Source organism: Bradyrhizobium sp. USDA 3650 (assembly GCF_054057395.1).
The window spans coordinates 6,544,707-6,601,124 of the sequence record NZ_JBSRZG010000001.1 but is presented as its reverse complement, the minus strand read 5'-3'; the positions used below and the strand labels follow the sequence as shown (position 1 = coordinate 6,601,124).

The 56,418-nt window shown below is 64.7% G+C and carries 51 protein-coding genes, 1 other RNA gene and 4 pseudogenes (2 of these 56 running past the window's edge); 17 read left to right on the top strand and 39 right to left on the bottom strand.

Annotated features, from left to right (window positions below):
- The 11 genes from ACVIN2_RS31010 to miaA form a co-directional block, all read right to left on the bottom strand.
- A protein-coding gene (locus ACVIN2_RS31010) for a sulfatase-like hydrolase/transferase (protein ID WP_456768495.1) crosses the window boundary here: on the bottom strand, nt 1-735 show its 5' end (the start). 978 nt of this gene lie to the left of the window's left edge; the window shows 735 of its 1,713 coding nt (coding positions 1-735); the start codon lies at nt 733-735; its stop codon lies beyond the left edge, outside the window.
- A gap of 233 nt (nt 736-968) precedes the next feature.
- Complete coding sequence (locus ACVIN2_RS31005) at nt 969-1,259, bottom strand: DUF1330 domain-containing protein (protein WP_456768494.1); 291 nt, start codon at nt 1,257-1,259, stop codon at nt 969-971.
- A gap of 62 nt (nt 1,260-1,321) precedes the next feature.
- On the bottom strand, nt 1,322-2,173 hold the full coding sequence (locus ACVIN2_RS31000; protein WP_456768493.1) for an SDR family oxidoreductase: 852 nt from the start codon (nt 2,171-2,173) through the stop codon (nt 1,322-1,324).
- A gap of 477 nt (nt 2,174-2,650) precedes the next feature.
- A complete protein-coding gene (gene ilvC, locus ACVIN2_RS30995; protein ID WP_456768492.1) occupies nt 2,651-3,670 on the bottom strand; it encodes a ketol-acid reductoisomerase in 1,020 nt (339 codons plus the stop codon).
- A gap of 132 nt (nt 3,671-3,802) precedes the next feature.
- Entirely contained in the window at nt 3,803-4,405 is a 603-nt protein-coding gene (locus ACVIN2_RS30990; protein WP_456768491.1) for a LysE family translocator, read from the bottom strand.
- A gap of 7 nt (nt 4,406-4,412) precedes the next feature.
- On the bottom strand, nt 4,413-5,288 hold the full coding sequence (locus ACVIN2_RS30985) for an EamA family transporter (RefSeq protein WP_456768490.1): 876 nt from the start codon (nt 5,286-5,288) through the stop codon (nt 4,413-4,415).
- A gap of 69 nt (nt 5,289-5,357) precedes the next feature.
- A complete protein-coding gene (locus ACVIN2_RS30980) occupies nt 5,358-6,047 on the bottom strand; it encodes a class I SAM-dependent methyltransferase (protein ID WP_456768489.1) in 690 nt (229 codons plus the stop codon).
- A 3-nt stretch (nt 6,048-6,050) separates the two neighbouring features.
- Nucleotides 6,051-6,593, bottom strand: coding sequence for an acetolactate synthase small subunit (gene ilvN / locus ACVIN2_RS30975; RefSeq protein WP_027519532.1), 543 nt, complete (start codon nt 6,591-6,593; stop codon nt 6,051-6,053).
- A 23-nt stretch (nt 6,594-6,616) separates the two neighbouring features.
- Nucleotides 6,617-7,600, bottom strand: coding sequence for a threonine dehydratase (locus ACVIN2_RS30970; protein ID WP_456768488.1), 984 nt, complete (start codon nt 7,598-7,600; stop codon nt 6,617-6,619).
- A gap of 4 nt (nt 7,601-7,604) precedes the next feature.
- Complete coding sequence (locus ACVIN2_RS30965) at nt 7,605-9,380, bottom strand: acetolactate synthase 3 large subunit (protein WP_456768487.1); 1,776 nt, start codon at nt 9,378-9,380, stop codon at nt 7,605-7,607.
- Between the two features lie 330 nt (nt 9,381-9,710).
- The gene (gene miaA, locus ACVIN2_RS30960) at nt 9,711-10,667 is read right to left on the bottom strand and encodes a tRNA (adenosine(37)-N6)-dimethylallyltransferase MiaA (RefSeq protein WP_456768486.1); all 957 of its coding nucleotides are present in this window, start codon (nt 10,665-10,667) and stop codon (nt 9,711-9,713) included.
- Nucleotides 10,668-10,678: 11 nt separating this feature from the next.
- Between miaA and serB the strand changes: the two genes are divergently transcribed.
- A complete protein-coding gene (serB, locus tag ACVIN2_RS30955) occupies nt 10,679-11,584 on the top strand; it encodes a phosphoserine phosphatase SerB (protein ID WP_456768485.1) in 906 nt (301 codons plus the stop codon).
- A 138-nt stretch (nt 11,585-11,722) separates the two neighbouring features.
- On the opposite strand, the gene ACVIN2_RS30950 is transcribed toward serB, so the two are convergent.
- The 11 genes and pseudogenes from ACVIN2_RS30950 to ACVIN2_RS30900 all read right to left on the bottom strand — a co-directional run bounded on the left by ACVIN2_RS30950 (nt 11,723) and on the right by ACVIN2_RS30900 (nt 21,428).
- Nucleotides 11,723-13,216: a Do family serine endopeptidase gene (locus ACVIN2_RS30950; protein WP_456768484.1), complete on the bottom strand. Its 1,494-nt coding sequence runs from the start codon at nt 13,214-13,216 to the stop codon at nt 11,723-11,725.
- 144 nt (nt 13,217-13,360) lie between these two features.
- The gene (locus ACVIN2_RS30945; RefSeq protein WP_007600979.1) at nt 13,361-13,567 is read right to left on the bottom strand and encodes a DUF2065 domain-containing protein; all 207 of its coding nucleotides are present in this window, start codon (nt 13,565-13,567) and stop codon (nt 13,361-13,363) included.
- 83 nt (nt 13,568-13,650) lie between these two features.
- Nucleotides 13,651-14,547, bottom strand: a complete 897-nt coding sequence (gene hflC, locus ACVIN2_RS30940; RefSeq protein WP_456768483.1) for a protease modulator HflC — start codon at nt 14,545-14,547, stop codon at nt 13,651-13,653.
- On the bottom strand, nt 14,544-15,680 hold the full coding sequence (gene hflK, locus ACVIN2_RS30935) for an FtsH protease activity modulator HflK (protein WP_007600977.1): 1,137 nt from the start codon (nt 15,678-15,680) through the stop codon (nt 14,544-14,546). Before hflK ends, hflC begins: the two co-directional genes overlap by 4 nt.
- 154 nt (nt 15,681-15,834) lie before the next feature.
- Nucleotides 15,835-16,344, bottom strand: a complete 510-nt coding sequence (locus ACVIN2_RS30930) for a dihydrofolate reductase (protein ID WP_456769836.1) — start codon at nt 16,342-16,344, stop codon at nt 15,835-15,837.
- A 12-nt stretch (nt 16,345-16,356) separates the two neighbouring features.
- Nucleotides 16,357-16,830 (bottom strand): annotated as a pseudogene (locus ACVIN2_RS30925) (N-acetyltransferase family protein); the annotation flags it as partial.
- Between the two features lie 5 nt (nt 16,831-16,835).
- The gene (locus ACVIN2_RS30920) at nt 16,836-17,630 is read right to left on the bottom strand and encodes a thymidylate synthase (protein ID WP_456768482.1); all 795 of its coding nucleotides are present in this window, start codon (nt 17,628-17,630) and stop codon (nt 16,836-16,838) included.
- Nucleotides 17,631-17,853: 223 nt separating this feature from the next.
- Nucleotides 17,854-19,419 (bottom strand): tripartite tricarboxylate transporter permease, encoded by a 1,566-nt coding sequence (locus tag ACVIN2_RS30915; protein WP_007600973.1) that lies wholly within the window; start codon nt 19,417-19,419, stop codon nt 17,854-17,856.
- Nucleotides 19,420-19,426: 7 nt separating this feature from the next.
- Complete coding sequence (locus tag ACVIN2_RS30910; protein ID WP_456768481.1) at nt 19,427-20,188, bottom strand: tripartite tricarboxylate transporter TctB family protein; 762 nt, start codon at nt 20,186-20,188, stop codon at nt 19,427-19,429.
- A 95-nt stretch (nt 20,189-20,283) separates the two neighbouring features.
- Entirely contained in the window at nt 20,284-20,814 is a 531-nt protein-coding gene (locus ACVIN2_RS30905) for a chromate transporter (protein ID WP_007600971.1), read from the bottom strand.
- Nucleotides 20,811-21,428, bottom strand: coding sequence for a chromate transporter (locus ACVIN2_RS30900; RefSeq protein WP_456768480.1), 618 nt, complete (start codon nt 21,426-21,428; stop codon nt 20,811-20,813). The genes ACVIN2_RS30905 and ACVIN2_RS30900 overlap by 4 nt, the downstream gene beginning before the upstream one ends.
- Nucleotides 21,429-21,513: 85 nt before the next feature.
- Here ACVIN2_RS30900 and ssrA point away from each other — a divergent pair.
- The 7 genes from ssrA to feoB all read left to right on the top strand — a co-directional run bounded on the left by ssrA (nt 21,514) and on the right by feoB (nt 27,092).
- Nucleotides 21,514-21,879, top strand: a transfer-messenger RNA (tmRNA) gene (ssrA, locus tag ACVIN2_RS30895).
- Nucleotides 21,880-21,993: 114 nt separating this feature from the next.
- Nucleotides 21,994-22,509, top strand: a complete 516-nt coding sequence (locus ACVIN2_RS30890) for an SspB family protein (RefSeq protein ID WP_456768479.1) — start codon at nt 21,994-21,996, stop codon at nt 22,507-22,509.
- An 87-nt stretch (nt 22,510-22,596) separates the two neighbouring features.
- Nucleotides 22,597-24,069 carry a class II fumarate hydratase gene (fumC, locus tag ACVIN2_RS30885; RefSeq protein ID WP_456769835.1) on the top strand — a complete coding sequence of 491 codons (1,473 nt, stop codon included), beginning with the start codon at nt 22,597-22,599 and terminating at the stop codon, nt 24,067-24,069.
- A 276-nt stretch (nt 24,070-24,345) separates the two neighbouring features.
- Entirely contained in the window at nt 24,346-24,534 is a 189-nt protein-coding gene (locus ACVIN2_RS30880; RefSeq protein WP_027570789.1) for a DUF4169 family protein, read from the top strand.
- Nucleotides 24,531-24,785 carry a ribbon-helix-helix domain-containing protein gene (locus ACVIN2_RS30875; protein WP_007600962.1) on the top strand — a complete coding sequence of 85 codons (255 nt, stop codon included), beginning with the start codon at nt 24,531-24,533 and terminating at the stop codon, nt 24,783-24,785. Before ACVIN2_RS30880 ends, ACVIN2_RS30875 begins: the two co-directional genes overlap by 4 nt.
- A 139-nt stretch (nt 24,786-24,924) precedes the next feature.
- Nucleotides 24,925-25,200: a FeoA family protein gene (locus ACVIN2_RS30870; protein WP_007600961.1), complete on the top strand. Its 276-nt coding sequence runs from the start codon at nt 24,925-24,927 to the stop codon at nt 25,198-25,200.
- A 20-nt stretch (nt 25,201-25,220) separates the two neighbouring features.
- On the top strand, nt 25,221-27,092 hold the full coding sequence (gene feoB, locus ACVIN2_RS30865) for a ferrous iron transporter B (protein WP_456768478.1): 1,872 nt from the start codon (nt 25,221-25,223) through the stop codon (nt 27,090-27,092).
- Between the two features lie 226 nt (nt 27,093-27,318).
- On the opposite strand, the gene ACVIN2_RS30860 is transcribed toward feoB, so the two are convergent.
- Complete coding sequence (locus tag ACVIN2_RS30860; RefSeq protein WP_456768477.1) at nt 27,319-28,494, bottom strand: GAF domain-containing sensor histidine kinase; 1,176 nt, start codon at nt 28,492-28,494, stop codon at nt 27,319-27,321.
- A gap of 137 nt (nt 28,495-28,631) precedes the next feature.
- On the opposite strand from ACVIN2_RS30860, the gene ACVIN2_RS30855 reads away from it, so the two are divergent.
- The gene (locus tag ACVIN2_RS30855) at nt 28,632-29,129 is read left to right on the top strand and encodes a GNAT family N-acetyltransferase (protein WP_456768476.1); all 498 of its coding nucleotides are present in this window, start codon (nt 28,632-28,634) and stop codon (nt 29,127-29,129) included.
- Here ACVIN2_RS30855 and ACVIN2_RS30850 read toward each other — a convergent pair.
- The 4 genes and pseudogenes from ACVIN2_RS30850 to ACVIN2_RS30835 all read right to left on the bottom strand — a co-directional run bounded on the left by ACVIN2_RS30850 (nt 29,111) and on the right by ACVIN2_RS30835 (nt 32,144).
- Nucleotides 29,111-30,293, bottom strand: a pseudogene (locus ACVIN2_RS30850) (MFS transporter). The gene ACVIN2_RS30855 and the pseudogene ACVIN2_RS30850 sit on opposite strands and share 19 nt — an antisense overlap.
- Nucleotides 30,290-30,679, bottom strand: a complete 390-nt coding sequence (locus ACVIN2_RS30845) for a putative quinol monooxygenase (protein WP_456768475.1) — start codon at nt 30,677-30,679, stop codon at nt 30,290-30,292. The pseudogene ACVIN2_RS30850 and the gene ACVIN2_RS30845 overlap by 4 nt, the downstream one beginning before the upstream one ends.
- A gap of 114 nt (nt 30,680-30,793) precedes the next feature.
- Complete coding sequence (locus ACVIN2_RS30840) at nt 30,794-31,189, bottom strand: (R)-mandelonitrile lyase (RefSeq protein WP_456769834.1); 396 nt, start codon at nt 31,187-31,189, stop codon at nt 30,794-30,796.
- A gap of 169 nt (nt 31,190-31,358) precedes the next feature.
- Nucleotides 31,359-32,144, bottom strand: a complete 786-nt coding sequence (locus ACVIN2_RS30835) for a carboxymuconolactone decarboxylase family protein (RefSeq protein WP_456768474.1) — start codon at nt 32,142-32,144, stop codon at nt 31,359-31,361.
- A gap of 253 nt (nt 32,145-32,397) precedes the next feature.
- On the opposite strand from ACVIN2_RS30835, the gene ACVIN2_RS30830 reads away from it, so the two are divergent.
- Entirely contained in the window at nt 32,398-33,297 is a 900-nt protein-coding gene (locus ACVIN2_RS30830; RefSeq protein ID WP_456768473.1) for a LysR family transcriptional regulator, read from the top strand.
- A 48-nt stretch (nt 33,298-33,345) separates the two neighbouring features.
- Here ACVIN2_RS30830 and ACVIN2_RS30825 read toward each other — a convergent pair.
- The 4 genes and pseudogenes from ACVIN2_RS30825 to ACVIN2_RS30810 form a co-directional block, all read right to left on the bottom strand.
- Nucleotides 33,346-33,594 (bottom strand): annotated as a pseudogene (locus ACVIN2_RS30825) (hypothetical protein); the annotation flags it as partial.
- 58 nt (nt 33,595-33,652) lie between these two features.
- Nucleotides 33,653-34,771, bottom strand: coding sequence for a DUF2336 domain-containing protein (locus ACVIN2_RS30820; protein WP_456768472.1), 1,119 nt, complete (start codon nt 34,769-34,771; stop codon nt 33,653-33,655).
- A gap of 325 nt (nt 34,772-35,096) precedes the next feature.
- A complete protein-coding gene (locus ACVIN2_RS30815; protein ID WP_456768471.1) occupies nt 35,097-38,741 on the bottom strand; it encodes an AsmA family protein in 3,645 nt (1,214 codons plus the stop codon).
- Between the two features lie 140 nt (nt 38,742-38,881).
- On the bottom strand, nt 38,882-40,111 hold the full coding sequence (locus ACVIN2_RS30810; RefSeq protein WP_456768470.1) for a cytochrome P450: 1,230 nt from the start codon (nt 40,109-40,111) through the stop codon (nt 38,882-38,884).
- A 129-nt stretch (nt 40,112-40,240) separates the two neighbouring features.
- On the opposite strand from ACVIN2_RS30810, the gene ACVIN2_RS30805 reads away from it, so the two are divergent.
- The 4 genes from ACVIN2_RS30805 to ACVIN2_RS30790 all read left to right on the top strand — a co-directional run bounded on the left by ACVIN2_RS30805 (nt 40,241) and on the right by ACVIN2_RS30790 (nt 42,436).
- Complete coding sequence (locus tag ACVIN2_RS30805) at nt 40,241-40,852, top strand: TetR/AcrR family transcriptional regulator (RefSeq protein ID WP_456768469.1); 612 nt, start codon at nt 40,241-40,243, stop codon at nt 40,850-40,852.
- A 182-nt stretch (nt 40,853-41,034) separates the two neighbouring features.
- On the top strand, nt 41,035-41,577 hold the full coding sequence (locus tag ACVIN2_RS30800; protein ID WP_456768468.1) for a hypothetical protein: 543 nt from the start codon (nt 41,035-41,037) through the stop codon (nt 41,575-41,577).
- Nucleotides 41,578-41,637: 60 nt separating this feature from the next.
- The gene (locus tag ACVIN2_RS30795) at nt 41,638-41,991 is read left to right on the top strand and encodes a hypothetical protein (protein ID WP_007600942.1); all 354 of its coding nucleotides are present in this window, start codon (nt 41,638-41,640) and stop codon (nt 41,989-41,991) included.
- 22 nt (nt 41,992-42,013) lie between these two features.
- Nucleotides 42,014-42,436: a hypothetical protein gene (locus ACVIN2_RS30790; protein WP_018454312.1), complete on the top strand. Its 423-nt coding sequence runs from the start codon at nt 42,014-42,016 to the stop codon at nt 42,434-42,436.
- Nucleotides 42,437-42,511: 75 nt separating this feature from the next.
- Here the strand turns inward: ACVIN2_RS30790 and ACVIN2_RS30785 are convergent, their stop codons facing one another.
- The 3 genes and pseudogenes from ACVIN2_RS30785 to ACVIN2_RS30775 form a co-directional block, all read right to left on the bottom strand.
- The gene (locus ACVIN2_RS30785) at nt 42,512-42,967 is read right to left on the bottom strand and encodes a hypothetical protein (RefSeq protein ID WP_456768467.1); all 456 of its coding nucleotides are present in this window, start codon (nt 42,965-42,967) and stop codon (nt 42,512-42,514) included.
- A 135-nt stretch (nt 42,968-43,102) separates the two neighbouring features.
- Nucleotides 43,103-44,477: pseudogene (locus tag ACVIN2_RS30780) on the bottom strand (HD-GYP domain-containing protein).
- A 174-nt stretch (nt 44,478-44,651) separates the two neighbouring features.
- Nucleotides 44,652-45,023: a MarR family winged helix-turn-helix transcriptional regulator gene (locus tag ACVIN2_RS30775; RefSeq protein WP_456768466.1), complete on the bottom strand. Its 372-nt coding sequence runs from the start codon at nt 45,021-45,023 to the stop codon at nt 44,652-44,654.
- On the opposite strand from ACVIN2_RS30775, the gene ACVIN2_RS30770 reads away from it, so the two are divergent.
- Nucleotides 44,982-46,169, top strand: a complete 1,188-nt coding sequence (locus ACVIN2_RS30770) for an alpha/beta fold hydrolase (RefSeq protein WP_456768465.1) — start codon at nt 44,982-44,984, stop codon at nt 46,167-46,169. The genes ACVIN2_RS30775 and ACVIN2_RS30770 overlap by 42 nt on opposite strands.
- Before the next feature lie 56 nt (nt 46,170-46,225).
- On the top strand, nt 46,226-47,029 hold the full coding sequence (locus ACVIN2_RS30765; protein WP_456768464.1) for an isocitrate lyase/PEP mutase family protein: 804 nt from the start codon (nt 46,226-46,228) through the stop codon (nt 47,027-47,029).
- 28 nt (nt 47,030-47,057) lie between these two features.
- Here the strand turns inward: ACVIN2_RS30765 and ACVIN2_RS30760 are convergent, their stop codons facing one another.
- The 3 genes from ACVIN2_RS30760 to ACVIN2_RS30750 all read right to left on the bottom strand — a co-directional run bounded on the left by ACVIN2_RS30760 (nt 47,058) and on the right by ACVIN2_RS30750 (nt 53,746).
- Entirely contained in the window at nt 47,058-49,643 is a 2,586-nt protein-coding gene (locus ACVIN2_RS30760) for an EAL domain-containing protein (protein WP_456768463.1), read from the bottom strand.
- Between the two features lie 152 nt (nt 49,644-49,795).
- Complete coding sequence (locus ACVIN2_RS30755) at nt 49,796-51,088, bottom strand: MFS transporter (RefSeq protein WP_456769833.1); 1,293 nt, start codon at nt 51,086-51,088, stop codon at nt 49,796-49,798.
- 267 nt (nt 51,089-51,355) lie between these two features.
- On the bottom strand, nt 51,356-53,746 hold the full coding sequence (locus ACVIN2_RS30750) for a putative bifunctional diguanylate cyclase/phosphodiesterase (RefSeq protein WP_456768462.1): 2,391 nt from the start codon (nt 53,744-53,746) through the stop codon (nt 51,356-51,358).
- Between the two features lie 315 nt (nt 53,747-54,061).
- Here ACVIN2_RS30750 and ACVIN2_RS30745 point away from each other — a divergent pair, with 315 nt between their 5' ends.
- Nucleotides 54,062-55,228, top strand: a complete 1,167-nt coding sequence (locus ACVIN2_RS30745; protein ID WP_456768461.1) for an ABC transporter substrate-binding protein — start codon at nt 54,062-54,064, stop codon at nt 55,226-55,228.
- 7 nt (nt 55,229-55,235) lie between these two features.
- On the opposite strand, the gene ACVIN2_RS30740 is transcribed toward ACVIN2_RS30745, so the two are convergent.
- Nucleotides 55,236-56,213, bottom strand: coding sequence for a hydroxyacid dehydrogenase (locus ACVIN2_RS30740; RefSeq protein WP_456768460.1), 978 nt, complete (start codon nt 56,211-56,213; stop codon nt 55,236-55,238).
- 12 nt (nt 56,214-56,225) lie between these two features.
- Nucleotides 56,226-56,418, bottom strand: partial view of a TRAP transporter large permease gene (locus tag ACVIN2_RS30735; RefSeq protein WP_456768459.1) — the end only. Its footprint extends 1,685 nt past the window's final position; the window shows 193 of its 1,878 coding nt (coding positions 1,686-1,878); the start codon falls outside the window, past its right edge; its stop codon occupies nt 56,226-56,228.

The window sequence follows — 56,418 nt, the reverse complement described above, 5'->3', positions numbered from 1 at the left end:
GATGTCGAAGCTCGATTCATCATGGACCATGATGATGTTCGGCCGCCGGCCGGCGGGATGGCAGGCATCGACCAGCGGCATATTGAGCCGTTCGTTGGTCGAAACGGCCGACTCCATGAAGCCGTATTGCGCGAAGTCGGAGACCGCGCTGACGCCGGAGCGGAAGAACTTCGAGAGATAGCCGTCGTCGTAATAGCCGCGCCAGGCCTCGTCCGGATGATAGAGCGAATAGCCGACCAGCGCGGCGAGGCAGGCGAGCTTGCAGGCGAGCGCCGGCAGCCTACGGAGGCGGAACGGGTCGAGCCACCACAGCGCATACATCAGCGGCAGCGTGACGAGGCCGGCCCCGATCACCGACCAGCGCAAATTCGGGAAGATCGTGAACAGGAACGCGACCGTGTCGCGGTCGATCATCATCAGGTCGATGAAGTTGACCGTCATCTGCACGACGTCGTGCTTCAGCCGCGACAGCAGCACCAGCACCACGACCATGGTCAGCGACAGCGCACCCGAGAGCGCCGGCCGCCGCAGCAGCGCGATCCAGAAGAAGTTGAGGATGCCCCAGGCCAGCACGAAGGAGAGCCGTGCGCCGAAATCCGTCTCGGTCTCGTACATCAGGACGAGCGCAGCGAGATGCGGCGCTGCAACCGCGAGCAGCCGCCAGATACCGAGCGCGGCGACGCTCGCCAGCACGGCGGTCGTGGCGGAAGGACCTGGATTGGGCGCGGACCCCATCGACGACACGCAACTGCTGGTCCGGCTCGATGATGCCGAGCCGGCTGACCGGGCCTGCGGCGTTCGGCGCAGCCGGAAGGCCTGCACCGTGTCACAAAACTGTAATTGAACGGTCACGGACAAGCAACGCGTGCGGTGATCCGACCTTCGCTTATTGTTAGCGGAAGCCAATCGGTCTCCGCGCCCAATTCGTCCCGCCAGAGCAATCCCGCAGTGCAGAACCGACTTGTCGTCTAGTCGAGGCCCTCGACGCTGACCAGGCGGGCAGAACTGCAAGCGTCCCGGACCGCCTTGAGTCCCTGGTAGGTCGCGCCTGTGTAGAACGCCTCCCAGGCTGCGACGGATGGGAATTCCAGCAGAACGATCCTGCGGGGCTGCCAGTCTCCCTCGTAGACCTTGTGGGCGCCCCCTCGCGCCAGATATCTGGCTCCAGCGGCCTCCAGGGCGGGCTTCACGCCCAACATGAAGCTTTGGTACTGCTGAAAATCCCTGATCTCGACGTCGAAAATCACATAAGCCGGCATCTCAAGACGCTCCCACGATCGGAAATGGATCACCCGTCTGGCAATGGTCTCACCTCGGAGGCTCAGCCCTGCGGCAGCAGCCCGAGCCGCTTGGCGATGATACGGTCGACCACACGCTTGGGCAGCGCGGCCGTCATCAAATGTCGCATCCGATCCGGCGTGATCTGGTAGCGAACCTTGGGCCTTTCGGCGGTGAGCGCCTCGAAAACGACCTCGGCGATCCGCTCGGCCGGCAGCCCAGTCTCGCCGAGCTTCATCATGAACGCCATGACCTTGTTCAGCGCCGGCAGATAAGGCGAGTTCTGGTAGACCGAAAGATCGATCTGCTCGGCCTTGCTCCAGATCGGCGTCTTGACTGCGCCGGGGCCGACGATGATGACGTCGATGCCGAACAGCATCAATTCGCGGCGCAAGCTCTCCGACAGGCCTTCGATGGCGTGCTTGGAGGTGCTGTAAGGCGCCAACAACGGATTGCCGTTCTTGCCCGCGACCGAGCTGATCATCACGATCCGGCCCTTCGGTCCCTTCAGCGACGGATCAGCGCCGAGTAGCGGCCCAAAGGCCTGCGTCGCGATGACCGGGCCAATGACGTTGATCTCCATCTGCCGGCGGAAGTCGTCGACCGACAATTCGAGCACGGGACCGGCGACCGCGACGCCGGCGTTGTTGACGAGACCGGCCAGCGTCTCGCCGCCCAGTGCCTCGCGGACTTTTCGCGCAGCCGCCAGGACCGCCGCCTCGTCGGTGACGTCGAACAGCAGCGGCGTGAAGTTCGCACCGAACTCACCCGTGAGCCGGTCCGCATCGGCCTGCTTGCGGACACTACCGAAAACACGATAGCCGCGCCCGATCAGAAATTTAGCAATGGCCCAGCCAATGCCGGTGGACGCGCCGGTGACGACGACGGATCGCATGGTCTTTCCCCCCGAAGAGCTCCCGCGATCATGCAGTGGAAAGCTGCCGCGGCGCAATGCCGTCCACCGGTCAAGGAGACGCCGCCGATGTCAGTTCTTAAGTTGAAGCGAGGCGCGAACGTCGCGACGTGAGATCGATTGCACCATAAAGATATGGATGAAGAGCCGAATCTTTGACTCTGAAGACGCTCGGCTTTTGAGGATCGGGAGCTTCTGAGAAATTCCGAAAAACAACGCGAGACCAAGAATGTGGTTTAAGCGTCAGTTCTTCGTGCTCAGGGAGCACTTTAGCTCGCGAAGAATTTGAATGAAGCAGCAATGCTTCGCGCGAGACGAAAAGAGCGAGACCGCTGGTTGCGATCTCGCTCGAATATAGCCGCGAAAGATTTAAGAATTGGTTTGGCGAGCGAAGCTTGTGTTTTCGCTCGCGTGCCCGGATGCGGCGTAACCGATACGCCGCATCTGAACGGCCGCGACTTAGTTCTTCGACTTGTCGACCAGCGCGCCCTTCTTGATCCAGGGCATCATATCGCGCAGCTTGGCGCCGACTTCCTCGATCGGGTGCTCGGCGAGCTTGGCGCGGGTCGCCTTGAACGAGGTCTGGTTGACCTTGTTCTCGAGCATCCAGTCGCGGGCGAACTTGCCGGACTGGATGTCGTTGAGCACGCGCTTCATCTCGGCCTTGGTCTCGGCGGTGACGATGCGCGGACCGGTGACGTACTCGCCGTACTCGGCGGTGTTGGAGATCGAGTAGTTCATGTTGGCGATGCCGCCTTCATAGATCAGGTCGACGATCAGCTTCACCTCGTGCAGGCACTCGAAATAGGCCATCTCCGGGGCGTAGCCGGCTTCGACCAGGGTCTCGTAGCCGCCCTTGATCAGCTCGACCAGGCCGCCACAGAGCACCACCTGCTCGCCGAACAGGTCGGTCTCGCACTCTTCCTTGAAGGTGGTCTCGATGATGCCGGCACGGCCGCCGCCGACGGCGGAGGCGTAGGACAGGCCGAGGTCGTGGGCGTTGCCCGAGACGTCCTTGGCGATCGCGATCAGGCAGGGCACGCCGCCGCCGCGCTGGTATTCGGAACGCACGGTGTGGCCGGGGCCCTTCGGCGCGATCATCAGCACGTCGAGATCGGCGCGCGGGTCGAGCAGGTTGAAGTGGACGTTGAGACCGTGCGCGAACACGAGCGCTGCGCCCTTCTTCATGTTGTCGTGCAGGTGCTCGCGGTAGATGTCGCCCTGGAGCTCGTCCGGGGTCAGCATCATGACGAGGTCGGCCCATTTGGCAGCCTCGGCGACTTCCATCACCTTGAAGCCGGCAGCTTCCGCCTTCTTGGCCGAGGCCGAACCCTTGCGGAGCGCAATCGCCACGTCCTTGACGCCGGAATCCTTCAGGTTCAGCGCATGGGCGTGGCCCTGGCTGCCATAGCCGACGATGACGACCTTCTTGCCCTTGATCAGGTTCAGGTCGGCGTCGCGATCATAATAAACACGCATGGTCGTTTCCTCGTTCAGGGCCAGAATCGGCCAAAGGTCAGTGTCCGAAGGGCGAAATTTGCAGATTTCGGGGGCTGTCTAGAGCATTTTGGCCCCTTAAGGAAACCCGTTTCTGCATGGAAATCCGCGACATCATGCATCCATGAAAACGGGGTAGAGGGAGGCGAGCAGCAGGATTGCCATCACGATGTTGAAGGCCCGGACCAGGCGCTCGGACGTCAGCACCGGCCGTAGTGCAGTGCCGAACAGGACCCAGACCACGGTCGAGACCGCGCCGACGAGGAGGCTGACCAGGGTCTGGATTGCGATATTGACGGGGAATTGGGCAATCGCCGCGTAGGCGGTGATTGTGCCGATCACGATCACCCAGCCCTTGGCGTTGATCCACTGGAACATCGCCGCGCCCCAGAAAGTCATCGGGCCGCGGCCGGTCTCACCATCGGGCGTGGTCGGCCCGGACAAGGCAATCACGGCGGCGAGGTAAATCAGATAGGCCGCGCCTGCATATTTCAGGATGGTCTGCAGGATCGGATAGGCCAGGAACACTGTGCCGAGCCCGAGACCCACGGCGGCGATCATGAAAGCAAAACCGATGACGATGCCGGCGATGTGGGGGATGGTGCGCCGGAAGCCGTAGGTCAGACCCGACGCCAGCAGCATGATGTTGTTCGGCCCGGGCGTGAAATACATCACCACCATGAAGGCGAGGAAGGCATAGAAGAGCGAATAGGCCATAGTCACCTCACGCGGTCTTCGGCAGGACTTGCGGACGCTTCGCCAGCACCATCACCGCGATACCGCCGATCACGGTGAGCATGCCGGCGAGACGCAGCGGGCCGAACCGCTCCCCGAACACGATGCTGGACGCGGCCGAGCCGACGAACGGCACCAGCAGCGCGAATGGCACCACTTGCGCGGTGGGATAGTCCCGCAGCAGCCGGCCCCACAGCCAATAGGCGATGCTGGTGGAGATGCCGCCGATCAACAGCATGCAAATGAGGCCGGTGAGCGACATGTGGATCAACGACTGCCAGGTCGGCGTCGGTCCGTTGACGACCAGCGTGAGCGCGAACAGCGGCACCGCGGTGGCGAGGCACAACCAGGCGAACAAATCGAACATCGGCACGCCGCGGGCCCCGCGCAGCAGGATATTGCCGACCGCAAAGCTGACCGGCGCGATCATCAGCACGGCGAAGGCACCGATGCTGAAATCATAGCCGACCGTGCCGCAGATCATCAAAAGGCCGATGGCTGCGATGACGATACCCAGCGTCTGCACTGGCGTCGGCCGCTCGCCGAATGCGATCGCGGCAAAGCCGATCGTGAACAGCGCCTGGCTCTGCACGACGACGCTGGTCAGCCCCACCGGCACGCCATGGGCGATGCCATAGGCCTGGCTCAGAAACTGGCCGAGAAAGAGCGTGAAGCTGATCGCGATCAGGAGCGACCAGGCGACCTTCGGCTTGCGAATGAACAGGCACGGGACCGCGGCAATGGCGAAGCGCATCGCCGTCATCAGCTCCGGCGAAAATTCGTCGAGCGCGATCCGGCTCGCCACGAAGGCAAGCCCCCAGATGATCGCCACCAGGATGGCGATGAGGATGTCGGCCGGCTTCATTGTCGTTCCCGGTTCTGCCCTGTCGTGCAGCCCTGTTTGTTGTTCTGGTCGAGCCTTGCTCGCCGGCCGTTACGTGGAAGAATTGGGTTTCCGCAGCAGATAGGTGCCGTGCATCGGGGCGTGGTAATCGGCCGAGACCAGCGTGAAGCCGACGTCGGTCAGCATCCGCTCCATGACCCAGCCAAAAGTGGAATATTCGTCGCGCATGTGAGTGACGACGCTTTCACGCGGAACATCGTGGTTCTTGATCTCGAAGTCGGCCCATTGCTCGACGTCGCGCTCGAGCGCATCGGGCATCGACGCGTAGACGATGTCGCGCAAATAGAACGTGGCGCCGGGCTTGAGCGCGCGATAGATCCGCGACATCGCCACCGCTTTCCAGAAATCCGGCAGATGGTGCAGCGTGAATTCGCTGACGATCAGGTCATAGGACTCCGGCCGGTAGGCGAAGCTGAGCAGGCCGGCGGACTGCGTGCGGACGGGCGCCTTGCGGTCGCGCGCGTAGATCTCGGCGAGCGCCAGCATCGCGGGCGAGATGTCGATGGCATCGACTTCGGCGCCCATCAGCGCCGCCTCGGTCGCGAGCACGCCGTTGCCGCAACCGATGTCGGCGATGCGCCAGCCGCGCTGGACGCCGAGCATCTTCAGGGCGGCGCGCGCCCGTAGATCGGCATCGTCATGACTGTCGTAGATCGAGGCCACTGCAGGCCCGATCCCCATCCGGTTCCGCTCGTTGTAGTACCAGTCGCGCGCCAGCATGGCTCACATTCCTTCAGGCCCGCGACCGATCGCGGCAACACCGGTGCGCGACACTTCGACCAGGCCAAGCGGACGCATCAGGTCGATAAACTGGTTGATCTTGTCGGTATTGCCTGTGATCTCGAACACAAAGCTCTCGGTGGTGGCGTCGATCACGCGGGCGCGGAACGCGTCCGCCAGCCGCAGCGCCTCGACGCGATGCTCGCCCTCTCCGCGCACCTTGACCATTGCAAGTTCGCGCTCGATCGAGCGCTTGGTCAGGGTCATGTCGACGACACGATAGACCGGGATCATGCGGTCGAGCTGATGCTTGATCTGCTCGATCACCATTGGCGTACCCGTAGTGACGATGGTAATGCGCGAGAGATGCTTCTGGCTCTCGGTCTCCGAGACCGTGAGGCTCTCGATGTTGTAGCCGCGCCCCGAGAACAGGCCGATGACGCGCGCGAGCACGCCGGGCTCGTTCTGCACGAGCACCGAAAGCGTGTGCGTCTCGTTCGGATCGTGGCGTTCCTCGATGAAATAGGCGGATGCGGGCTGGTTCATTGTCGTCCCCTTCATTCTCGTCGTCACGCCGTCGCCCGATGAGCGACCGGCGCATCCGTCCCGACCCAACCGCGGAACAGATCGAAATCGATATTGCCGCCGGACAGCACGAGACCGACGCGCTTGCCCTGTAACTTGGTCTTTTCCTGAAGCGCTGCGGCGAGCGCGGCGGCGCCGGCGCCTTCGGCGAGATTGTGCGTGTCAGTCCAGAGCGCACGGATCGCGAGCGCGATCTCATCGTCCGTCACCTGGACGATACGCGAGGCGCCCTTGAGGATGACCGCGAGCGCTTCCGGATCGGGAATCCGCGTCGCCATGCCGTCAGCAAGCGTGTTGCTGGTCTCGGTCGTCACCACTTGGCCCGCCGCGAACGACAGCGCGTAGGACGGCGCCTCGGTCGATTGCACGCCGACGACCTCGGTCTTCAGGCCGAGCAGATCGCGCGCCATGATACAGCCGCAGATCCCCGAGCCCTGCCCGATCGGCACATAGAGGATGTCGAGATCGGGCGCGGCCCGGAGCAATTCGAGCGCATAGGTCGCCACGCCCAGCACCAGGTCCGTATGGAACGACGGCACCATGTGCAGCCCGGCGAACTGCGCGTGGCGCCCGGCTTCCTCGCGTGCGGCCTGAAAGTCCTCGCCGTGCTCAACGAGTTCGGCGCCAAACGCCTTCATCGCGCGGTTCTTCTCGACCGAATTGCCGCGCGGCACATAGATCACGGCAGGCACGCCATGGCGGCTCGCGGCAAAGGCGAGGCTCTGGCCATGATTGCCGCGCGTCGCCGAGATGATGCCCGGAATGTTCGGCCGTTCGCGCTTCAACCGATCGAGATAGACCAACCCGCCGCGCACCTTGAAGGCGCCCGTCGGCGTATGATTCTCGTGCTTGACCACGATCTGCGTGCCGAGCCGCTGGCTGAGCAGCGGCCAGGCGTGCGCCGGCGTCGGCGGCACCGCCTGCCCCACGATCGCATGCGCGCGTTCGAGCTCGTTCAGGTCGAACATCACATCACACCAGCGCCTTGCCGCCGGCGAACGCCTTTGCGGTCGCTTCGTCGTTCGCCTGCTCCGGCAACAGCATCTCGTTGTGCGCCTTGCCGGAGGGGATCATCGGGAAGCAGTTTTCCAGCGACGCGACGCGGCAGTCGAACAGCACCGGGCGCTTGACCGAGATCATCTCCTGGATGGCGCCGTCGAGATCGCCGGGCTTGTGCACCTGGAAGCCGACGCCGCCATAGGCTTCCGCGAGCTTGACGAAGTCCGGCATCGCCTCCGAATAGGAATGCGACAGGCGGTTGCCATGGAGCAGCTGCTGCCACTGCCGCACCATGCCCATGTACTGGTTGTTCAGGATGAAGATCTTGATCGGCAGCTCGTACTGCACCGCCGTCGACATCTCCTGCATCGTCATCTGCACCGAGGCATCGCCCGCGATGTCGATGACGAGGCTGTCGGGATGGGCAACCTGCACGCCCACCGCCGCCGGCAAGCCGTAGCCCATGGTGCCGAGACCGCCCGAGGTCATCCAGCGATGCGGCTCCTCGAAGCCGTAGAACTGCGCGGCCCACATCTGATGCTGGCCGACCTCGGTGGTGATGTAGGTGTCCCTGCCGCGCGTCGCCTCGAACAGGCTCTGGATCGCGTGCTGCGGCAGGATGACGTCGTTGCTCTTCCTGTAATAGAGCGAGTTGCGGGCGCGCCACTGCGCGATCTGCTGCCACCAGGCCTTGATGTCGGGCTTCTTCGCCTCCGCCTTGAACACCTGGAGAATGTCGCCGAGGATGTTGCCGCAATCGCCGATGATCGGCACGTCGACGCGGATGTTCTTGTTGATCGAGGACGGGTCGATGTCGATGTGGATCTTCTTCGAGCCCGGCGAGAACGCATCGACGCGGCCGGTGATGCGGTCGTCGAAGCGCGCACCGACGCACAGCATGACGTCGCAATCATGCATGGTCATGTTGGCTTCGTAGGTGCCGTGCATGCCGAGCATGCCGAGCCAGCTCTTGCCCGACGCGGGATATGCGCCGAGGCCCATCAGCGTGGAGGTGATCGGAAAGCCGGTGACCTCGACCAGCTCGCGCAGCAGCCTGGTGGCTTCAGGACCGGAATTGATCACGCCGCCGCCGCTGTAGATCACGGGGCGCTTGGCGCCTGCGAGCAGCGCCACGGCCTTGCGGATCTGCGTCGCATCGCCCTTCACCCGCGGCGCGTAGGAGCGATGCACGTCGGACTTGCGCGGCGGATGATAGGTGCCGGTCGCGAACTGCACGTCCTTGGGCACGTCGACGAGCACCGGGCCCGGTCGACCCGTGGTCGCAACGTAAAACGACTCGTGCAGCACCTTTGCGAGATCGTTGACGTCGCGCACCAGCCAATTGTGTTTGGTGCAGGGGCGCGTGATGCCGACGGTGTCGCATTCCTGGAACGCGTCGTTGCCGATCAGATGCGTCGGCACCTGGCCGGAGATGCAGACCAGCGGGATCGAGTCCATCAGCGCGTCGGTGAGTGGCGTCACCATGTTGGTGGCGCCGGGACCGGAGGTCACCAGTGCAACGCCGGGCCGGCCGGTCGAACGCGCATAGCCCTCGGCGGCGTGGCCCGCACCCTGCTCGTGGCGGACCAGGATGTGCTGGACTTCGCTCTGCTGGAAGATCTCGTCGTAGATCGGGAGCACCGCGCCGCCGGGGTAGCCGAAAATGTCGGTCACGCCATGATCGATGAGCGCGCGGACGATCATCGCGGCGCCGGTCATCTGGTTCGGATCGTGGCTCTTGTCGCTCATTGGCTTGCTCCGGATGCGCTGTTGTCAGCGGCTTCGTTCGTGTCGGGTTTTCGGAAATAAAAAAGGCCCCGAAGAGGGCCCATGCACACCGCCTGTCATGTGGATGGCAGCTAGCCACCCCCGGCGGTGTGCCTGGGTACGACGGCGATAAGGAGTTTGGTAATAATATTACGCATGGCGGCGGCTCGGCTTCCCAAAGGTTGCGCGAAACATAACGGCCGGCGCCCCGATGTCAAGGCAATGCGGCCGTTCCCGCGCGATTTTGGCAGTGTAGCGGTGTTCCCGGGGTTGGGCGAGAGGTAAATTCGGCGACCGAGGCACAAAAGCGTGTCAACCGGGGTCCCGGGCCGCGTTCACGATCGCCGCCAGCCAGCCCCGCGTCTCCCCGGGCTTCAGCCACTCGAACTCGGGCAATTGGTGCCGGAACCAGGTGAACTGCCGCTTGGCGTAGTGGCGGGTGTCGGCGCGGCCGATGGTAGCCGCCTGCTCCAGGCTGAGCTCACCGCGTAGATGCCGGATTAGCGCCGGCACGCCATGAGCCTTCATCGCCGGCAGCAGCGGATCGAGGTCTCGGGCGGCGAGACGCTCGACCTCCTCCAGCGCGCCGGCCTCCAACATGACATCGAAGCGGGCGTCGATACGTGCATAGAGCTCGTCGCGCTCGGGCGCGAGGAACACGGCGCGAAAACTGTCCTTCGGCAGCAGCGGCGGCTGGCCCTCATGGTGCCAGTCCAGCAGCGAGCGGCCGGTGGCTTCGACCACTTCGAGCGCGCGCGCAATGCGCGTGCGATCGCGCAGGTTCAATCGCTCGGCGGCTCGCGGATCGGAGGCTGCGAGTTCCGCGTGCAGCGCCTCGACGCCGTTCCGCTCCAGCCGCGCCCGGACGTCCTCGCGCACCTCGACAGGGATCGGCGGCACCACGGAAAGGCCCGCCGTCAGCGCCTTGAAGTACAGCCCGGTCCCGCCGATGAAGATCGGCAGGCGCCCTTCGGCTTTCGCCTCTTCGAGCGCCTTGGCCGCGTCGCCCACCCAGGCACCGGCCGAAAAATTCACGGCCGCATCGACATGGCCGTAGAGGCGATGAGGCACCCGCGCCTCGTCGCCATCTGTGGGGCGCGCGGTGATGATGCGGAGGTCGCGGTAGACCTGCATGGAATCGGCATTGATCACGACCCCGCCCGCAGCGAGCGCAAGCTCGAGCGCCAGCGCCGACTTGCCGCTGGCGGTCGGGCCTGCGATAAGCACCGCCTTGCCAACATGCCTTCTGCCGACTTGCCCCTCGCTCACGAAAACCTCAAATGTCCCTCGTTGCCACGCTGATCTGCAACCCGAATAACCCCGCGCTCGACTCGACCATCGTCGACGGCGCCCGCGCCGTGCTGCCTCAGGCAGCTCCCGCGCACTGGCTGTTCGACGGGGTGGCAGTCGATATCCCCTTCGGTGCCGACAGTAACCTCGAAGGCGACCGTCACGCCATCGAGCAGCGACTCCGCGAGATACGAGGCGACCTGCCCATCGACATCGTCGTGCAGCCAGTCGGCTTCCGGCGCAAGAAGCTTTTTCTCGCCGACATGGATTCCACCATGATCGGCCAGGAATGCATCGACGAGCTCGCCGATCTGGTCGGAGTGAAGGCCCATGTGGCAGCCATTACCGAACGTGCGATGCGCGGCGAGGTCGAGTTCGAGCCAGCGCTGCGCGAGCGCGTTGCGCTGCTCAAGGACCTCCCCGCCAGTGCCGTCGACGAGGTGCTGGCCAAGCGCATTACGCTGACGCCGGGTGGCCGCGAACTGGTTGCGACCATGCGCGCCCACGGCGCCTATGCCTGTCTCGTCTCCGGCGGCTTCACGCTGTTCACCAGCGCGGTCGCCACCAGGATCGGCTTCCAGGAGAACCGCGCCAACGAGCTCGTCGTCCGCGACGGCAAGTTCACCGGCGAGGTGAAGGAGCCGATCTTGGGGCGCGCGGCAAAGCTGGCGACGCTGGTGGATCTGATGGAGTCGTTCGACCTCGACGACATCGACTCGCTGGCGGTCGGCGACGGCGCCAATGATCTCGCGATGATCCAGGCGGCGGGCCTGGGCGTGGCGTATCATGCGAAGCCTGCGGTGGCCGCCGCTGCGGCAGCCCGGATCGATCATGGCGATCTCACCGCGCTGCTGTATGCGCAGGGGTATCGACGTGAGGAGTTCGTGGAGGCGTAGCCTCCTCTCCGCTGTCATCATCCGCGAAAGCGGGTGATCCAGTATTCCAGAGACAGGGCGAGGATACGGAAAAGCCGCGGCGTACTGGATGCCCCGCTTTCGCGGAGCATGACGGGGAATGTGTGGCTGCTCGTGCGCCTATTGCACGCTCAGCGCCACGAAGCGCAGCTCGCCGTCGGCGTTCGAGACCAGCAGCAGCACCGACTTCTTGCCGTCCTTCTTGAGCTGGTCGACCCGCTTCTGGATGTCGGCGCCGCTGGAGACGCTCTCCTGCGCCACCTCGACGATGACGTCGCCGGCGGAGAGGCGCTTCTCGGCGGCATCCGAATTAGCGTCGACATTGGTGACGACCACGCCCTTGACGGTGTCCTTGATCTTGTAGCGCGTACGCAGATCCTTGCTCAGCGCCGCGAGATCGAGGCCGAGCGCCTTCTGGGTCACGGTCTTTTCAGGCGCGGGCTCGTCGGTCTTCACTGCGGCCTGCACCTTGTCGGGATCCTGCAACCGGCCGAGCGTGACCTTCTTGGTCTCCTCCTGGCTCTTGCGGATGATGACGACGTCGACCTCCTTGCCGACCGCCGTGTCGGCGACCACGCGAGAGAGATCCTTCGGGTCCTTGACGTCCTTGCCGTCGAACTTGACGACGACGTCGCCAGGCTCGATGCCGGCCGGTTTGGCCGGGCCCTTGTCGTCGACGCCGGCAACCAGCGCGCCCCGCGGCGGCTTGATGTTGAGGCTCTCGGCGATCTCATCGGTGACGCTCTGGATGCGCACGCCCAGCCAGCCGCGGCGCAATTCGCCGAACTGGCGGAGCTGGTCGACGACACCCGCCACCGTCTTCGACGGTACGGCGAAGCCGATGCCGATCGAGCCGCCGGAGGGCGAGATGATCAGCGTGTTGACGCCGATGACGTCGCCATCGAGGTTGAACAGCGGACCGCCGGAATTGCCGCGGTTGATGGAGGCGTCGGTCTGAATGTAGCTGTCGTAGGGACCTGAGGAGATGTCACGGTTCTTCGCCGAGACGATACCGGCCGTCACGGTGCCGCCGAGGCTGAAAGGATTGCCGATCGCGACGACCCAGTCGCCGAGGCGCAGCTTGTCGGAATCGCCGAACTTCACCGACACCAGCGGCTTCGGCGGCTTGAACTTGAGCACGGCAAGGTCGGTCTTCTTGTCGACGCCGACCAGGTCGGCCTTGATCTTGGTGCCGTCGTTGAGGATGACGTTGATCTCGTCGGCGTCCGCGATGACGTGGTTGTTGGTGACGACGACGCCTGAGGTGTCGATAATGAAGCCGCTTCCGAGCGAGTTGGTCTTGCGCGGCGCCGGGCTATTCTCTCCGCCCTTGCTGCCGCCGCCGGGACCCTTGCGATTCTTGAAGAAGTCGTCGAAGAACTCCTCGAAGGGCGAGCCGGGCGGCAGTTGGGGCATGGCATTGCCGCCGCCCTTGGCTTCGACGGTTTGCGAGGTCGAGATGTTGACGACCGCGTCGATCACCTTCTCGGCGACGTCGGCGATGCCATCCGGTCCGCGCGCAGAGGCCGGTGTGCCGAATGCGCTGAAAGCGCCAACGGCGAGCGCGGCCAGCCCTAAGCGCAAACGGGTCGGGGCAATGGTGGCAGCGGTCATTGTGATCTCCAGGAAACAAGGATTCGAGGTCAAGACTGCGCTCGAACGGGGGGACGGCGCAAGCGCGGACCTTAACGGGCCCCAAGACCCGGACAATAAGGCGAAAACCGGTCCCTCGCCTTCACTTTGGCGTTGGTGCGACGGCTAAATTGGACGTCGCATAACCCAGATCAGGACCAGGCCGGCCACGGCCGAACCGATGCCGACCGCCCGCAGGACATTGTCCGGCGTGGCCATCGCGCTTTTCATGGCCTTGCGCATCCAGGCCGGGCTTGCCGCGAACATCAAGCCTTCCAGCACGAACAGGATGCCCAAACCGATGAGGAAGTCGGTGAACGCAATGGACCTCATCGGATTGGAACCTCCCGTTGTGCTGTTCTTGTCTGGACGAAGGGCGGCCAGACTTGTCGCCCGACTTGCCGCCCTTGTCTCACTTACGGCTTCGCTGGCGTCGTGGTCGCCGTCTTGCCGGACGGGTTACCAAAGAACCGGAAGAAATCCGAGTCCGGCCGCAGCAGGAAGCGGGTGTCGTTCGCGCGCAGCCCGGTTTCATAGGCCGCCATCGAGCGGTAGAAGGCGAAGAAATCCGCATCCTTGCCGTAGGCTTCGGCGAACAGACGGTTGCGCTCGGCATCGCCGACGCCGCGCGTCTGCTCGGCCAGCGACCTTGCATCCGCCTCGATCACGGTCGCCTCGCGGTCGGCCTTGGAGCGGATCTCCTGGGCCTTCTGGCCGCCCTGCGCGCGGAACTCGGCGGCTTCGCGCTCGCGTTCCGTCTTCATGCGCTGATAGACCGCCTGGCTGTTCTGCTCGGGCAGATCGGCACGGCGGATCCGGACGTCGACGACCTGGATGCCGTAGCCGTCGGCCTCGTGGTCGAGTTGATCGCGGATGCGCTGCATCAGTTTCTCGCGGTCGTCGCGGACCACGTTGATGAAGGTCACCTCGCCGAGCACGCGGCGCAGCGCCGCGTTCAAGAGCGTGGTGAGCTGGATATTGGCGGCCTGGATCGAGCCGATGCTCTGATAGAAGCGCAACGCGTCCTTGATGCGGTAACGCGCGAAGGCGTCGACGACGAGGCGCTTCTGGTCGGACGCGATCGCTTCCTGCGACGGGTTCTCCAGATCGAGGATGCGCTTGTCGATGTTGATCACCGAATTCCATGGCGCCTTGAAGTGCAGGCCGGGAGCGGTGACGACGTCGACGGGCTTGCCGAATTGCAGCACGATGGTCTGCTCAGTCTGCGCCACCGTGAACAGGGACATGTAGCCCACGATCACGACGAGCAGGAGGCCGAGCAGCGTGACGATGCCTGTGACCGGAGATCTCATCGGTTGCCTCCGGTCGTCTGCTGGCCGGTTGCAGGCGGCCGCTTGGCTGTCAATTCGCTGAGCGGCAGATAAGGCACGACGCCCTGGCCCGACTGGCCGCCGTCATAGATCAGCTTTTCCGAGCCGCCGAGCACGCGCTCCATCGTCTCCAGATAAATCCGTTCACGCGTCACGTCGGGCGCCTTCTTGTATTCCTCGTAAACCTTCAGGAAGCGCGAGCTCTGGCCCTTGGCCTCGGCGACCGTCTGCTCCCTGTAGCCTTCGGCGGCCTGCATGATCTGCGCTGCACGTCCGCGTGCCTGCGGCACGACCTGGTTGGCATAGGTCTGCGCCTCGTTCTGCAGCTGCTCGAGATTGGCGCGCGCCGCCTGGACGTCGCGGAAGGCGTCGATCACCTGCGCCGGCGGGTCGACCTTCTGCATCTGCACCTGGCTGATCTGAATGCCGGCGCCGTAGCTGTCCAGGGTCTTCTGGATCAGTTCCTGCACGCCCTGTTCGGTGACGTTGCGCGCGCCGGTCAGGATCGGCTGGATCTGCGAGCGGCCGATCACCTCGCGCATCGCGCTCTCGGCGACCGCCTTCACGGTGCCTTCGGGATTCTGGATGTTGAAGAGGAAATCGCCAACGCCGTTGGGCTTGATGCGCCAGAGCACCGTGAAATCGACGTCGACGATGTTCTCGTCGCCGGTCAGCATCAGGCTCTCTTCCGGCACGTCACGAATGGAGCGGCCGCGCCGCGCCGGATCGTCGATCAGCGTCATGCCGATGGAGATGGTGGACACGCGCAATGCCTTTGGCAGCAGCACAGTCTCGATCGGATAGGGCAGATGGTAGTTCAGGCCGGGCTCTACGGTGCGGACATGCTTGCCGAAGCGCAGCACGACGCCGAGCTCTTCGGACTGCACCCGGAAGAAGCCCGACAGCAGCCAGAACGCGACAATGAGCAGCACGATCAGCGTGATGCCGATGCCGGAGAAATAGCCACCCGGCATGATCTGCTGGAGGCGATCCTGGCCGCGCCGCAGAAGGTCTTCCAGATCCGGCGGCCTTGGCCCGACCGGTTGCGGGCCGTTGCCCCATGGTCCCTTCGGACCCGAGCCCCATGGGCCACCGCCCTGATTCTTCCACGGCATTCGACGCTCTCCTCGGCAGGGTGAAATTGCCCCCCGCCCGCTTTGTCCGGTCCGGCTTTATAGGGGACAGGCAGGTCCCTTACAACGCAGCCATCGCCGCCCTCCGAGCTAAGCTCGGGGGCAGAAAAGTCAATGTTAACATTGGCAAATGCGGTTAATGGCCCGCCCGCCGACGATATGTCACATAGGAGTAGTCGGCGCTGTCGTTGGGACCGGCAGGATGACGGATGCGCTCAACCTCATCCCACTCGGCCCTGTCGATGCCGAAATGCGTGTCGCCCTCGGGGCGGGCATGCACTTCCGTGATTTCGAGGCGATCGGCGCGATCGAGCCATTGCCGGTAGATTTCGGCACCGCCAATCACGGCGATCTCGGTGACCGAACGCCGCAGGGCATCGCCGCGCGCGACGGCGTCTGCGGCGGCAGTCGATGTCGTGACGATGGCGCCGATGGCGCGATAACCCGCGTCGCGCGTGACGACGATGTTGGTGCGGCCCGGAAGCGGCCGGGGCAGGGATTCGAAGGTCCTGCGGCCCATGATCACGGGCTTGCCGATCGTGAGCGCCTTGAAGCGCGCCATGTCGGATTTCATTCGCCACGGCATCGCGTTGCCGGCGCCGATGACGCCGTTCTCCGCGATCGCCACCACGAAGACGATCTCCATCAGGTCGCGCTCCCCGGCAAGCCGCGTCAGCGCAGGCCCGGTGACGCGGCACAGCGTCCAGTCGTCCAGCATGACGGCACCGAGCGATTTGTAGAACGCGATCGACGGCGCGTTCCAGTCAAGCACCGCCCATTGCAGCCGCGACCAGCCGTTCTCGACGCATTCCCTGGCAAGGTGCACGAGCAGAGCCTTGCCGAGGCCCCTGCCCCGGTGTGACGGCCGCACATACAAATCTTCGAGATAGATGCCGTGGCGGCCGCTGAACGTCGAGAAATTCGCAAACCACACCGCGAAGCCGACCGGCTCGCCGTTCCACTCGGCGAGAGCGCAATGGAGTTGCGGTCGCTCGCCGAACAGCGCGTCGGCGATGTCAGCCTCGGTCGCCTCGACCTCGTGCGAGAGCTTTTCGTACTCGGCGAGCTCGCGGATGAAAGCAAGAACCAGCCCGGCTTCGCCGGGACGCACACGGCGGATGTTGAGCGACATCGGCGTCAGACCGCGACTGCCGCCTTGATGTGCGGATGCGGGTCGTAGCCGACGAGCTCGAAGTCCTCGTAACGGAAGGAGAAGATGTCCTTCACCTCAGGATTGATCCGCATCACCGGCAGCGCGCGCGGCGCGCGCGTGAGCTGGAGCTTCGCCTGCTCCAGATGGTTGGAATAGAGATGGGTGTCACCGAACGAGTGCACGAAGTCGCCGGGCTTCAAGCCCGTGACCTGCGCCACCATCATGGTGAGCAGCGCGTAGGAGGCGATGTTGAAGGGTACGCCGAGGAACACGTCAGCCGAACGCTGATAGAGCTGGCACGACAGCTTGCCGTTGGCGACGTAGAACTGGAACAGGCAGTGGCACGGCGGCAGCGCCATCTTGTCGACCTCGGCGGGATTCCAGGCCGAGACGATCAGGCGGCGCGAGTCCGGATTGCGCTTGATCATGTCGATGACGTTCGCGATCTGATCGATACTGCGTCCGTCCGGCGCGGGCCAGGAGCGCCACTGATGGCCGTAGACGGGGCCGAGATCGCCATTGGCGTCGGCCCACTCGTCCCAGATGGTGACGCCGTTGTCGCGCAGATATTTGATGTTGGTATCGCCCTTCAGGAACCACAACAGCTCATGCACGATCGCCTTCAGCGGCAGGCGCTTGGTGGTCAGCATCGGAAAGCCGGCGGACAGGTTGAAGCGCATCTGGTGGCCGAACACCGACAGCGTGCCGGTGCCGGTCCGGTCGGTCTTTTCTGCGCCGTCTGAAAGAATCCGCTCGAGCAGGTCCTGATACTGGTGCATGTGCGTGAGCCTTTGGGGAGGCGGTAAATTTAGCGTCCGCCCCCACGCTGCGACAGCGGCGATTCGCCATCCATGGGCATTATACCCGGAAAAGTGAGCGTTCCCGGGGCAAACGACAAGGGGCGGAACTCGGCGTCCCACCCCTCGTCTATCAGATTGATCCTGCTGGCCAACTTGCCGGCTCGGGTTCGATCCACGGCGCGCCGACGCAGGCGCGGCGCCCTTAGTTTTCGGATTCCGTGAACACCTCGTCGCGCTTGGCACGCAACGCGGGCAGCACCGTGAGCACCAGCAGGAAAGCGGCGATCGCGAGCAGCACGGCCGACAGCGGACGCGTCAGGAACACGCTCCAGTCGCCGCGCGAGATCAGCAGCGCGCGGCGCAGGTTCTCTTCCATCAGCGGTCCGAGCACCATGCCGAGCAGCAGCGGCGCCGGCTCGAAATCGTGCTTGATCAGCCAGTAGCCGACCAGACCGAACACGCCTGCCAGGATGACGTCGACCGGCGCGTTGTTCACCGAGTAGATGCCGATCGCGCAGAAGATCACGATAGAGGGGAACATCAGCCGGTAGGGGACGCGCAACAGCCGCACCCAGATTCCGACCAGCGGCAGGTTGATGATGATCAGCATCAGATTGCCGATCCACATCGAGGCGATCATGCCCCAGACCAGTTCCGGCTGCTTCTGCATCACTTGCGGACCCGGCACGATGCCGTGGATGGTCATCGCGCCCACCATCAGCGCCATCACGGCGTTGGGCGGGATGCCGAGTGTCAGCAGCGGGATGAAGGAGGTCTGCGCCGCGGCATTATTGGCGCTTTCCGGCGCCGCCACGCCCTCGATCGCACCGCGGCCGAACCGCGACGGGTTCTTGGCGATCTTCTTCTCGAGCGTGTAGGACGCAAAGGACGCGATGACCGCGCCGCCGCCCGGCAGGATGCCAAGGATCGAGCCGAGCACGGTGCCGCGCAGGATCGCAGGCGCCGAGTCGATCAGGTCTTTCCTGGTCGGCATCAGGCCTGTGATCTTCTGCTGCACCAGGTCGCGATTCATCTCGGCGCCGGCGTCGAGATTGCGGATGATCTCGGCGAAGCCGAACACGCCCATCGCCACCGTCGCGAAGCCGAGACCGTCGGCAAGCTCCGGAATGTTGAAAGCCATGCGCGAGGCGCCGGTCTCGATGTCTGAGCCGACCATCGACAGCATCAGGCCGAACACGATCATCGCGATCGCCTTCAGCACCGAGCCCTTGGCCAGCACCACCGCGAAGATCAGGCCGAGCACCATCAGCGAGAAATATTCGGCCGGACCGAACGCCAGCGCGAGCTTGGTCAGCGGCGCGCCGAGCACGGCGATGAGCACGGTCGCGACGCAGCCGGCGAAGAACGAGCCGATCGCCGCGATCGCCAGCGCCGGGCCGGCACGGCCCTGCTTTGCCATCTGGTGACCGTCGATGGCGGTGACGACCGACGTCGCCTCACCGGGAATGTTGACCAGGATCGAGGTGGTCGAGCCGCCATACTGGGCGCCGTAATAGATGCCGGCGAGCATGATCAGCGCGCCGACCGGCGGCAATCCGAAGGTGATCGGCAGGAGCATCGCCACGGTTGCGACGGTGCCGATACCGGGCAGCACGCCAACCAGCGTGCCGACCAATGCGCCAATCAGGCACATGAGAATGTTGATCGAGATCGGCAGCGACAGACCGTAGAGCCACCAGGGTGACCACCAGGAGATCTGAAACACCACACCGAAACCAAGGCCCAGATTGTGGAAGAGATCGAACATCACACCCTCACTGAACCAGGAAGCGCGGGAACATCGGCATCGGCAGCCCCAGCACATAGGGGAAGAGCAGCGCGCAACCGAGCGTCAGGCAGGCGCCGACGATGATCGCTTCGACCCAGCGCGTTTCATGCGTCCCCATCGCCGAGATCAGGAAGCTCGTGAACGCCGTCACCACCACGCCAAGGGGACGAATCGCCAGGGCGAAGAAGACGATCGAGATCATCACGAAGAGCGGCCCGCGCCAGGCATAGTGCGCCATCGCCGGCCCGTCGGTCAGCAGTCCCGTCAACGCAATGCCGGCGCCAAGTGCAACCAGGAGCCCGCCAAACATCCGCGGCGCCGTGCCGGCGCCGAAGGAGAAGCCGCGCATGCCCTGCAAATCGCTGGAGGCCCACAGTGCGAACAAGGCGAGCGCCATCAGCACGATTCCGCCGACATAGTCCTGCGCCGACCTGATCGTCATGAAGAACGTGAGAATCGCCACCGCAAAGACCGGATAGGAATAGATCAGCGCCAGCAGCACATCGGATGACGCCTTCTTGGTGTCACCGCCGACCGCCCCGAGCAACGCGCCGGGCGCCCCCGCGAGCAGCGCCGTAGCGTGGCTGATCACCACGGCGGCCGGCCCACGTCCCGCGCCCCAGCCAAAGATCGTCCCGAACGACCAGATGAATTCGAAAATCTGCGGCGCTATGGCCAGCAGACAAAAGCTGATCACCACCGAGGTGTTTCGGTTGGCTGTCGCCGAGTGGCCCATCGTATCGGCCATGCATGTCTCCTCCGCGACCCGTAAGCCACGAGCAATGTTGTTCTAATCGGCTGGAAATCGATGCCCCCGCCCGGATCACTGCCTAGCCATTTTCATTACACAATGCCAGCAAAACCCAACAAGCCCCCGACGAGCAAAATCCATAGTGGATTGATGCGCGAGACGGATGCGACCACTGCAACCGTCGCGGTCAGGAGCAGCGCAGCAAGCGTGCGATCGGTCGACTCGGCGAGGATCAGGGCGCTCGCCGCCATCAGGCCGATCGAGAGCGGAACCAGTGCAGCCTGGATCAGCCCGGGCCAACGCGATTGGCTCGGCCGATTGAGGAGCCGGCTGACATAATAGGCAAGCAGCGCGGTGGGCAGGCACATGGCCAAGGTCGCCGCCAGGGCGCCGGGGATGCCGGCGACGGCATAGCCGATTAACGTGACGATAAGTACGTTCGGACCTGGTGAGAGCTGCGCGATCGCATAGGCGTCGGCGAACTGCTTGTCGGTCATCCAGTGATGCACCTCGACCGCGATGCGGTGCATCTCGGGCACGGCCGCCGCGGCGCCGCCGACTGCGAACAGCGACATCAGACCAAAGGTCGAGATCAGCGCCCAGATCGGGTTCTCCGCGTTCATGCTGCTACCTTCCGCCGCATCAGGAAAATGGCGCCGATACTGACGGGGATCGCGACCAAGAGCACGGCCTGGAGCGGCAGGCGAAGGACGCCGATGGCGAGGAAGACGCCCAGCATCAGGATGAGCGCGACGGCGTCCAGCCGCTTGAGCAGCGGCGTCATCATCCGGAAGACCACCGCGATCAAGAGGCCGACGGCCGCACAGGAGATGCCCGCGAGGATGCGGCGCAGCACCTCCACATCGCCGAACCGGGCATAGACGATCGCGAGCACCGTCATGATCAGCGTGGGCGGCAACAACAGCCCTGCAAAGGCGGCAATGCCGCCGGCGATCCCGCGCAGCCGCGCGCCGAACACCATCGACAGATTGACGATGTTGGGCCCGGGCAGGAAATGGCAGAGCGCAAATGTCTCGTTGAACTCGTCCGCCGTCATCCAGCGGTGCTGCTCGACGATGGCCTGCCGGGCGAACACCAAAACCCCGCCGAAGCCCGCCAGCGACATCCGGGCGAAGGCCAGGAACAGCGCGAGCAAGCCCGGCGGAGCGGCGCTGGCAGCGGGACGGTCCGGCTCTTGAACTGGTTGTTGGGCGGCCGGTGCGGAATCCTCGGACATGTCAGGAGCTTAGAACGCCGGCCGGCGCGCGGCCAAGCCTGCCGGGAACCTATCCCAAGGGAACCTCGGGAATGGTCGCTCGAAACACCTGTTATTTGAAACCTTTGCCCCCTATATTGGGAGTGCCGGTTCGCCGGCTATGGAAATAAACGGTCGTCGCAATAAACCATTCGGACCCGGGGGCGGTACCCGGCGCCTCCACCAAAGCCCACCAGCGGGCTAGCCCTGAGGCGGGCTTTGGCGGGGGCGAAATAGGATCGACGAGGGCGTAAAGGGCGTTCTTTTTCTCGGTATTGTTCCGCCGTTATCGGGCTATGCAATAGTTGCCAACGACAACTTTGCTCCGGTTGCTCAGGCTGCGTAACGCAGTTTGAAAGACCATTCTGAAGTCCTAACGGGTTAAGCTCCGTTAGGCGGGGTTCGGAGGCACCTGGCAACAGAAGCCTCCACTTACCTCTTATTTCCTACCCCGCGGGGACTCCTGTTGACCCGTCAGGCGCGGTACTATTGCGGCTTGGCGAGTCGGGCCGGCAGGGCCCAGCTCCTGGAATGCAACAGGACCACCATGGCGACCGATCATATCCGATACGATGTGCTGGCCCGCGACGCGCTGCGCGGCGTGTTGCGCAAGGTGCTGACCGACGCCGCGTCCCAGGGACTGCCCGGCGAGCATCATTTCTTCATCACCTTCGTGTCGAAGGCCGACGGCGTGAAGCTGTCGTCGCGGCTGCTGGCCCAGTATCCGGAAGAGATGACGATCATCCTGCAGCACCAGTTCTGGGATCTGACCGTGCTCGAGGACCGCTTCGAGGTCGGCCTGTCCTTCGGCGGCATTCCGGAGCGGCTGATCGTGCCGTTCAGCGCCATCAAGAGCTTCCTCGATCCGTCCGTGAAATTCGGCCTCCAGTTCGACACCTCCGATGTCGCCGACGTTTCGGCCGAGACATTGCCGGCCGCTCCCGCCCCATCCGCGGTCGCGGTGCCCCCTGCCACTGAACCGGCGGAAGGCACCGAGGAGCCGGCGGCCCCGAACCAGGGCGGCGCCGAAGTCGTGCGATTGGATCGTTTCCGCAAGAAATGATCTAGATCGGGCTGGCGGCCGTCGCCGGCGGCCAAACTCCCTATATAGAGGCACATGAAAAGGCCGCGTGGCATTTCGCGCGGCGGAATGGATGTGCTCATGGCCAAAACTTCCCTCTCGAAGAGTTCCCGCTCGACGGCTACCCGCTCGAAGACCGACCGCTCCTCGCGCCCGGCGACCCGCACCGAGACCGACAGCTTCGGCCCCATCGAGGTCCTCGCCGATCGCTATTGGGGCGCGCAGACCGAACGCTCGCGCCAGAATTTTCGCATCGGCATCGATCGCATGCCGATCGCGCTCGTGCATGCGCTCGGCATCGTCAAGCTCGCCGCGGCGCAGTCCAACCAGGAGCTCGGCCTGCTCGACCAGCGCCGCGCCAATGCCATCATCCGCGCCGCGCGCGAGGTGATCGAGGGCAAGCTGGACGATCATTTCCCGCTGGTGGTGTGGCAGACCGGCTCGGGCACGCAGAGCAACATGAATCTCAACGAGGTCATCGCCAACCGCGCCAATGAGATGCTCGGCGGCGAGCTCGGCGCCAAGAAGCCGGTCCATCCCAACGATCACGTCAACATGAGCCAGTCGTCGAACGACTCGTTCCCGACCGCGATGCACATCGCGGCGGCAAGCCGCATCACCGCCGATCTCGTCCCTGCCCTCGGCGAATTGCTGCGCGCGCTGCGCAAGAAGGAGAAGGAGTTCGCAAAGATCGTCAAGATCGGCCGCACCCACACCCAGGATGCGACGCCGCTGACGCTCGGCCAGGAATTTTCCGGCTATGCCGCCCAGGTCGAGAGCGGCATCGCCCGGCTCAAGGTCGCGGTGAAGGAGCTCTATCCGCTGGCGCAGGGCGGCACCGCCGTCGGCACCGGCCTCAATTCGAAGCCGCGCTTTGCAAAACTGTTCGCAAAGCACGTTGCCGGGATTACCAAGCTGCCCTTCACCAGCGCCGCCAACAAATTCGAGGCGCTGGCCTCGAACGACGCCTATGTGCTGGCGCACGGCGCCATCAATTCGGTCGCGACAGGCCTGTTCAAGATCGCCAACGACATCCGCCTGCTCGGATCGGGTCCGCGGTCGGGCCTCGGCGAACTGATGCTGCCTGAGAACGAGCCGGGCTCCTCGATCATGCCGGGCAAGGTCAATCCGACGCAGTGCGAGGCGATGACCATGGTGTGCTGCCAGGTGTTCGGCAATCACACCGCGATCACGGTTGCCGGCAGCCAGGGCCATTTCGAGCTCAACGTCTACAAGCCCGTGCTGGCCTACAACATGCTTCACTCGATCCGGCTGATGGCGGACGCCGCGCGCTCCTTCACCGAGCATTGCGTCAGCGGCATCCGCGCCGACGAGAAGCGCATCAAGGAGCTGATGCAGCGCTCGCTGATGCTGGTGACGGCGCTCGCCCCCAAGATCGGCTACGACAACGCGGCCAAGGTGGCCAAGACGGCGCATGCCAACGGCACCACCCTGAAGGAAGAGGCGCTGCGGCTCGGCTTCGTCTCGGCGGACGAGTTCGACCGTCTGGTGCGCCCCGAGAAGATGACCAGCCCGGGATAAATTCCGAATTCCGATAGCCATCCGTAATGATACGGAGCCCCAAGCTCCATTAAATGTAGGGCTTAACGGACGGGATTTGATTACCGTCAATGTCGCGGCGGGATTGCGTGTTACGCAGCCCCTCCGTCCCCACGGGGCGGAATTCATCGTTTGATGGCCCAAGGGTCGATTGACGAGGACAAGCGAATGGCGATCAAATCTCATTGGGCGCAGTGCGGCGCACAGTTTCTGAATGTTTCATCCTGCCCACGGAGGATCGGATGATGGAGACGCGACATGGGGAACGTCATCAACCTGAATCGTTTCCGGAAGCGCGCCGAGCGGCAAGCCACGGCGAAGCAGGCGGACGCCAACCGAACGAAGTTCGGCCGCACGAAGGCGGAGCGGTCGGCGGAGGAGACGCGCGCGGACCAGGCGAAGGCGCACCTGGACCAGCACCAGATCGATCGCGAGGAGCAGCCATGAAGTCGCCCGTCGTGAAACGGTCGATCGTCGTCGCCGGTCACAAGACCAGCGTCAGCCTGGAAGAGGCGTTCTGGAACGGCATGAAGGAGATCTCGGGCCTGCGCAACATGACGCTGTCCGAGCTGGTCGGCGAGATCGACGGCAACCGCCAGCAGGGCAATCTGTCCTCGGCGATCCGCCTGTTCGTGCTCGACTACTTCAAGAGCCGCGCCATGGCCGCCATCCAGGCGGAAAAGGTCCCGGCCCAATAGCCGTCTTGACGCCGAGCTTGGCGCCAATCCTGGCGCCAATCGCCTTCGTCACGAAGCTGGCACTTTAAAATCACTCTAAGGTGCAGTTTCAGCGACCGAGCGCGCTTGACCTCGATGCCCTGCGTTGAAAATACAGGGCATGACCGACATCCATGATACGCGTCCGCAGATGCCGCTGGGCCTGGCCCAGCGCGGCTATACCGGCGTCATCCAGCACCTTTCCCCCAAGGACGCAGGCTCGGCGCTCTCGGACATCGAGCTCGAGAGCCGGCTGATCGAGCTCGGCTTCGTCGAGGGCGCCCGGGTCGAGGTCCTGCACGAGGGGCTGGTCGGGCGCGACCCGATCGCGGTGCGGGTCGACAGCATCACCATCGCGGTCCGCCGTCGCGAAGCCATGGCCATCATCGTCGCCTGAAGCGACCGGACCCCAACTTCATGGAATTGCCCCTACTTCATCTCGCCCTGGTCGGCACGCCAAACAGCGGCAAGACCTCGCTGTTCAATGCGCTGACCGGCAGCCGGCAGAAGGTCGCGAACTATCCCGGCGTCACCGTCGAGCGCAAGGAAGGATTCTTCGTCACGCCCATGGGCCGCCAGGTCTCCGTGGTCGACCTGCCCGGCACCTATTCCCTGCGCGGCCGCAGCCCGGACGAGGAAATCACCCGCGACTTCGTGCTCGGCAAGGCTTCCGGCGAGACCCTGCCCGACCTCGTGCTGTGCGTGGCCGATTCCACCAATCTGCGCCTGACCATCCGCCTGCTGCTGGAGCTCAAGCGCACCGGCCGGCCGATGATCCTCGTGCTCAACATGTTCGACATCGCGACCCGCCGCGGCATCACTGTCGACGTCGAGCGGCTCGCCAAGGAGCTCGGCGTGCCCGTGGTCACCTCGATCGCGGTGCGCAAGGGCGGCACGGCCGACCTGCTGTCGCTGACCGACGAGATTTCGGCAAAGCTCGCCGCCGAGCCGGGCGAGAACAATTGGCGGGCGCTCAGCGTGGCCGATCTGCGCGCCACCCAACGCGAAGCCGACCGCATCATCGCCGATTGCGTCAGCCTGCCCAGCCGGCCCGACACCTGGACCGCGCGGATCGACGCGGTCGTGCTGCATCCCGTCGGCGGGCTGATCGTGCTCGCGGCTATCCTGTTCGTGATGTTCCAGGCGGTGTTCGCCTGGGCGCAGCCGCTGATGGAGCTGCTCAACTCGGGCTTCGACTCGCTCGGCGAGTTCGTGCACGCCACCCTGCCCGCAGGCCTGCTGCAGAGCTTCCTTCAGAACGGCGTGATATCAGGCGTCGGCAGCGTCATCGTGTTCCTGCCGCAGATCATCATCATCTTCCTGTTCATCCTGCTGCTGGAAGATTTCGGCTACATGGCGCGCGCCGCGTTCCTGATGGACCGCATCATGGGCGGCGCCGGCCTGCACGGCCGCGCCTTCATTCCGCTGCTGTCGAGCTTTGCCTGCGCCATCCCCGGCATCATGGCGACGCGCGTGATCGACAACAAGCGCGACCGGCTGACCACGATCCTGATCGCGCCACTGATGACCTGCTCGGCGCGCATTCCCGTCTACACGCTGATCATCTCCGCCTTCATTCCGGCAAAGGACGTCTGGGGCTTCATCAACCTCCAGGGCCTCGTGATGTTCGGCCTCTACGCGGCCGGCATCATCAGCGCGCTTGCCGTCTCGTTCCTCATCAAATTCTTCATGCTGCGCGACTATGCGCCGGCGCCGTTCATGCTGGAGCTGCCGGACTACAAGATGCCGCGGCTGAAATCGATCGCGATCGGCGTCTACACGCGGGCCAAGATGTTCCTGCACCGCGCCGGCACCACGATCTTCTCGATGATGGTGCTGATCTGGTTCCTGGCCTCGTTCCCGCAGCCGCCCGCGGGCGCCACCGAACCGGCGATCGACTTCAGCCTGGCCGCGATCATCGGCAAGGCGCTCGAGCCGCTGCTGGCGCCGGTCGGCTTCAACTGGCAGATCGCGGTGGCGCTGATCCCGGGCATGGCGGCGCGCGAGGTCGCGGTCGCTGCACTCGGCACCGTCTATGCGATCGAAGGCGGCAAGGAAGCGGCCGAGCAGATCGGCCTGGTGCTGGCGACGAAATGGTCGCTCGCGACCGCGCTGTCGATGCTGGCCTGGTACATCTTCGCCCCGCAATGCGCATCCACGCTGGCCGTGATCCGGCGCGAGACCGGAAGCTGGACCTGGATGGCGGTCACCTTCTTCTACATGCTGGTGCTGGCCTATGCCGCGAGCCTTCTGACCTACAATGTCGCGGTCGCGTTCGGGGCGGGATAGCACCTCTCGAAACCAAAAGCGCGAAAACAACCCCATGCACAGTAGACCGACCCCGTGAAATCAATGGCTTACGCGTGTGCTAAAATCAGCTGACCGTCGCTGGCCAGAATCAACGCCGGCACACAAGGCCGGTTGCGCCGTCGGGCAAAACAGGCGCATGATGGTAGTGTCAGAGAATTGGCGAAACGCTCGGTGACGGCAAGATACCGGAGCCTGGCACGCCTTCTCAGCCGCTGGCCTGTGTTGCCGGGAACGACGCAGTGAACACCGTTTCATCCCGCATCGACGACGCGACGATCAGCCCGCCATGGGCGCGCGCGATCTCCTGGGCGATGTACAGTCCGAGCCCAAGCCCTTTCTGGTTCGGCAGAACGTCGCCGCGATCGAACGCCGTGAAAAGGCGCGGGATCGTATCAGCCGGAATTGGCGCGCCTTTGTTGGCAACGCTGAGATCAAAGCCAGCGCCGGTCGTCTGCGCCAGCACCCTGATCGGCTTGTCGGCGGCGCCATAGGAAATCGCGTTGCCGAGAAGATTGGACAGCATCTGACCTATGCGGTCGGCGTCGATTCTCACAGGTCCAGGAACGTTGACGACCGTTTCGATGACGCGATCCGGATGCACGTTCTCGAACTCCGCGACGATCTGCTTGATGACAGGCTCGAGCGGCTGTTCTTTCAGCTTGAGCTGCATGCCGGCGCCGAGCCGCGCGCGGGCGAAGTCCATGACATTGTCGATCAGGCCCGCCATCCGGGCCACGCTTCCCTGCAGCAGGTTGATCCAGTTCTTGCCCTCGTCATCGACCTTCTTGTTCAGAAGCCGCAGCCCGCCCTGGATCGAGGCGAGAGGGTTTCTGAGGTCGTGACCGAGCACGGCAATGAACTGCTCGCGCAGTTCGGCATTGCGTTGTTCCAGCGCGAGCCTGTTCTCGATCAATTCGACACGGTCAGCCGCGTCGAGGTGAGACGCGATCAGCTCCGCAAAAAGCTTGAACATGCCGATGATCTCGGGAGTCCGAAGCTTGCGCGGCTTCGGATCGATCGCGCAAAGAGTTCCAAAGAATGAACCGTCGGGAAGAATGATCGGCACGGAGATGTAGCTTTGGAGGCCATATTGCGCGGGCGTGTGATGCGTACAGTACGCGGCGTCTTCGCTGACATTCTCGATGACGACCGCCTCGCGGCTCTGCCGGATCTCGTGGCAGATCGTGGTCTCGACCTTGAGCTCGTCACCGGGCTTCAGCCCGAACGCAAGTTCGTCACGCGAGGCACAGGTGATCCACCTGTCCTCGGTGACGCGGGCAACGGCCGTAAACCCCATTCCGGTGGTCCGGCTGACCACGTCCAGGATGGTCGAGACCGCAGCGATCCCGCTGACCTGGGCTATGTCGCGCTCGAAATCCATTGCCACTCCGCGTCGGAACTACGCTGGACGACCGTCACCCCCACGAAAGCGCGTCCCTGCAATGGTAAAAAGCACTGCCAGTTATTCCGCGTCAATGTTACTCGACGTCTCGCCTTGGAAACGGCTATCTGTTCCCAATGGAACATTTCAGCACGGTTAGGCTCAGCGCCGAGAGGCTTCGTGAGGATCACCTCGCTCACCTCGTTGCGTTGCACCTCGATGCGGACGTTTCGCGCTATCTCGGCGGCGTCCGTTCGGCGGAGAGGACGAAGACCTATCTCGACACCAATATGGCGCATTGGGACCAGCATGGCTTCGGGCTCTGGGTGCTGCGAACGAAAGACGGGGCATTCGCGGGGCGAGCGGGCATCCGGCACATCCTGGTGGACGATATCGACGAGATCGAGATTGCCTACGCGTTCAAGCGCGACGTCTGGGGCCAGGGACTTGCAAGCGAGATCGCCACGGCGCTGACGGATATCGGACTGTTACATCACGAGCTGCCGTCTCTGATCGGCATCGTCTTCGCCAGAAACGGCGCGTCGCGCCGTGTATTGGAGAAATCGAATTATCTCCTCGAGCGAAGTACGATCCGTCACGGCGAAGACGTCGTGATCTACCGTATTCGGCGGTAGACCCCAAAAGCCAGAAGTCCGGAGCCGCAGAGCACGACGGCGGCGGCAATGAAGGCGCTCCGGTACCCACTGCTGTCGTACAAGAATCCTCCGAGGGAGGCGCCCGCCGTTATGGCGAGCTGGATCACCGCGACCATCAGGCCGCCGCCCGCCTCCGCATCCTCAGGCAGCGTCTTGCTCATCCAGGTCCACCAAGCGACCGGTGCGGCCGTGCCGATGAGGCCCCAAACCGGCCAGCAGCACGGTAACAACGAGGGTCGACCCTCCGAAGGCGATCAAGCCGAGGGCAAGGGCGGTCATCGCAAGCGGCATGCCGATCAGAAGCCCGTGCAAGCCTCGCTTCAGTAGGAAGCTGATGAGGTAGGTCCCGAGCAGGCCCGCGACGCCGACCACGAGCAGGATAGCCGAGAGCGTGGAGACGTCTACGCGTGTCACGGTCTCCAGGAATGGACGCAAATAGGTGAAAAGCGCGAACTGGCCCATGAACAGGAGGGCAACCGAGAGCATCCCGATGCCGACTACCGGCCGGCGAAGCAATCCGAAAACGTTCCCCGCGGCACCGCGTTCTGAGGGCATTGAGGGCAATGTGGCGTATTGCCAGACCAGAGTGACTATCGCGAGCGGGACGACACAGAAGAACGCACCCCGCCAGCCGATGAACTGACCGAGGAAGCTGCCGAGCGGCGCGGCGATCGTGGTCGCCAGCGCGTTTCCACCATTGAGGAGGCTAAGCGCGGCCGCAACCTGCCGCTCCGGCACAAGGCGCATCACGGTAGCCGCCGACATCGACCAGAACCCGCCGATGACGATCCCGATCAGCGCGCGCCCTGCCATGAACACCAGGGCATTCGGGGCCAAGGCCACCATCAGCCCCGAGACGATCATCAGCGAGGTAAGGCCCAGCAACAGGCTGCGTCGATCGATGCCCCGTGTCACCGACGCGATCGCAAGGCTGGTGAAGACGGCGAACAGTCCGGAGACCGCGATGGCCTGGCCCGCCTGCCCCTCGGTCATGTGGAGATCGGTCCCGATCGGTGTCAGCAGGCTGACCGGCATGAACTCGGACGCAATCAATGTCCCGACGCACAAGGTCAGCGCAAAGACCGCACTCCAAGCCGGATCGCGCGACAGCGCCTCGTTGCTTTGGGCGAGTTGTACGCTCATGATTGGGCGCCGAGCACGATCGGCGTTGCCTGTATCAGCTTGAGCGACTTCACCATCTTCTCAACCGTCGCCTTGTATTTCTTGAAATGATCTGTTCCGAGATGAGCTTCGTAGGCGCTCCTGTCCCGGTAGATTTCGAAGACCTTGACGTGGGCCGGGTTGTCCTTTTCGGAAACGGCGTAGAGCACCAGGACGCCCGGCTCCTTGCGAATTGCTGCGTCGATCTGTTCCTGCACCGCAGCCCTGTAGCCCTCCAATTGGACGGGATCAATCTCGATTTCCGCCACCTGGACATATCGTTCGTCCGCCTGCTGGGCGACGACGCCGCCGGCGAATACAGCGGCCAGCATCGATAGGCCGTACGAGAAAAGCTGCTTCTTCTTCATGTTCTCCCCCTCAGAGGCTTCACTGGCCCTGCCTGATTTCGACTGCTCGAAGGGTGCTCGCGGCTTTGGCGATGTCGTTCAGTTCATCGCCGTCGCACCCGCGCATCGCAGATATCACTTCAGGTATTGGTCGTCGGCCACCTTCTCCATCCAATCGACGTTCTTTCCGTTGACGGATTCCTGAATGGCGATGTGCGTCATTGCGGTGGTCCGCGTCGCTCCGTGCCAATGTTTCAAGCCCGGCGGAAACCACACGACGTCGCCGGCGCGGATTTCCTCAATCTGTCCGCCCTCCCGCTGCACCCAGCCGAGACCGGCTGTCACGATCAGCGTCTGCCCGAGCGGATGCGTGTGCCAGGCCGTGCGTGCGCCGGGTTCAAAAGTGACCTGAGCGCCGCTGACGCGTGCGGGCTCGGGCGCCGCGAACAGCGGGTCGATGCGCACCGTCCCGGTGAACCAGTGTTCGGGGCCCTTCTGGGAAGGGCGGGACCCGTTTCTCTTGATGTCGATGTCCATTGCAGTCTCCTTCAGTGCTTCGGACGCGAGCGCCGGCGCCAGTCGAATTCCCGCGACGGCGAAGGCGCTTCCGCCAATGAGAATGTCTCTACGCGTCACCACGGCATGTCTCCGCTCGTGGCGGATCGCGAACGGGATTGTCGATCGAGGCATTGTCGTTCTTTCAGCGAGGTCGCTTCTCGATGACGTCCTTGACGACAGGCGCCGCGGAGAAAGCGCTAGGCCAGCCGGCGTAGAAGGCGAGATGGCCGAGCACCTCGCCCGCTTCCTCCCGAGTCAACCCGTTGTCCATGGCGCGGTTCAAATGGTAGGTGATCTGCGCGACCTGACCGGTGGCGATCAGCGCGCTTACGGTCACCAGGCTGCGGTCGCGCGGAGCCAGCGCGGGCCTGAGCCAGAGGTCGCGGAACAGCACGTCGGTCGTAAACTGGACAAGGCTCGGCGTGATCTGCCCGAACTGCTCTCCGACGCGCGTTGCCCGCTGCTTCTCCGCCGCCTCGTCGAGCGGCAGTTGCGGCCCCGACGCCGGGGGAAGCTGATCGGGCCCGATGTTGCGGCGCTCGAAGACTTCCTTCGCAGCCGGGACCGCATCAATCGCGTTGGCCCAGCCGGTGTAGAAGGCCAGATGCGTGATGATCTCCGATATCTCCGACGGCTTCACGCCGTTGTCCAGCGCGAGACCCAGATAGTACGGGAGCTCCACTGTCTGATTTCGGGCGATGAGAGCCGCGAAGGTGACGATGCTGCGGTCCCGAGGCGTAAGCCCCGGGCGCTTCCACAGATCGCCGTGGACGAGTTTTTGCGCGTAACCTTCGAGGGCTGGCGCGACCGCGCGGACGTCTACCGGCTTTGACATGGTCTTTGCTCCTTCGATGGATCCGTCTCGGGCCGCGACCGGGCCGTCAGCAAACAGGCAGAACGAAAACAAGGCCGCTGCGAGCATTCTCATCGCGTGAATCCTTCCAGGTTTGTCGGGCGCACCATCAGCCACAAGGCGACGAGTGCTGCGCAGGGCACGGTGCCCGCGCTCACGAGAAACCCGGACGTTCAATCGCGTCAGGCTGCGATCAACGAGCGCAGGGCTGGCGAGCCCTCGGGCGAAGAGAAGATCAAGTGCCGCTCATGTTGATGGGAAACTAAGGCTTCCGCCTCCGTCCGATTAGGTGATAAAATCCGCATGCAGTCATAAGACAGGCTTATCAATGAACCGGGACGACGCCAGCGATATCCTGGCCTTCCTCGCCGTGGCGAGGGAACGCAGCTTCACGCGTGCCGCAGCCAAGCTTGGTATGACGCAATCGGCGCTGAGCCAGATCATTCGAAAGCTGGAGGAACGGCTGGGGGTCCGTCTTCTCAATCGAACGACCCGGAGCGTCACGCCCACTCAAGCCGGAGAACGGCTGTTCGTGAGCGTCGGGCCCAAATTCACGGAGATGGATGCTGATCTTGCTGCCCTGAGCGAGCTCCGGGAAAAGCCCGCTGGGACCGTACGTTTGACGGCAACGGAGTACGCCGCCACCGAGATCCTGCTGCCGGCGCTGGGGAAGATTCTTCCCCAATATCCAGACATCCATGTCGAGGTGATCATCGATTACGGGCTCACCAACATCGTGGCGCAGCAGGTCGATGCGGGCATTCGTCCGGGCGAGCTCGTCGCCAAGGACATGATCGCGGTGCGCGTCAGTCCTGATCTGCGAATGGCCGTCGTGGGATCGCCGGCCTACTTCGCCGAACGCAAGCGGCCCAGGACGCCTCAGGATCTAACCGGCCACAATTGTCTGAACCTGCGCCTTCCGACCCACGGCGGCAGCCTGTACGCGTGGGAGTTCGAGAAGAACGGGCGGGAGCTCAACGTGCGCGTGGAAGGACAGCTTGTGTTCAACAGCGCAGGGCTTCTTCTCGAGGGAGCTCTAAAGGGCCTGGGACTTGCCTACCTCACGGAGGGGCACGTGCAGCCATACATCTCGCAGGGCCGGCTGATCAGGGGGCTGTCGGATTGGTGTCCGCCGTTCTCGGGTTACCACCTCTATTATCCCAGTCGGCGCCAACCTTCACCGGCATTCTCGCTGCTCGTCGAGGCTCTTCGATATCGCGGCAAGTAGATTGCCGCTCAGGGCGCCTGACCATCTTCGGCCGGGCACGATTGCTATCTGAAATACCCCAAGCACGAGATCGACATCCGCGCTGCCGGCCGCGGTGCCGTTCAACTCGGCGTCGATGACGCGGCGGCAAGCCTCGATCGCGGCATGGTCGCCGAGATCGTTGGCGGCTTCCAGCACGAGCCAGGCGGCATCGACCGAGGCCTGGTCCGCTGCTCCGCCGCCGATCTCGCCGGCTGCGGCCTTGTCGAGGTTCTTGTTTGGATTCTTGCGAACGGCGGTGCCGAATTGAGGCAACATTGCAAATACTCCCTGCCAATTCCCGGATGATGCTCGGTGTACCTGTTCGGTTTACCGCTCAGTGCACCTGCAGCTCGGGCTGACGACCCGTGGCGGGATCGGAGCCGGTCTTGCGCGACTGGTAGAACTTCAAGACGCTGCGCGAGGTCTCGATCTTGAGCTTGCCGAAATCGCGTTCGTTGTCGTGGAGCTCGCGCGCCGTGATCAGATGATCCTTGGCACCGAGGAACAGCAGCGACATGGTGGTGTCCCAGGAGAAGTCGAGCGCCTTGCACAGCACCAGGATCATCTCGCGATTGCGGTCCATCATCGCACGCTCGATCACGTCGACCGGCAGCGACGACAACAGCGACAGGCCAATCTGCACCTCGTCGAAGCGGTGCTGGCGCGCATAGTTCGAGATCGAGTCCTGGTTGAGGTTGCCCTGCCGGTACTGCGTCGTCACCACGCGTTTGGCGACGAAATAGCTGCGCGAGGACGGGCCGAATTTGGACTGCAGATCGCCGGTGACGTCGCTCACCGAGCTCTGGATCTGCGCCATCATTTCCGGCCGCTCGTGCTCGAGCCGGCGGCGGACGTCCTCCGACGCCTTCGAGATCAGCTGCTGGAAGATGTGACGCGGCACGTCCTTGCGCAGGCCAAGCTGCTCGGCAAGGATCGAGTCACCCTCGGCGCGGCGGACCATGTGCAGAAGGCCCGAGCCGGAGAAGCGTGCGCCCTCGTTTTTGGCAACCGACGTCACCACCTCCTGGTCGCCGCGCTTGACCAGCACGTCGGTGACGGCCTCGCCGATCGACTTGCGCTGGGCGATCGCGAGCAGATGCGACTGGCTCTTGGTCATGGCGCTCTCGACCAGCAGCTTCTCGTCGATACGATTGGAGTCGCGCAGCACGGGACCGGCGACCTCGATCTCGTCGGCGATCGCGAGTTGCGCAATGACATTGAGCGGAGCGTGATCGCAGGCTGCCATGACCTCGGAGAGCTGCACCCGCGCGGCAACCTCGATCTCGTCGGCGAGCCGGCCGATGACTTCGCCGAACGTGCTGATCTCGTCGTCGCTGTAGCGGCCGGTGATCAGAATGTCGGTCGCGTGCCACAACGCCTTGTTCCGGCTTTCGTCGGTGCCGCGTGCGATGGCGTCGTCCAGATCCTGCAGAAGTGTTGTCGCGCCGTTCATCCCGATGACCCCAGTTCTTGGCTAGCCATCCTGCTTGTGCCGCAGGACGCCGAGTTCCTCTGGGAACAGAGACTAGGGAACAAACGCGAGAATCCGGTAAAGTCGGCAGATCAGTTTTGCCGAGCAAAATTCGTTAAAATGCGTGGGAATGGGTTTACCGGTGCGTCACGAGGAAGCTGCGCTCCCTCTCCCGCTTGCTGAAAAGGCTTGGGGCACTGATGCCTCTGCGGCGTCATGGCCGGGCTTGTCCCGGCCATCCACGTCTCACCGCCTCGGACGAAGAACGTGGATGCCCGGGACAAGCCCGGGCATGACGGACTGTCGCCTACGGATTCGACGGCGTCAGCACCAACGGCGGCTTGGGCTTGGGCTTTGCGGGGGGCGGGCCTGGGGCCGGCCTCACGTCGATCGGCGGGGGCAGCGGTGCGATCTGTGTGCTTGTGAGTGGGTGACTTGTCAGTGGCGGGCTTGGCGCTGCGGGAGCGGCCTGCGGCGCCTTCGGGGTCGGCGCGACCCTGATATCGGCCTTGGGCTTCGGCGGCTGCGCACGGCGCGGATCGCGGCCCGGCATCGGCACATCCGTGAGCGACGGCTCCGACACCGGTTCGGGCGACACCAGAGTCGGTAACGCGGCGGTCGCCGGCGGCGGCTCGCCGCGCTCGATGGCGTCCAGCCGGCGCGTCTCGCGATCAATCGTGCGCACCGCAAGCCACGACGACAGCGGCGCCAGATCGACGGTGCGATTGAGCCTGTCGGGGGGACCGGCCGCGAACAGCTGGATCTCCGGCGGTGCGCCGGAGAGCCCGGTCATGATCGGCGTCAGGCTGGCGCGGATGTCGGCCTGGTCGGCGGGGATGTCGTAGCCGCCGGAGACGATGGCGCGCGCGTTCTTCGCCTCCAACGACGTTGCGCCAACGCGCAGGCGCCCATCGCGGATCGTGAACGGGATCTGCGCCGAGGCCACTGCAATCGGACCCGCCGACAGCGCGGGCTCGACCAGCTGCCGCAGCCGGTTGTCGTCGGCAATTTGGCCGCCGTCGCTGGCGCGGATGGCGATCTCGAAGGCGCGCGGATTGAGGCCGGAGATTTCAGCGGAATCAAGCGTCACCGTGCCGTTGCCGGCGAGCGCGCCGGTGAGCGCCGCAACGCTGCGGCCCTGGCTGGTCAGCGCCATCTGCGCCGAGGCACGTCCCTTCGGCAGCGCGAGGTCGCGATAGCGTAGCGCCGCCGCGTCGACATTGCCGAGCTCGATGCGCGCGTTGAGCGTCAGGCCATTGGCACCGTTGCGCGCATCAAGGCTCGCCGACATCTCGCCGCCGCCGACGCCGCCCTTCATTGCGTCGAGCGCGAGCGACTGCCCGTCGCTCCGGATCGTACCGCCGAAGGGGCGCAGCTCGATGCCGCCGGGCAACGTGCCGTGCAGCGCCTGGAAGGCGACGCGGCCGCGCCAGCCGCCGAGAAGCCCGGCACTCAACGGCGCATTGGCATCGTGTCCGGCCGCGCCGATGGCCATCGCGAGCGCCGGCATGAGGTCGAGCGAATCGAGGCCGACTTCGCCGTCGACGGTCTTCTCCTGATCGAGCGTCACTGCCAGATGACCGCGTAGATGCGAGCCGGCCAGGGTGCTGTCGAGATCGTTGAAGGTCAGGCGGTTGTTGGAGAGGCCGACGCGCGAGGACAGATTGACGCTCTGCACCGATTTATCGGCCGGGCTGGTGCCGAACAGCGGGGCCAGATTGGCGTTGCGCACGCGCAAATTCACGCTGCCTTTCGGCTCCGACAATTCGACGTTGCCTTGTGCGTCCGCGTCCAGCCCGCCGCCGCTAAGCTTTGCAGTCAATTGCAGTTGATGGCGCCACGCGCCGCTCAGATGGCCTTCGAACTGCGAAGCGCCCTCGCCTGCGGCGACCACGCGATCGAGCCCGAGCAACGCCAGCAGCGCACTTCCCTGTGGTGTCGAGACTTTCGAATCCAGCGTGAAGTCGCTGTTGCGCAAGCGCTCGATGTCGATGCCGTTGACGGCGGCCACCGGCGTCTGCGCGGCCAGCGTCGCGGTGGCCTTGAGTTGCGGCGCGTCGAGCTCGATCACCGCGCGCGCGTCGTTGCGATCGGCGTGCTCGGCGTTCTTGTCGAGGCTGAGGTCGAGCTTGAGGCGGGTCGCACCTGGCAGCGACGGGATGGCGTCGAAGCGCGCGCGCACCGACGGCGCAAACGGCTCGAGCAGCGCGGTGAGATCGCGCAGCGAATTGGCGGAGGATTTCAGCGCGAGCTTGCCAATGGCCTTGGCGCGGTCGAAACTGCCGCTCGCTTCCGTGGTCACGCCGCTGGCCTGGCCGAACCGCAACTGCTCCAGCGAGAGCGACGCCGGGCCGTAGCCGAGTTTCGCGGTGAACGGCCGCAGCTCTTGGCCCGCCGAGATCGCGCGGCCGATATCGAGCGAAAGCTTCGCTTCCTCCGGCCATTCGCCCTGCGGCCCCGAAAGCGCGCGCACAAAACTTGCGGCGGCATCGAGGTCGAGGCGGTCAGCCCTAAGCTCCGCGTCGATCCGCGAGCCCTTGCTGGCGCCGGTCTGGACGAAAGCGATGCGGCCTTCGACCGCGCCGCCCTCGATCTCGGCCTTCAGCCTGTCGATGGCGAAATGGTTGGCGGCGATGGTCACGTCGCCGGCAAGGCGCAGCGGCCGCGTGCTGCGGCGGTTGACTTCGTTGCGGCCCTGGAGCCAGGCCACCAGCGTATCGGGATCGGAGGAATCGACGCTGAGGCGGCCGCTGAAGCTATCGGCGCCGGGCGTCGCGCCGTTGAGCGAGAGCTGCGTCTGGCCTGGCGCGCGCAGCTCGAGCCGCTGGAAGGTCCAGGATCGTCCGTCGGTCGCAAGCTCGGCCGTGATGTTCTGGAGCGGCCGGCCGCCGAGCATGATCTGGTCGGAGTTGAACTCGATCTGCGCCGGGATCGGCGCCTGCGGGATTGCGGCGAGCCCTGCGCGGAGCGCCGGCAGGATGCGCTGCGGCTCGGCATCGTTCTTGGCCGTCAGCTTGTCGGCATCGACCTGGCGCGCCGACAGCACCGCGCGCAGCAGCGGCGACGCGCCGAACCTGATATCGCCGACGCCGCCGAGCTTCAGCGCGGAGTCTTCGGGCCCGAAGCTGGCATCGACCTGCTCGAACTTGGCGCCGGCCGGATCGGCCTTGAGTTTCGTGGTGAGCTTCCAGGGCATCGGCCCCGCCTCGCCCGGCTTCTTCGGCGCCGGCACGGCGAGCGTCAGCGCGCCCTCGAATTTCGGCAGGCGGTTGTCGAAGGCGAGCACGCCTTCGAGATCGGCCAGGATGGCTCGCTCGCCGGGATCGATGTTGAGGTGGAGGCGGGTGGCGTTGCCGTCGGCGCTCGGGCCGGAGGAGACGCGGAACGGATAGCGCACGCCGCTGGCGGTGAAACTGCCGTCGCCCCGGACCGAGCCGGCCAGCGAGCGCACGTCGCCGGAGAAGGCGATGTCGTTGAGCTCCAGTGTCGAACGGCTGGCGGCATCATGCAGGGCGATGCGGCCGGTGAGGTTCAGCCGCTCGATCGCCAACGACGCCAGATTGAAGCTGCCGCTCGCGGTGGACGGCAAATCGACCCGCCCGCGCGCGTCGAGGCCGAGATCGACCGCCATGCCGTTGACCGAAAGCTCGGTGGCGCGCCATTCGCCGCGCATCAGGGAGCTCAGGCTGAACTCGACGTCGAGCTTGTCGGCGCGCAGGCGGCCGAGATCGTTGTTGCCGCCGAAGGTGACCCCGCGCAGCCGCAGCGTCGGCGCCGGCAACAGCCGCGCGTCGAGCTCGCCCGCCACCCGCACCGGCACGCCGATGATCCTGCCGGCCTCCGCTTCGAACTGGGGCCTGAACTGGTTCCAGTCGACGAAGTAAGGCCCGATCAGAGCGGCCAGCAGCGCTAAGATAAAGGCAATCGCCAATCCGAGCAGCGTCGTCTGCACGGGTCTCCCCTCGGCCAAACCGGATGCGGGCCTTGCCTGAGCCGCAGGGCCTCAGACGTACCGGAACAGCCCCTTATATAGGGGGAAGTGTGGCGAAGTCACAGCGACTGTTGCGCGCGGAGGTTAACGCCGGCGAGCCATCACCAGCTCGCCGGCAGCCGCTTCAGGCCGCGCAGCACGAAGGTCGGCCGCCATTCCGGGTTTTCGAGGTCGTCGATGCGCAGGTCGGGCAGCCGACGCAACAGCGTGGCGATGGCGATCTCGGCCTCGAGGCGGGCCAATTGGGCCCCCAGGCAGAAATGGATGCCGCCGCCGAACGACAGCGGCCTCACATTCTGGCGGGTGACGTCGAGCCGGTCGGGGCGGTCAGGATAGACCGCCGGGTCACGGTTGGCCGACCCCAGCAGGCAGAGCACGGTCTCGCCCTTCGGGATCTTGGCGCCGCCGAGATCGTCGATATCCTCCAGCGCGACCCGCCCGGTCATCTGCACCGAGGAATCGTAGCGCAGAAATTCCTCGATCGCGCCCACCATCAGCTCCGGCCGTGCCTTCAGAAGCGCGAGCTGGTCCGGATTGCGATGCAGCGCAAGCAGGCCGTTGCCGATCAGATTGACCGTGGTCTCGTGGCCGGCGCCGAACAACAGGATGATGTTGGCGGTCAGCTCCTCGTTGGTGAGCTTGTTGCCGTCTTCCTCGGCCTGCACCAGCTGGGTGATGAGATCGTCGCCGGGATTTTTGCGACGCAGCTCGAACAGCTGCTGGAAATACATCTGCGCCATCATGTTGCCGGCGTTGCCCTTGGCGATCTCCTCCGGCGAGAGCGGCACGGGGTCGAGCAGCCGTCCGCCGTCGCGCGAGCTGTTATAGAAAGTCTCGCGGTGGTCCTCGGGGATGCCGAGCATGTCGCAGATGATGGTCACAGGCAGGCGGAAGGCGAAATCCTCGATCAGGTCCATATGGCCGCGGTCGATCACGGCATCGATGGTTTGGTCGACGATCTCCTGGATCCGCGGCCGCATGTCCTCGACACGGCGGGCGGTGAAGGCCTTCACGACGAGGCCGCGCAGGCGGCTGTGGTCGGGTGGATCGGCCTGCAGCATCCAGTGGCTCATGCTGCGGAAGACCGGCTCCTCCATGATCTTCTCGCTATAGCGGCGCTTGGAACGCTCGACGAAATCCTTGCCGAAGCGCTTGTCGCGCATCACGAGGCTGACATCGGCATGGCGGCTCGTGACGAACTGGCCGAACGGCGTCACGTGAATCGGATAGATCGCGCGGAGCCGGTCATAATGCGGATAGGGATCGCGGATGAAGTCCGGCGACAGCGGATTGAACAGCGGACCGCCGGCGCCCTGCACGTGCTCGTTCATGGTGACCTCGTGTCGGTTGCCGCATGAATCGCATACGCCGGGCAGCCCCTGTTGCGCAGCGTAACCATCCCTGAATTATCAACTCGATACATTGTTGTATCGAGTTGCATTCTGCCCTAACCTGCTCCGATGTCAAGGGTGAGAACCAGGCCGACCAGGGACGACACGCGCGACAGGCTGTTCGAGGCGGCGGCGCGCGTGTTCGAGGAGGACGGCATCGGCGGCGCCAGCATCGAAGCGATCGCGGCGGCGGCCGGATTCAGCCGCGGTGCGTTCTATTCCAACTTCAAGAGCAAGGACGAGCTGATCATCGCCATGATCGAGGATCATGTCGCGCAGTCGATCCGGCGCAACATGGACATCCTCGCGCAGCACGACAATCTCGACGACTTCATCGCAGCGCTGAAGACGATGGATCGCAGCAGGCAGGATCCGCTCGGCCGCTCGCCGCTGCTGCACATGGAGATGATCCTGTTTGTCGCGCGCGCGGAGAAGCGCCGACCGGAGCTGGCAAAGCGGCTGCGGGCGCGGCGGAAGCTGGTCGCCGACATCGTCGAGGCCACGCTGAAGAGCAGCGCGAAGGGCGACACGCTGAACCCGCCCTGGATGGCCTCCGTCGTGCTGGCGCTGGAAGACGGCTTTCGCCTGCACCGCCTGATCGATCCGGAGACGACGCCGGCCGACAGCTTTCTGCGCGCGATCACGGATCTGCGGCGCAGGACGGGATTGTCGTCGGACTAGCGCTTTTTTCAGAACTTCGCTGTTCCCGCTCGACATTGGTTCGCTGCGCTTCGCAGCTGGAACCTGGCCGCAATCATGCTCGCGCATTTTCCACTTCGTCGCACCCATCCAAGGAACGTTTGTGCGGCTTACCACTTTATCCCGAGCCTGTTTTGGCAATTTGATCATTGGAGGAGACAACGATGAGGATTCTGAAATTGACTGCGGCCGCAGCTGCGCTGCTGGCCGGTACGGCGCTCGCCGTGGCGCAGTCGAGCTCGACGGTCGGCACGGGCGGCTCGTCAGCCGGCGGTGGCACCAGCAACTCGACCGTCGGCACGGGCGGTTCATCGGCGGGTTCGGGCAGCGGCTCGGGCTCGGCTTCGACGCTTGGCACCGGCGGCTCGTCGGCCGGCGGCGGCACCAGCAGTTCGTCGATCGGCACCGGCGGCTCCGCCGCGGGCTCCGGCAGCGGCTCAGGCTCGGCCTCGACGCTCGGCACCGGCGGTTCGTCGGCCGGCGGCGGCAAGAGCTCGTCCAGCGTCGGCACGGGCGGCTCTGCGGCAGGCTCCGGCTCCGGCTCCAACTCGGCATCGACGCTCGGCACCGGCGGGTCCTCGGCCGGCGGCGGCAAGAGCGGCTCGACCGTGGGAGCGGCGGGTTCCTCCGCGGGACATTCCAGCGACATGGGAATGGAAAAGGGCAAGGGCCACCACAAGGACGAGATGAAGAAGGACAAGGACTGACATCCCGGCCGGCGGAGCGGCAGCAATGCCGCTCCTTCGTCCTTCCTGAGGAGGACTGGCATGAACAGATCAATCGTTGCGATCGCAGTTTTGACTTTGATGAGCAGCGCTGCCGTGGGGGAAACCATGCAGAAAACCGGCAAGACCGCATCCGGCGAGACCTGTCGGGTCACGGTGGAAAAACATCCCGACGGCAGCATCACCGCGCTGGGCTCATCGGGTTCAGGCACAACCGGCTCGACCTCATCCAGCGGCTCGCTCTCGAGTTCGAGCTCGGCCGGCGGATCGTCGGTGCACGTCCAGGCCGGTGGCGGCAACGTGTCGAGTTCGTCCTCGACGGCCGGCGGCCCGGGTTCGACCAGCGCGAGCACCGTCACGGTCAACGGCTGCACCATCTCGACATCGTCGCCATAACAAAAGGATTTCACAGATGAGAATGTTGATCGCGACCTCGTCGGTCGCACTCCTGCTCGCCGCCGCCTCGCCGCTGTCGGCGCAAACCAGCATGACCGGCGGGACCGGCGGCTCGGCTGCGGCCGGCGGCACCTCGGCCAGCACGCTCGGCACCGGCGGCACGTCGACGTCGGGCTCCGGACAGACCGGCTCGTCGATCGCAGCTGGCGGCAGCGCCGCGTCCGCCAATGGCAAGGCGCAGTCCGGCACCAGCATGAACAAGGGTAACGGTCCGGTGCTCAATTCCAATGCGCGCGCGCAGGCGCATGAGGGTGGCACGTTCAGCCGCTCCCACACCCGCACGAAAGTAAAGGCGGGCGAAGAGGTCGGGTCGACCACCAAGACCATGTCGCACGTGCCAGGCTCCAAGCCGACCATGTCGACGACATCGACGAACGTGCGCTGAACCATCCTCACGAGACTGCTGCCCGCGATTTGCGGGCAGTTTTTCTTTGTGAGCAGGTTTTTCTTAGTGAACGGATCAACCGCCGCTCAGCGTGCGGCTGACGCGGGTCACGACTGCATCCCACTGCCGCTTCTCGGAAGCCGGGTAGTTGATCAGCACGCAATGCACGTAGCGGCGGCCAAAGTTGCAGCGGTCGTACCAGATCTTGCCGCCCCGGGTGCTGGAGACCACGAAGAAGCGCGGCGTGATGCGCTTGTAGGTGATGCCGGACGGCGGATTCTTCCGCGCCAGGAAAGCGGCCGGCGAGCTGCCGTCGTTCGGAACGGCCTGCACCGTCAAATCCGCCCGGCCGTCGCTGGTCCGGTACTGCATGCCATAACCGTCGGGCCGACCGGCTTGCTCGGTGAAGATCGACGAGGGAATGTCGACGTTGGTCCCGGTCTCGGGAATGCGATAGCCACTCCAGCTCTCCGCACCGGCGGCAGCCGGCAAGCTACAGAGCATCACGAGGATGGTGGCGATCTTCTTCATCGTATGGCCCGGTTTGCACTCGACGGCCGACAACGTGGAGACACGCCGGACGTTCCTTTCCGCGACGCGAACGCGCGTTGCGCCCGCTGTCGGCTCACCAGACATTGCAAGCCGGATTTCGGCGTCGAACCCTCGTCAAGCCGCCAGCGTCTCGTCGACCCGTCCAAGGGCTCGACGAAGAGCCGCAAAGCAGTCCGCGTCGATCTGGGTGCCGATCATCCCCGACATGATCGCAAGCGCTTTCGTCACTGGCATCGCAGCGCGATACGGCCGCTCCGCGGTCAGCGCATCGAAGATATCCGCGGTCGTGATGATTCGGGTGTCCAGGCAGATCTGGTCTCCCGCGAGCCCACGAGGATAGCCTTTGCCGTCCAGCCGCTCGTGATGCGCCCCCGGCGATCGGCGCGAGGTCGCCAAACGCGCCGATGCGCGACAGGATCGCTTCCGAATGCGCTGAATGCTTGCGCATGATCTCCCATTCGTGGTCGTCAAGCTTACCCGGCTTGTCCAGGATTGCGTTGCTGACGCCGAGCTTCCCAATGTCGTGCAACAGCGCGGCACGCTTGAGCCAGCGTCGCCGCTCAGCAGCGAACTCCAGCTGCTCCGCGATCATGTCGGTAAAGAGCGTGACGCGCTCGCTGTGGCCGCTGGTGTAGGGGCTTTTGGAATCAACCACCTGGGCAAAGGCAGCTGCGATGTCATCCAGATAATCCTCATCCACCGGCACGCTCGCCTGCTGCGGCTGCAGAGGCACAGTTTCGGTCCCATCTTCGGTGCCAAGCATGTCCCAGAATCCAGGCTGCGACGCGATGCGCTCAAATGCGGCGACCAGGTCTGGATCGAACCAGGTGCCGGCTCGATTCCGGGCCTCACGAAGGGCGGCTTCGGGACCGTTCGCGATGTAGAACACATCGACCACCTGGGCCAACAACGCGAGGCGAGAATAAAGCGGGATGGCCGCGCCGCGAAGACCGAGCGGCTTGCCGCCGCCATCCCAATGCTCATCGAGATTCTTGATGCCCTCCGCGACCGGTTCGGAGAAGCGCATTTTGCGGGCGATGTCGGCACCGCGATGGCATCGCGTCTCGATCAGTTCGCGAGCGATCTCGCCGCCGTTCTGGAAGATGTTGACGATGGCGCGAAACCGTTCGGCCAGGCCGGCTTTCAGCCCGGTATGGCCCAGCACGAAGCGCAGCGCCTGAGGCAGGCTGCCGTCAATGAGCTTGAAGTCCTGCTTGAAGGAGAGATCATCGGTCAGATACAGCTCGCAGATGCGCGCGGCGTTGCTGCTGCAGCCAAGATCCTTCAGCAACAGTGCGTAGTAAAGTTCGACTATCTCGTCCTCGCCGAGGCCGATCTCCCTGCCGATCAAGACGCCGATGCGGCTGCATCGCACGCAATGTCCGGCCGGCTGCCCCTCCGAAAGATCAAGCGCGTGGCTGAGTGCGCCCAGCAGTTCGGAAAGCGTGATCCGATCGAGCGGCTTGGGGGCATGCGGGATGGGGTCCATTGACGGGGGGCTCCGAGGCTGGGTGCGGCCAGTGAACAGGGCGGATCACATCACCAGTCGATCAACTGAACACCAGAGGATTAACAGGAGGTTGTTTGCGAGCGATCCATCGACAGGAAGTCTCCGAGAACGCCCTCGCCTGCTCGGCAAAGTTCCGTGGCCACCGCGCGCCCGCTAGCGAGCGCGCTTGCCCTTGTCCGTGGGCAACGGGCAATTCGTGCAAACGCTGTCGTCGCACATGCGGCAGATCGTGAAGCGATCCATCTCGGACGTATCCTGCCGTGCCAACAATTCATGGAGCAGCGTTTCAAGTCGTTTCGTTTCAGCCGGCGACAGCACATCCAGAAGCGACGCGACGGCCGAAATCCGCGAATTCATCAGATCGTTGCGGGTTGCGGCCCCCTTCGCGGTCAGGTGCAGAGCAACCTCGCGGCCGTCCTGTCCGGGCCGACGTTCGACCAGCCGATCCGACACCAGACGGTCCACCAGCCGGACCGTTCCTGAATGCGACAGGCCAAGGATCCGCCGCAGCTTGTCGTTGGTCATGCCCTGGCCATAGCCGATGACGACCAGTGCGGCAGGCGTCTCGCCACCGCGGCCAATGACCTCGCGCGCGCCCTGCTCGATCCGATCCATGACGGCGAGCGAGAGCGCCCCCAGCAAATTTGCGATTCCAGTTTCCATGCGCCGACAATATGTGCGGAGCGCACAAAAAACAACTTGACGAATATGTGCGCTCCGCACATGTTTCGATCGCGGGGCACGATGACATGGAGAATGACGATGAATACTGGGAGCGCGGCACGACAAGCGAATGCCCAAGCGAATACCAGAGGCATTGAACCCGCCTTGAAATACGTGCAGGCCAACGGCGTGCGCTTCGCCTATCTCGAACAGGGTGACGGCCCCCTGGTCATGTTCCTGCACGGCTTTCCCGACAATGCCTGGTCGTATCGAAAGCAGCTGCAGGTCTTCGCGGATGCAGGGTATCGTGCCGTCGCGCCGTTCCTGCGCGGCTATGCGCCGACCGAGATTCCGGCGGACGGCGTTTTCGATCCGATCGCACTAGGCAAGGATCTGGAAGCCCTCATCGCGGCGCTGAGCGACGACGGACAGGCACGCGTCGTCGGCATGGATTGGGGCGGCACCTCGACCTTTCAGGCGCTGGCCACGGCGCCATCGGCAATCAAGGCCGCCGTGGTCATGAACACCGCACATCCAATTACAATTTCGAGCATCAGACGGGATCCGGAGCTCGTTCGAGCCGTCTTCCATGTCTATTTCTTCCAGCTGCCCGGCGCCGTATCCGCGGTCAGTACCGAGGGACTTCCCTTCGTCGACTATCTCTGGAAGCTGTGGTCGCCGACATTCAACAATGCCGAGCACATCCGTTCGATCAAGGAGACGCTCAGCTCGCCCGGCACGATGGCCGCTGCGCTTAAATATTACGGAGGCCTGACCGATGCGGGGCTCGCGCGCCGGCTGCCGATCAATGACATGCACACGCCGACGCTGACGATCTATGGCAGCAACGATCCGACAGCAAGGTACTCGGTCAAGGAGGAGCCGCTGTTCAAGGGGCCGCACAAGCGGATTGTCCTGCCCGATGTCGGGCACTTCCCGCACCTCGAGCGTGAGGAAGAAGTCACCGGCCTGATCATGGACTGGTTCAAGACGCACGCGCCTGACTGAACGCAGAGGGCGTGGCCCACAATATCCTTCGAGTTCTCTCATCCGGAGTACGCGCAATGGACGCCAAGACACAACAGCAATATGCCGAGACGTTTCGTGCCCTTCACAAGAAGGGCGATCCGCTCATCCTGTTCAACGCCTGGAACGCCGCCACTGCCAAAGCTATCGCGAAGACCTCTCCGGCCATTGCGACCAGCAGCGGCGCGGTCGCCTCCGCACTTGGATACGCCGACGGAGAAAATGTCCCGTTCGACATGGTGACCGGCCTGGTGTCGCGGATGACCGCGGCCGTGTCTGTTCCAGTCTCAATCGATCTGGAGGCCGGATATGGCGACACCCCGGAGGCCGCCGCCAGATCGGCGACCGAGATTTTGAAAGCCGGCGCCGTCGGCATCAATATCGAGGACGGGCTATCAGGGGGAAAGCGGCAACTCGTCAATCCCGAACGCCATGCCGCCAAGATCAAGGCTGTGCGGCACGCTGCAAAAGATCTGGGAGTTCAGCTGTTCATCAATGCGCGAACGGATCCGTTTCTGCTCAAATTCGGATCGCCGGACGAGTGCCTGAATGAAGCGGCAAGCCGGGCGAAGGTCTATGCCGAGGCGGGGGCCGACGGAATTTTCGTGCCCGGCCTCACCGACCTCGCGCTCATTGAAAAGTTCGTTCAGCTCACGCCTCTGCCGGTCAACATCATGGTGACACAAGGCGTTCCCGCACTTCCGGATCTGGCTCGCGTCGGCGTTCGGCGGGTCAGTCTTGGACCGTGGCCCATGATGGCAGCAATGCGGATGATCGGACAGGCCGCAGCCGCGGTCGCCGCGACCAAGCAATACGGCACGTTCCTGCAACCGGATGCCTGAGCCCGGACACACCAGCCAAAAGTCGCTTCTAGGCCGACCGCTTCACCGCGGTCGCGCCGGCCGGTGCAACGTCGAGACGAGCCAGCATCGCCCGCGCCTGCTCGGCGCAGTGCTCGATCAGCCAGCGCTCGAAGGCGACGGGCGCGAGCGCGGGCGCGTAAAGAAAACCCTGCACGACGTCGCAGCCAAGTTCGGCCAGCACCTTGCGCTGCGCCTCGGTCTCGACACCTTCGCCGACGACCGTCATGCCGAGGCCCTGCCCGACGCGCACCACGGCGGTGGCGATCGCGAGCGCGCCCGCGTCACGCTCGATGTCGCGCATGAAGCTGCGGTCGATCTTCAGTTCGCGGATCGGCAGATGGGCGAGCCGGCTCAGGCTGGAATAGCCGGTGCCGAAATCGTCCACGGAAAGCCCGACGCCGAGCTCCCGGATCGCGTTCATCGTCTCGAGCGCGGCGACGCTGTCCTGCATGAACGCGCCCTCGGTGATCTCGAGCATCAGCGCATCCGCCGGCAGATCGTATTCGGCGAGGATGTCCTTGAGCCGCGCGGCCAGCGTGACGTTGCGAAAATTGATCGGCGACAGGTTCACCGACACGGATGGAATCTCGAGCCCGGCGCGGCGCCAGCTCGCCATCTGCCGGCAGGCTTCGCGCACCGACCACAGGCCGATCTGCTCGATCAGGCCGCACTCTTCGGCGAGCGGGATGAATTTTGCCGGCGAGACGTCGCCGAGCTCGGCATCGTGCCAGCGCGCCAGCGCCTCGACGCCATGGATCGCGCCGTCGCAGCTGCGGATCTGCGGTTGATAGCGGAGGGTCAGCGCGCCCTCGGCGATGGCGCGGCGCAGCGCCGCAATCAAGGCCAACCGCTGCTCGGTGAGCCCGTTCATCTCGGCGCTGAACAGGCGATGGGTCGAACGTCCCGCCTGCTTGGCCATGTACATGGCCGCGTCCGCCTGCTGCATCAGGGTGTCGATGTCGGTGGCATGATCGGGATAGAGGCTGACGCCGATGCTCGCCGACATCTGCAGCTGCCTGGAGCCGAGCCGCAGCGGCGCGGCCAGCGCTTCGGTGATTCCGGCCGCGACGCGCTCGGCACCCTCGGCGTTGCGTCGCGGCAGCAGGATCACGAACTCGTCGCCGCCGAGCCGCCCCAGCATGTCCTCGGGTCCGATCTGCTCGCGCAGGCGCTGCGCCAGCTGGATCAGGAGCTCGTCGCCGGCGGCATGACCGAGCGTGTCGTTGACGTCCTTGAAATGATCGACGTCGAGGAAGGCCAGCGCGACGTGGCTGCCGGTCGGGCAGGCGTCGATCGCGGTGGTGATCAGGCGCCGCAATTGTGCGCGGTTCGGCAGGCCGGTGAGGATATCGTGATAGGCGAGCCGCGCGATCTCGGCGCGCGCTTCCTTGCGCTCGATCGCGAAGGCGCCGAGATTGACGCAGGCCTCGACGATGCGCCGATGCCAATTGCTCGGCGCGCGCGGCTCCCGGTAGTAGAAGGCGAAGGTGGCGATGACCCGTCCGTCCTTGGCCTTGACCGGCGTCGACCAGCATGCGCGCAGGCCAACCGCGAGCGGCATCGCCTTGTAGGGCTGCCAGCGCGGGTCAGTCTCCAGATCGGTCGCCAGCACCGGCTCGCCGTAGAACGCCGCGGTTCCGCACGAGCCGACATTGGGGCCGATGGCAACGCCGTCCAGTGCGCGGGAATAGTCTTCGGGCAGGCTTGGGCCGCCGAGCGGATGGATCAGGCCCGCGGCATCGATGTGCAGCAGCGAACAGACGACGTCGGGCGCGATCTGCTCGACACGGCGGCACAGCCGGTCGGCGATCTCGCCGATCGGGACCTCGTCGGCGAGCGCGCCCATGATGAGCTGCTGCAGCGATCGCAACTGCTTGGTCTCGGTGATATCCTCGAGCAGCGCGAAGAAGTGCTTGACCTGGCCTTTCTTGTCGCGGAAGGCATCGATGCGGGCGCAGACCCAGATCTCCTCGCCGTCCTTGTCATAGGCGAGCATCTCGATCTCGCCGCGGTGGCCGCCATGCATCAGGCGCTTGACGAGTTTCGCAACAGCCTTGCGATCGGTGTGGCGGCCGGCGATCAACCCCCTCGCACGGCGGCCCTCGGCTTCTTCGCTGGTGTAGCCGAACAGCGTCGTGAAGGCGGAATTGACGTAGACGATGTTCTGGTCGGTATCGGTGATGAGCACCGCGCGGTTGGTCTGGTCGGAGACGGCGTTGAGAAGCCGGATCCTGACGCGGCGTTCGGCGTCCGCGGTGACGTCGCGCGCGAACACGATGCGATAGGCAATGCCGCCACTTGCAATCGATGAAAGCGAGATGGCCGCGCGGATCCGGCTGCCGTCACGGCGCACCAGGCTGATCTCGTCCCGGAACTCCGCACACGGTTCGGCCTGAAGGCATTTGAGGGTGAGAATTTCGGCGTCGCGGCCGAGCACATCAGCGCGTGCGAGATTCCAGATCCGCTCTGCACCGGCATTGAAATGCGTGATGCGATGCGCGCTGTCGACGATGACGATGCCCTCTTCGGCGCGTTCGAGCGCGGCCAACAGCACTTCCGGAGTTTCTGTCATGGCACAATCGGAGGCAGACATCGCTAGACCCGGAGGCATCGGGAAGATATGGCAACCGAGGCTAGCGCCGCGATGGTGTCCAAGACGTTCTTGCAGCCGGGTCGCACCGCGCCAAGACGCGACATGCTTAACGTTCGGCAAAAGACGCGAAGGTAATCCGCTGCGTACGGAACCTATTCGGCGCCGGCGCCCACCGGAAGCTTGCCGGCGACGGCGCGCACCTTGCGGGGCGCGGCTTGCCAGATCGAGAGCGCCGACAATCCGCTCACGATGATGGCAACGCCAAAGGCGAGCGTGTAGTCGCCGGCCCGATCGTAAAGCAAGCCGGTGACCCAGGGTCCGGCGGCGCCGCCGGCCAATGCCGCCAGCATGATCGTGCCGAAAATGCTGCCCTGGTGCTTGCCCTGAAAAATCTCGAACACCACCGCGCCCATGATCGAGGTCAGGCCGTAGCCGAGTGCGCCTTGCGTGAACACCATGAGGTAGACCAGCCACGATGAAGGCTGGAATTTCAGGGCCATCAGTGCCGCGAAAGAGATCGCAAAACCCGCGCAGCTGATCGCCCACACCCATTCCCGCCCGATCCGGTCGGAGACATGGCCGAGCAGGATCTGGCCGGGAATGCCGAGCAGGCTGACGATGCCGAGTGCCCACACCGCGACACCCGGGCTGAAGCCGATGTCGAGCAGGAATTTGGTCTGGTGCACCTGCACCGCGTACCAGATGTAGAGGCCGCAGAAATAGCCGAGCGCGATCCACCAGAACCGCGTCGTGGCGACCGCTTTCCGGAGTGTCCATTCGGTCCCGGCCCAGACGGGATCGACGATGTTGGAGACGGGTTTTGCGGCGCCCGCGACCGGCGCGGCATCGCCGTCGGGCCGCAGGCCGATATCCTCGGGGCGCCTGTGCAGGAACAGATTGATCGGCGCCAGCACGATCAGGATCATCAGGCCCATCGCCGTGCAGGCGGTGCGCCAGCCGGTTCCTTCGATCATGTGCTGCACCCACGGCAGCAGCGTCACCGAACCGATGCCGACCCCGGCGAAGGCGATGCCGATGGCGAGGCCGCGCGTGCGGATGAACCAGTTCGGCAGGAACAGCGACTGCCCGGAATAACCGAGACACACCGAGCCGGCGCCGACCATGACGCCGATGGTGAGATAGAGATGCCAGGGCTGGCTCGTGAGCGGCGCGAGCAGCAATCCGCCGCCCATCAGAACGACGCCGAGCTCCATCACCGCGCGCGGGCCGGCGCGGTCCATCAGCCGGCCGATCAGCGGGCTGACCATGCCCGACACCACGAAGCCGAAGGAAAAGGCGCCCGCGGTGACGCCGCGCTCCCAGCCGAACTCGGAGATGATGGGAGGAAAGAACAGCGAGAAGGCGGTGCGCGCGTTGACGCCGATGGCCATGGTGACGAAGGTCACCGCGACCACGACCCAGCCGTAGAAGAACGGAAGCCGCATTGTGTGTTTCATCCCTGGACGGTCCTTCCGACCATCCGGGGCTGCCCGGGTCAAGCGCTTTTCGCGCATGCCCGTTGAGTAACGTGATCGCATCAGAAGAAGGACTGGCAAACACCTCGCCCACGGCCATCCTTCGAGACGCCCGCCTTAGGCGGGCTCCTCAGGATGAGGACGGAGTGTGCGGTAGCAGTTCGACGGGCTCCGATGCCACTCAGCCTCATCCTGAGGAGACCGCGAAGCGGTCGTCTCGAAGGACGAGGCGGGCGCTCAGGCGGCGTCGCGTTGGGACGGTTTGACGGGCACGTCGAACAGAATCCGTTCGATCGGGTGCGGGCGGCCGAACAGATAGCCTTGCGCGAAATTGACACCGAGCGCCTTCAGCCGTTCGTATTCCTCGCGGGTCTCGACGCCTTCGGCGGTGACCGACATGTCCAGCCCGCGCGCCAGCGTCACGATCGAGGAGATGATGGCGGAGCAGCGCGGCTGATGCGTGAGGTTGCGGATGAACGACTTGTCGATCTTGATCTTGTCGAACGGGAACGCGGTCAGATAGCTGAGCGACGAATAGCCGGTGCCGAAATCGTCGAGCGCGAGCGCGATGCCGATGCTCTTCAGCCGCTCCATGAAGGCGTGGTTCTGGACGCCACGCTCCAGCAGCACGGATTCCGTGATCTCGATCTCCAGCCGCTGCGGCGGCAGCCCGGAATCCGCGAGCGCCGCGCTGATCATCTCGAACAGCTCGGCCTCCTTGAACTGGATCGGCGACAGGTTGACGGCGACCGCGAGCTCGGACGGCCAGCCGGCCGCGTCCGCGCAGGCGCGTCGCAGCACGAATTCGCCGAGCGGCACGATCAGCCCGGTCTCCTCCGCAAGCGGGATGAACTGGTCCGGCGGAATCAAGCCGCGCGTCGGATGCCGCCAGCGCACCAACGCCTCGAAGCCGCGCCGCGCGCCGCTGAGGGCGTCGACGAAGGGCTGGTAGTGCACCTCGAGCTGGCACCGCGCGATGGCGTCGCGCAAATCGCCTTCCAGCGTGCTGCGCGCCTCGAGCTCGGCCGACATCGCCTTGTCGTAGATGGTGAAGCAGTTGCGACCCGATGACTTCGAGCGGTACAGCGCCAGGTCGGCCTTCTTCAGCAGCTGCTCCTGATCGGTGCCGTGATCGGGCGCGATCGCAATGCCGATGCTGGTGCCGATCTCGACGCGATGTCCGGGAAGAAGGAACGGCTCGGCGACGAGCTTGGCAATCCGCCCCGCCAGTTCGGTCGAGCAGACGCGCTGATCCTCGCAAGCTTCCTGGATGATGGCGAATTCGTCACCGCCGAGGCGGGCCAGCACGTCGCTGGCGCGCAGCGCGGATTTCAACCGCTCTGCGACCTGACGCAGCAGCGCATCGCCCGCACCGTGACCGAGCGAGTCGTTGACGTTCTTGAAGCGGTCGAGGTCGAGCATCAGGATCGAGAAGGTCGGACCGGCGTCCATCAAACGGCCATTGAGCTCGTCGAGCCGGGCGAGGAAGAAGGCGCGGTTCGGCAATCCGGTCAGGATGTCGGTCTGGGCGAGTTCGAGCACCCGCCGGTTCGCCAGCGACAGCCGCTGCGAATTGCGGCTTGCGAGCATGAGATAGGTCGAAAGCGACAGCGTCAGCAGCATGCCGACGATCAGCACCGCGCCCGCGCGATCGTAAGTCGTCTCCAGCGGACCGCCGGCAGCCGGAACCGCCCGCACCTGCCAATCCATGTCGCCGATCTTGAGATTGCCCGACCAGTGCAAGGTCCGCGCGACGTCCCGCATCGACTGCGGCGCCGTCGCGGCCGACGAATAATCCGGCAGCATGTCCTCCAGGCCGACGATCTGCGCCGTAAACGGCGGATAGACGTTGACGCTGACCGCGGGGCTTGCCCCGGTGGTCGCGCGAATGGACTGGATCAGCAGCGGCAGGTCGAAGACTCCGACGACGAAGCCGGCGAGATTGCGGCGCCGGTCCACGACGGTGTCGCGCGATGTTCCCTTGGCGTAGACAGGAATGGCGACGAGGACGTCGGGCAACCGGCCGCCCGCCTTCGGCTCGTAGAGGCGGGTGCGAATGGCCGAGACGCGGTCGGTGTCGCGTGCGCGCTCGAGGATCGTGCGGCGCTCCGGAATGGTCGCGTAGTCCATGCCATAGACCGGAGACGTCTTCGGCTGGGTCGAGTAGAGCACCGGAAAATATTCGTCGCTCTGCGGCGCGGTAGCGAACGCATCGCCCTGGAGCGACTTGATGCGATAGCCGGACACACCGTCCGTGATCGCCGCGGCCTCATATTCGGCGCGCTCCTTGCGGTTCACGCGCGGCACCCAGGAGATGCGCAGCATGCCGGGATGGCGTTCGAACAGGCGGGCACTGAAGGTCTCGAATTCGCTGCGGGTGATCTCCTGGTTGGTCGATTCGAACAGCGTGCGCAGCGCGACGAGCCTGGAGATGTACTCGCTCATGCCGTTCTGCATGACGATCACTTCGGTCTCGGCCGCGTTCTCGAACTCGATCTTGTTGACGCGGCCTTCCCACCGCGCCACCGCGGCCGCACCCGCGACCGAGAACAGAAGACCGATTCCGACGGCGACGAGCGCAGGGCGATAGAGCCCGAGCAGCGGCGCGGCACGCCACCATCCGGTCATACGTCCCCGATCCTGATCGTTCTGATCCCGACCGCCCATTCCAGAAACCGCCGTCCCCTCTCCCGGCCAACCGAACCTCTGGTTGAGCCGCCTGAGCCACTATCGGAACAGGACCGCGGTTAAGAACTGCACAATTTCGGAAAGCGGCTTTTCTGCATTAGCCGGCTTAGTTAATGAAGTGCAGGATGATGCGGGCTTTGTCGAAATAAGTTGCCGGTTTTCCCCGGAGTAGTACGGAGCCGCCGATACATCGGCGATTCATCCTGCGGCGATAGGTTTACCCGAAACCACTCCCCGCACCCGTAGACTTTTTTGATGTATCGATCTCGATCTACGACATCCATCGTCGTCACCGTCGCCCTCCTGGCAGCAACCATGCTGCCGGCGAAAGCCGACGAGATCGGCGTCAGCGAGGATGCGATCCTGTTCGGCCAGGCCGCAGCACTCGAGGGTCCCTCCTCCACACTCGGACAGCGGATGCGGCAGGGCATCGTCGCAGCTTTCACCGAGATCAACACCAAAGGCGGCGTCCACGGCCGCAAGCTCCAGCTCATCAGCCGCGACGACGGCTACGATCCCGACCGCTCGGTAGCGCAGACGCTGCGGCTGATCGAGGACGACAAGGTGTTCGCGCTGATCGGCGCGGTGGGCACGCCGACCGCGGTGGCGACGATACCGATCACCAGCGCCAGGAACGTGCCCTTCATCGGTCCGTTCAGCGGCGCTGAATTTTTGCGCGACCTCGAGCTTACCAACGTGGTCAACATCCGCGCGAGCTATGGCGCCGAGGCCGAGGCGTGGGTCAAGCACCTCACGGAGGATCGCCATTTCACCCGCATCGCTATTTTCTACCAGGACGATTCCTTCGGGCGCGACGGTCTTTCCGGCGTGAAGCGCGCGCTTGCCAGGCGGGGCCTCGAGCTCGCCGCCGAGGGCACCTTCGAGCGCAACACCCGCGCCGTCGCTTCCGCCTGGCGCACGATCAAGCGCGTCGAACCCGAGGCGATCGTCATGGTCGGGACCTACGGTCCCTGCGCGGAGTTCATCAAGCTCGCGCACCGCAGCGGCGCTCGTCCGACCTTCGTAAACATCTCCTTCGTCGGCGCCGTGGCGCTCGCCCGGGAGCTCGGCCCCGAGGGCGAAGGCGTCGTCGTCACCGAGGTCGTGCCGTTTCCCTGGGACCGCTCGCTCAAGCTGGTCGGCGACTACCAGGCGGCGCAGACGGCGCTCGACCCCACGCTGACACCGGACTTCGTGTCGCTCGAAGGCTACCTCGCCGGCCGTCTCGCCGCCGCGGCGCTGGAACAAGCCGGACCGCAACTGACGCGCGCGAGCCTGCTGCGCGCCATCAACGATGTCGGCCGCTTCGACATCAGCGGCAGCACCGTCACCGTCGGCATGCGCATGCTCGACGCGCCACCGAAGGTGTTTTTGACGGTGATCCAGAAGGACGGGACGTTCAAAGCAGTCGACCGGCTGTAGAGCCGGATCAGGGCCGACGCGTCCAGCGGTCTGCGTTGACGGCGCCTTGCGGGATCTCGCCTTTGACGATGGCCTCGACCTGGCGCACGGTTTCCAGCGACTGGTATTCGATCGCCTGCGGCGTCAGGCCGCCGACATGCGGCGTGACAATGACGTTGAGAAGCTTCGCAAGCTCCGGGCTGGGCATCTGATCGGGCGCGCGGCCGACATCCATCGCGGCACCCGCGATACGATTTTCGAGCAATGCCTTCGCCAGCGCCGCTTCGTCGACGAGGTTGCCGCGCGAGAGATTGATGAAAACGGCATGTTTCTGCATCCGCGCCAGCGCCGCCTCGCCGATCAAATTTTCCGTCTGCTCATTGGCGATGGCAAGGCAGACGACATAGTCGGACGCGGCGAGGAGCTCATCGAGGCTGACCTGCCGGATGGCGCTGTCGCTCACGGTCGCAAAGGGATCTGCGACCAGCACCTCCATGCGCATCACCTTGGCGATATCGGCGAGGTAACGCCCGATGCTGCCATAGCCGATGATGCCGATCTTGCTGCCGGCGAGCTGACGTCCCATCCGCGCTTCCGGGTTGCGGCCTGCCTGGTAGTCGGCCGTCGCCCGGGATACGCCGCGGGAGAGATCGACCATGAAGCCGAGCGCGAGCTCGGCAACGGCTTGCACGAAGCCGGGCCCGGCGCGGGTCACGAGCACGCCGGCGTTGGAGGCGGCCTCGACATCGACGTTGCGGATGTCGACGGCGCAGCGGACGAAGGCGCGCAGGCGCGGCAGTTGCGCAAAGATCTCGCCGCGTCCCTCGGTCATGCGGTCGGCCACGATGATGTCGACATCGTGCGCAGCGCGCACGAGGCTGGCTGAGACCAGCGTCTCATCGCTCTCGTGCAGGACCACCTCGGCAGTCGCGCGCAAACCGTTCAGGCTACGATCGCCGTAGTAATTGCGACGCATCTCCGGCGTGTGGGCCAGCAGGACTTTCACGGCAACACTCCTTCAGTAGCCGAACGCGCGCGGCAATGCCGTGCTGAGCCATGGCACGAACGCGATCACGAGCAGGCAAAGGAACAACAGGCCGAGATAGCCCATGATCGGCTTCACCGTCTGCTCGATCGGCACGTTGCCGATCAGGCAGGCGCCGTAAAGCCCGAGCCCGAGCGGCGGCGCGAACAGGCCGATGCCCATCGCG

Excerpts from the sequence above, each read along its gene's own strand:
- ACVIN2_RS30795 (WP_007600942.1), top strand. The coding sequence starts at position 41,638 with ATGAACAGATCAATCGTTGCGATCGCAGTTTTGACTTTGATGAGCAGC.
- ACVIN2_RS30845 (WP_456768475.1), bottom strand. The coding sequence starts at position 30,679 with ATGAAGAAGAAGCAGCTTTTCTCGTACGGCCTATCGATGCTGGCCGCT.
- ACVIN2_RS30775 (WP_456768466.1), bottom strand. The coding sequence starts at position 45,023 with ATGACCAACGACAAGCTGCGGCGGATCCTTGGCCTGTCGCATTCAGGA.
- ACVIN2_RS30905 (WP_007600971.1), bottom strand. The coding sequence starts at position 20,814 with ATGAACGCGGAGAACCCGATCTGGGCGCTGATCTCGACCTTTGGTCTG.
- ACVIN2_RS30950 (WP_456768484.1), bottom strand. The coding sequence starts at position 13,216 with ATGACCGCTGCCACCATTGCCCCGACCCGTTTGCGCTTAGGGCTGGCC.
- ACVIN2_RS30745 (WP_456768461.1), top strand. The coding sequence starts at position 54,062 with ATGTATCGATCTCGATCTACGACATCCATCGTCGTCACCGTCGCCCTC.
- ACVIN2_RS30765 (WP_456768464.1), top strand. The coding sequence starts at position 46,226 with ATGGACGCCAAGACACAACAGCAATATGCCGAGACGTTTCGTGCCCTT.
- ACVIN2_RS30750 (WP_456768462.1), bottom strand. The coding sequence starts at position 53,746 with ATGACCGGATGGTGGCGTGCCGCGCCGCTGCTCGGGCTCTATCGCCCT.
- ACVIN2_RS30990 (WP_456768491.1), bottom strand. The coding sequence starts at position 4,405 with ATGGCCTATTCGCTCTTCTATGCCTTCCTCGCCTTCATGGTGGTGATG.
- ACVIN2_RS30945 (WP_007600979.1), bottom strand. The coding sequence starts at position 13,567 with ATGAGGTCCATTGCGTTCACCGACTTCCTCATCGGTTTGGGCATCCTG.
- serB (WP_456768485.1), top strand. The coding sequence starts at position 10,679 with ATGTCCCTCGTTGCCACGCTGATCTGCAACCCGAATAACCCCGCGCTC.
- ACVIN2_RS31000 (WP_456768493.1), bottom strand. The coding sequence starts at position 2,173 with ATGCGATCCGTCGTCGTCACCGGCGCGTCCACCGGCATTGGCTGGGCC.
- ACVIN2_RS30785 (WP_456768467.1), bottom strand. The coding sequence starts at position 42,967 with ATGAAGAAGATCGCCACCATCCTCGTGATGCTCTGTAGCTTGCCGGCT.
- ACVIN2_RS30855 (WP_456768476.1), top strand. The coding sequence starts at position 28,632 with ATGGAACATTTCAGCACGGTTAGGCTCAGCGCCGAGAGGCTTCGTGAG.
- ACVIN2_RS30880 (WP_027570789.1), top strand. The coding sequence starts at position 24,346 with ATGGGGAACGTCATCAACCTGAATCGTTTCCGGAAGCGCGCCGAGCGG.
- ACVIN2_RS30770 (WP_456768465.1), top strand. The coding sequence starts at position 44,982 with ATGCGACAGGCCAAGGATCCGCCGCAGCTTGTCGTTGGTCATGCCCTG.
- ACVIN2_RS30860 (WP_456768477.1), bottom strand. The coding sequence starts at position 28,494 with ATGGATTTCGAGCGCGACATAGCCCAGGTCAGCGGGATCGCTGCGGTC.
- ACVIN2_RS30800 (WP_456768468.1), top strand. The coding sequence starts at position 41,035 with ATGAGGATTCTGAAATTGACTGCGGCCGCAGCTGCGCTGCTGGCCGGT.
- ACVIN2_RS30980 (WP_456768489.1), bottom strand. The coding sequence starts at position 6,047 with ATGCTGGCGCGCGACTGGTACTACAACGAGCGGAACCGGATGGGGATC.
- ilvN (WP_027519532.1), bottom strand. The coding sequence starts at position 6,593 with ATGAACCAGCCCGCATCCGCCTATTTCATCGAGGAACGCCACGATCCG.
- ACVIN2_RS30965 (WP_456768487.1), bottom strand. The coding sequence starts at position 9,380 with ATGAGCGACAAGAGCCACGATCCGAACCAGATGACCGGCGCCGCGATG.
- ACVIN2_RS30920 (WP_456768482.1), bottom strand. The coding sequence starts at position 17,630 with ATGCACCAGTATCAGGACCTGCTCGAGCGGATTCTTTCAGACGGCGCA.
- ACVIN2_RS30875 (WP_007600962.1), top strand. The coding sequence starts at position 24,531 with ATGAAGTCGCCCGTCGTGAAACGGTCGATCGTCGTCGCCGGTCACAAG.
- hflK (WP_007600977.1), bottom strand. The coding sequence starts at position 15,680 with ATGCCGTGGAAGAATCAGGGCGGTGGCCCATGGGGCTCGGGTCCGAAG.
- ACVIN2_RS30790 (WP_018454312.1), top strand. The coding sequence starts at position 42,014 with ATGTTGATCGCGACCTCGTCGGTCGCACTCCTGCTCGCCGCCGCCTCG.
- ACVIN2_RS30810 (WP_456768470.1), bottom strand. The coding sequence starts at position 40,111 with ATGAACGAGCACGTGCAGGGCGCCGGCGGTCCGCTGTTCAATCCGCTG.
- ACVIN2_RS31005 (WP_456768494.1), bottom strand. The coding sequence starts at position 1,259 with ATGCCGGCTTATGTGATTTTCGACGTCGAGATCAGGGATTTTCAGCAG.
- ACVIN2_RS30900 (WP_456768480.1), bottom strand. The coding sequence starts at position 21,428 with ATGTCCGAGGATTCCGCACCGGCCGCCCAACAACCAGTTCAAGAGCCG.
- feoB (WP_456768478.1), top strand. The coding sequence starts at position 25,221 with ATGGAATTGCCCCTACTTCATCTCGCCCTGGTCGGCACGCCAAACAGC.
- fumC (WP_456769835.1), top strand. The coding sequence starts at position 22,597 with ATGGATGTGCTCATGGCCAAAACTTCCCTCTCGAAGAGTTCCCGCTCG.
- ACVIN2_RS30835 (WP_456768474.1), bottom strand. The coding sequence starts at position 32,144 with ATGAGAATGCTCGCAGCGGCCTTGTTTTCGTTCTGCCTGTTTGCTGAC.
- ACVIN2_RS30970 (WP_456768488.1), bottom strand. The coding sequence starts at position 7,600 with ATGTTCGACCTGAACGAGCTCGAACGCGCGCATGCGATCGTGGGGCAG.
- ACVIN2_RS30890 (WP_456768479.1), top strand. The coding sequence starts at position 21,994 with ATGGCGACCGATCATATCCGATACGATGTGCTGGCCCGCGACGCGCTG.
- ACVIN2_RS30760 (WP_456768463.1), bottom strand. The coding sequence starts at position 49,643 with ATGTCTGCCTCCGATTGTGCCATGACAGAAACTCCGGAAGTGCTGTTG.
- ilvC (WP_456768492.1), bottom strand. The coding sequence starts at position 3,670 with ATGCGTGTTTATTATGATCGCGACGCCGACCTGAACCTGATCAAGGGC.
- ACVIN2_RS30805 (WP_456768469.1), top strand. The coding sequence starts at position 40,241 with ATGTCAAGGGTGAGAACCAGGCCGACCAGGGACGACACGCGCGACAGG.
- ACVIN2_RS30755 (WP_456769833.1), bottom strand. The coding sequence starts at position 51,088 with ATGCGGCTTCCGTTCTTCTACGGCTGGGTCGTGGTCGCGGTGACCTTC.
- ACVIN2_RS30915 (WP_007600973.1), bottom strand. The coding sequence starts at position 19,419 with ATGTTCGATCTCTTCCACAATCTGGGCCTTGGTTTCGGTGTGGTGTTT.
- hflC (WP_456768483.1), bottom strand. The coding sequence starts at position 14,547 with ATGAGATCTCCGGTCACAGGCATCGTCACGCTGCTCGGCCTCCTGCTC.
- ACVIN2_RS30930 (WP_456769836.1), bottom strand. The coding sequence starts at position 16,344 with ATGGAGATCGTCTTCGTGGTGGCGATCGCGGAGAACGGCGTCATCGGC.
- ACVIN2_RS30910 (WP_456768481.1), bottom strand. The coding sequence starts at position 20,188 with ATGGCCGATACGATGGGCCACTCGGCGACAGCCAACCGAAACACCTCG.
- ACVIN2_RS30820 (WP_456768472.1), bottom strand. The coding sequence starts at position 34,771 with ATGAACGGCGCGACAACACTTCTGCAGGATCTGGACGACGCCATCGCA.
- ACVIN2_RS30985 (WP_456768490.1), bottom strand. The coding sequence starts at position 5,288 with ATGAAGCCGGCCGACATCCTCATCGCCATCCTGGTGGCGATCATCTGG.
- ACVIN2_RS30830 (WP_456768473.1), top strand. The coding sequence starts at position 32,398 with ATGAACCGGGACGACGCCAGCGATATCCTGGCCTTCCTCGCCGTGGCG.
- ACVIN2_RS30870 (WP_007600961.1), top strand. The coding sequence starts at position 24,925 with ATGACCGACATCCATGATACGCGTCCGCAGATGCCGCTGGGCCTGGCC.